The sequence below is a fragment of the Gordonibacter urolithinfaciens genome, assembly GCF_900199375.1.
GTDB classification, from domain to species: domain Bacteria; phylum Actinomycetota; class Coriobacteriia; order Coriobacteriales; family Eggerthellaceae; genus Gordonibacter; species Gordonibacter urolithinfaciens.
The window spans coordinates 1-56,475 of the sequence record NZ_LT900217.1 but is presented as its reverse complement, the minus strand read 5'-3'; the positions used below and the strand labels follow the sequence as shown (position 1 = coordinate 56,475).

The 56,475-nt window shown below is 66.3% G+C and carries 53 protein-coding genes (1 of these 53 only partly in view); 35 read left to right on the top strand and 18 right to left on the bottom strand.

The features are described 5' to 3' along the window. The 12 genes from rimO to hflX all read left to right on the top strand — a co-directional run. A protein-coding gene (rimO, locus tag BN3560_RS00260; RefSeq protein ID WP_096226532.1) for a 30S ribosomal protein S12 methylthiotransferase RimO crosses the window boundary here: on the top strand, positions 1–567 show its final stretch. Its footprint begins 762 nt before the window's first position; only the last 567 of its 1,329 coding nucleotides appear in the window; its start codon lies off the left edge, out of view; it ends in the stop codon at positions 565–567. A gap of 9 nt (positions 568–576) precedes the next feature. After that, complete coding sequence (gene pgsA / locus BN3560_RS00255) at positions 577–1,848, top strand: CDP-diacylglycerol--glycerol-3-phosphate 3-phosphatidyltransferase (protein ID WP_096226531.1); 1,272 nt, start codon at positions 577–579, stop codon at positions 1,846–1,848. 285 nt (positions 1,849–2,133) lie between these two features. Further along, entirely contained in the window at positions 2,134–3,192 is a 1,059-nt protein-coding gene (recA, locus tag BN3560_RS00250; protein ID WP_087189757.1) for a recombinase RecA, read from the top strand. A 1-nt stretch (position 3,193) separates the two neighbouring features. After that, entirely contained in the window at positions 3,194–4,000 is an 807-nt protein-coding gene (locus BN3560_RS00245) for a regulatory protein RecX (protein WP_096226530.1), read from the top strand. Between the two features lie 81 nt (positions 4,001–4,081). Then, positions 4,082–4,447 carry a type II toxin-antitoxin system RelE/ParE family toxin gene (locus BN3560_RS00240; protein WP_096226529.1) on the top strand — a complete coding sequence of 122 codons (366 nt, stop codon included), beginning with the start codon at positions 4,082–4,084 and terminating at the stop codon, positions 4,445–4,447. Positions 4,448–4,450: 3 nt separating this feature from the next. Beyond that, on the top strand, positions 4,451–4,753 hold the full coding sequence (locus tag BN3560_RS00235; protein ID WP_096226528.1) for an XRE family transcriptional regulator: 303 nt from the start codon (positions 4,451–4,453) through the stop codon (positions 4,751–4,753). Between the two features lie 318 nt (positions 4,754–5,071). Then, positions 5,072–6,604, top strand: coding sequence for a ribonuclease Y (gene rny, locus BN3560_RS00230; RefSeq protein WP_096226527.1), 1,533 nt, complete (start codon positions 5,072–5,074; stop codon positions 6,602–6,604). Between the two features lie 12 nt (positions 6,605–6,616). Beyond that, positions 6,617–7,702, top strand: coding sequence for an ATP-binding protein (locus BN3560_RS00225; RefSeq protein WP_096226526.1), 1,086 nt, complete (start codon positions 6,617–6,619; stop codon positions 7,700–7,702). Positions 7,703–7,874: 172 nt separating this feature from the next. Continuing rightward, on the top strand, positions 7,875–8,231 hold the full coding sequence (locus BN3560_RS00220; protein ID WP_087189761.1) for a stage V sporulation protein S: 357 nt from the start codon (positions 7,875–7,877) through the stop codon (positions 8,229–8,231). An 8-nt stretch (positions 8,232–8,239) separates the two neighbouring features. Beyond that, on the top strand, positions 8,240–9,637 hold the full coding sequence (gene miaB / locus BN3560_RS00215; RefSeq protein WP_087189762.1) for a tRNA (N6-isopentenyl adenosine(37)-C2)-methylthiotransferase MiaB: 1,398 nt from the start codon (positions 8,240–8,242) through the stop codon (positions 9,635–9,637). Next, complete coding sequence (miaA, locus tag BN3560_RS00210) at positions 9,627–10,562, top strand: tRNA (adenosine(37)-N6)-dimethylallyltransferase MiaA (RefSeq protein ID WP_096226525.1); 936 nt, start codon at positions 9,627–9,629, stop codon at positions 10,560–10,562. Before miaB ends, miaA begins: the two co-directional genes overlap by 11 nt. Before the next feature lie 191 nt (positions 10,563–10,753). Next, entirely contained in the window at positions 10,754–12,073 is a 1,320-nt protein-coding gene (gene hflX, locus BN3560_RS00205) for a GTPase HflX (protein WP_096226524.1), read from the top strand. Positions 12,074–12,275: 202 nt separating this feature from the next. Here the strand turns inward: hflX and lexA are convergent, their stop codons facing one another. Further along, on the bottom strand, positions 12,276–12,914 hold the full coding sequence (lexA, locus tag BN3560_RS00200) for a transcriptional repressor LexA (protein WP_087189765.1): 639 nt from the start codon (positions 12,912–12,914) through the stop codon (positions 12,276–12,278). Between the two features lie 809 nt (positions 12,915–13,723). Here lexA and BN3560_RS00190 point away from each other — a divergent pair. From BN3560_RS00190 to BN3560_RS00165, 6 genes are all read left to right on the top strand, one after another. Further along, complete coding sequence (locus BN3560_RS00190; protein ID WP_096226522.1) at positions 13,724–15,232, top strand: ATP-binding cassette domain-containing protein; 1,509 nt, start codon at positions 13,724–13,726, stop codon at positions 15,230–15,232. A 161-nt stretch (positions 15,233–15,393) separates the two neighbouring features. After that, complete coding sequence (nrdR, locus tag BN3560_RS00185; RefSeq protein WP_087189768.1) at positions 15,394–15,840, top strand: transcriptional regulator NrdR; 447 nt, start codon at positions 15,394–15,396, stop codon at positions 15,838–15,840. Next, positions 15,840–16,286: a dUTP diphosphatase gene (gene dut, locus BN3560_RS00180; protein WP_172623270.1), complete on the top strand. Its 447-nt coding sequence runs from the start codon at positions 15,840–15,842 to the stop codon at positions 16,284–16,286. The genes nrdR and dut overlap by 1 nt, the downstream gene beginning before the upstream one ends. A gap of 113 nt (positions 16,287–16,399) precedes the next feature. Next, the gene (locus BN3560_RS00175; protein WP_096226520.1) at positions 16,400–16,837 is read left to right on the top strand and encodes a MerR family transcriptional regulator; all 438 of its coding nucleotides are present in this window, start codon (positions 16,400–16,402) and stop codon (positions 16,835–16,837) included. Positions 16,838–16,986: 149 nt separating this feature from the next. Beyond that, a complete protein-coding gene (locus BN3560_RS00170; protein ID WP_096226519.1) occupies positions 16,987–17,433 on the top strand; it encodes a hypothetical protein in 447 nt (148 codons plus the stop codon). 139 nt (positions 17,434–17,572) lie between these two features. Beyond that, a complete protein-coding gene (locus BN3560_RS00165) occupies positions 17,573–18,895 on the top strand; it encodes an IS30 family transposase (RefSeq protein WP_096226518.1) in 1,323 nt (440 codons plus the stop codon). Between the two features lie 710 nt (positions 18,896–19,605). Here BN3560_RS00165 and BN3560_RS00160 read toward each other — a convergent pair. Beyond that, complete coding sequence (locus BN3560_RS00160) at positions 19,606–20,949, bottom strand: IS30 family transposase (protein WP_161959470.1); 1,344 nt, start codon at positions 20,947–20,949, stop codon at positions 19,606–19,608. A gap of 165 nt (positions 20,950–21,114) precedes the next feature. Here BN3560_RS00160 and BN3560_RS00155 point away from each other — a divergent pair, with 165 nt between their 5' ends. Together BN3560_RS00155 and BN3560_RS00150 are read left to right on the top strand one after the other, a co-directional pair. Further along, positions 21,115–21,885, top strand: coding sequence for a hypothetical protein (locus BN3560_RS00155; protein ID WP_123649917.1), 771 nt, complete (start codon positions 21,115–21,117; stop codon positions 21,883–21,885). Between the two features lie 234 nt (positions 21,886–22,119). After that, complete coding sequence (locus BN3560_RS00150) at positions 22,120–22,335, top strand: hypothetical protein (RefSeq protein WP_123649916.1); 216 nt, start codon at positions 22,120–22,122, stop codon at positions 22,333–22,335. A 117-nt stretch (positions 22,336–22,452) separates the two neighbouring features. On the opposite strand, the gene BN3560_RS00145 is transcribed toward BN3560_RS00150, so the two are convergent. After that, on the bottom strand, positions 22,453–23,625 hold the full coding sequence (locus tag BN3560_RS00145) for a winged helix-turn-helix transcriptional regulator (RefSeq protein WP_096226514.1): 1,173 nt from the start codon (positions 23,623–23,625) through the stop codon (positions 22,453–22,455). Between the two features lie 336 nt (positions 23,626–23,961). Between BN3560_RS00145 and BN3560_RS00140 the strand changes: the two genes are divergently transcribed. The 6 genes from BN3560_RS00140 (at position 23,962) to uvsE (ending at position 30,853) form a co-directional block, all read left to right on the top strand. Continuing rightward, positions 23,962–26,460, top strand: coding sequence for a molybdopterin-containing oxidoreductase family protein (locus BN3560_RS00140; protein ID WP_096226513.1), 2,499 nt, complete (start codon positions 23,962–23,964; stop codon positions 26,458–26,460). Position 26,461: 1 nt separating this feature from the next. Then, positions 26,462–27,208 carry a 4Fe-4S dicluster domain-containing protein gene (locus BN3560_RS00135; RefSeq protein WP_096226512.1) on the top strand — a complete coding sequence of 249 codons (747 nt, stop codon included), beginning with the start codon at positions 26,462–26,464 and terminating at the stop codon, positions 27,206–27,208. A 93-nt stretch (positions 27,209–27,301) separates the two neighbouring features. Continuing rightward, a complete protein-coding gene (locus BN3560_RS00130; RefSeq protein ID WP_096226511.1) occupies positions 27,302–27,763 on the top strand; it encodes a VOC family protein in 462 nt (153 codons plus the stop codon). A 140-nt stretch (positions 27,764–27,903) separates the two neighbouring features. Further along, positions 27,904–29,088: an MFS transporter gene (locus BN3560_RS00125; protein ID WP_096226510.1), complete on the top strand. Its 1,185-nt coding sequence runs from the start codon at positions 27,904–27,906 to the stop codon at positions 29,086–29,088. Between the two features lie 89 nt (positions 29,089–29,177). Beyond that, positions 29,178–29,408, top strand: a complete 231-nt coding sequence (locus tag BN3560_RS14200; RefSeq protein ID WP_123649915.1) for a hypothetical protein — start codon at positions 29,178–29,180, stop codon at positions 29,406–29,408. Between the two features lie 143 nt (positions 29,409–29,551). Beyond that, positions 29,552–30,853: a UV DNA damage repair endonuclease UvsE gene (gene uvsE, locus BN3560_RS00120; protein ID WP_096226509.1), complete on the top strand. Its 1,302-nt coding sequence runs from the start codon at positions 29,552–29,554 to the stop codon at positions 30,851–30,853. Positions 30,854–30,930: 77 nt separating this feature from the next. Here the strand turns inward: uvsE and BN3560_RS00115 are convergent, their stop codons facing one another. From BN3560_RS00115 to BN3560_RS14820, 5 genes are all read right to left on the bottom strand, one after another. Further along, on the bottom strand, positions 30,931–32,190 hold the full coding sequence (locus BN3560_RS00115) for an MFS transporter (protein WP_157780517.1): 1,260 nt from the start codon (positions 32,188–32,190) through the stop codon (positions 30,931–30,933). A 127-nt stretch (positions 32,191–32,317) separates the two neighbouring features. Next, the gene (locus BN3560_RS00110; RefSeq protein ID WP_096226507.1) at positions 32,318–33,751 is read right to left on the bottom strand and encodes an SLC13 family permease; all 1,434 of its coding nucleotides are present in this window, start codon (positions 33,749–33,751) and stop codon (positions 32,318–32,320) included. Positions 33,752–33,969: 218 nt separating this feature from the next. Further along, complete coding sequence (locus BN3560_RS00105) at positions 33,970–34,791, bottom strand: 4Fe-4S dicluster domain-containing protein (protein ID WP_096226506.1); 822 nt, start codon at positions 34,789–34,791, stop codon at positions 33,970–33,972. A 2-nt stretch (positions 34,792–34,793) separates the two neighbouring features. Next, positions 34,794–37,418 (bottom strand): molybdopterin-dependent oxidoreductase, encoded by a 2,625-nt coding sequence (locus BN3560_RS00100; RefSeq protein ID WP_096226505.1) that lies wholly within the window; start codon positions 37,416–37,418, stop codon positions 34,794–34,796. A 74-nt stretch (positions 37,419–37,492) separates the two neighbouring features. Then, positions 37,493–37,717 carry a zinc-ribbon domain-containing protein gene (locus tag BN3560_RS14820; RefSeq protein WP_096228009.1) on the bottom strand — a complete coding sequence of 75 codons (225 nt, stop codon included), beginning with the start codon at positions 37,715–37,717 and terminating at the stop codon, positions 37,493–37,495. 326 nt (positions 37,718–38,043) lie between these two features. Between BN3560_RS14820 and BN3560_RS00090 the strand changes: the two genes are divergently transcribed. The 4 genes from BN3560_RS00090 (at position 38,044) to wecB (ending at position 43,245) form a co-directional block, all read left to right on the top strand. Beyond that, positions 38,044–40,356, top strand: coding sequence for a molybdopterin-containing oxidoreductase family protein (locus tag BN3560_RS00090; RefSeq protein WP_096226504.1), 2,313 nt, complete (start codon positions 38,044–38,046; stop codon positions 40,354–40,356). A 5-nt stretch (positions 40,357–40,361) separates the two neighbouring features. Beyond that, entirely contained in the window at positions 40,362–40,685 is a 324-nt protein-coding gene (locus tag BN3560_RS00085; protein ID WP_096228530.1) for a 4Fe-4S dicluster domain-containing protein, read from the top strand. A 130-nt stretch (positions 40,686–40,815) separates the two neighbouring features. Next, a complete protein-coding gene (locus tag BN3560_RS00080) occupies positions 40,816–41,811 on the top strand; it encodes a LysR family transcriptional regulator (protein ID WP_161959472.1) in 996 nt (331 codons plus the stop codon). Positions 41,812–42,117: 306 nt separating this feature from the next. Further along, positions 42,118–43,245, top strand: coding sequence for a non-hydrolyzing UDP-N-acetylglucosamine 2-epimerase (gene wecB, locus BN3560_RS00075; RefSeq protein WP_096226502.1), 1,128 nt, complete (start codon positions 42,118–42,120; stop codon positions 43,243–43,245). Between the two features lie 19 nt (positions 43,246–43,264). On the opposite strand, the gene BN3560_RS14915 is transcribed toward wecB, so the two are convergent. Both BN3560_RS14915 and BN3560_RS00065 read right to left on the bottom strand, forming a co-directional pair. Continuing rightward, a complete protein-coding gene (locus BN3560_RS14915) occupies positions 43,265–44,392 on the bottom strand; it encodes a GGDEF domain-containing protein (RefSeq protein ID WP_096226501.1) in 1,128 nt (375 codons plus the stop codon). A 39-nt stretch (positions 44,393–44,431) separates the two neighbouring features. Then, on the bottom strand, positions 44,432–45,496 hold the full coding sequence (locus BN3560_RS00065) for a glycosyltransferase (protein ID WP_231897316.1): 1,065 nt from the start codon (positions 45,494–45,496) through the stop codon (positions 44,432–44,434). A 227-nt stretch (positions 45,497–45,723) separates the two neighbouring features. Between BN3560_RS00065 and ku the strand changes: the two genes are divergently transcribed. Further along, positions 45,724–46,575: a non-homologous end joining protein Ku gene (ku, locus tag BN3560_RS00060; protein WP_096226500.1), complete on the top strand. Its 852-nt coding sequence runs from the start codon at positions 45,724–45,726 to the stop codon at positions 46,573–46,575. Positions 46,576–46,712: 137 nt separating this feature from the next. Here ku and BN3560_RS00055 read toward each other — a convergent pair whose 3' ends face one another. The 4 genes from BN3560_RS00055 to BN3560_RS00040 all read right to left on the bottom strand — a co-directional run bounded on the left by BN3560_RS00055 (position 46,713) and on the right by BN3560_RS00040 (position 49,810). Continuing rightward, positions 46,713–47,978, bottom strand: a complete 1,266-nt coding sequence (locus BN3560_RS00055) for a RidA family protein (protein WP_096226499.1) — start codon at positions 47,976–47,978, stop codon at positions 46,713–46,715. Positions 47,979–48,309: 331 nt separating this feature from the next. Next, positions 48,310–48,852 (bottom strand): phosphatase PAP2 family protein, encoded by a 543-nt coding sequence (locus BN3560_RS00050; protein WP_096226498.1) that lies wholly within the window; start codon positions 48,850–48,852, stop codon positions 48,310–48,312. An 8-nt stretch (positions 48,853–48,860) separates the two neighbouring features. Further along, positions 48,861–49,364, bottom strand: a complete 504-nt coding sequence (locus BN3560_RS00045) for a low molecular weight protein-tyrosine-phosphatase (RefSeq protein ID WP_096226497.1) — start codon at positions 49,362–49,364, stop codon at positions 48,861–48,863. Then, the gene (locus tag BN3560_RS00040; protein ID WP_087189793.1) at positions 49,361–49,810 is read right to left on the bottom strand and encodes an acyl-CoA thioesterase; all 450 of its coding nucleotides are present in this window, start codon (positions 49,808–49,810) and stop codon (positions 49,361–49,363) included. Before BN3560_RS00040 ends, BN3560_RS00045 begins: the two co-directional genes overlap by 4 nt. Positions 49,811–49,850: 40 nt before the next feature. Between BN3560_RS00040 and BN3560_RS00035 the strand changes: the two genes are divergently transcribed. The 3 genes from BN3560_RS00035 to BN3560_RS00025 all read left to right on the top strand — a co-directional run bounded on the left by BN3560_RS00035 (position 49,851) and on the right by BN3560_RS00025 (position 52,545). Beyond that, a complete protein-coding gene (locus tag BN3560_RS00035; protein WP_087189794.1) occupies positions 49,851–51,080 on the top strand; it encodes an Mbeg1-like protein in 1,230 nt (409 codons plus the stop codon). Further along, positions 51,077–52,048 (top strand): prenyltransferase, encoded by a 972-nt coding sequence (locus BN3560_RS00030; RefSeq protein ID WP_096226496.1) that lies wholly within the window; start codon positions 51,077–51,079, stop codon positions 52,046–52,048. Before BN3560_RS00035 ends, BN3560_RS00030 begins: the two co-directional genes overlap by 4 nt. A gap of 62 nt (positions 52,049–52,110) precedes the next feature. Beyond that, complete coding sequence (locus BN3560_RS00025) at positions 52,111–52,545, top strand: lipocalin (RefSeq protein ID WP_096226495.1); 435 nt, start codon at positions 52,111–52,113, stop codon at positions 52,543–52,545. 43 nt (positions 52,546–52,588) lie between these two features. On the opposite strand, the gene BN3560_RS14190 is transcribed toward BN3560_RS00025, so the two are convergent. Continuing rightward, the gene (locus BN3560_RS14190; RefSeq protein ID WP_157780516.1) at positions 52,589–53,035 is read right to left on the bottom strand and encodes a universal stress protein; all 447 of its coding nucleotides are present in this window, start codon (positions 53,033–53,035) and stop codon (positions 52,589–52,591) included. Positions 53,036–53,228: 193 nt separating this feature from the next. Here BN3560_RS14190 and BN3560_RS14185 point away from each other — a divergent pair, with 193 nt between their 5' ends. Beyond that, positions 53,229–53,756, top strand: coding sequence for a hypothetical protein (locus tag BN3560_RS14185; RefSeq protein ID WP_157780515.1), 528 nt, complete (start codon positions 53,229–53,231; stop codon positions 53,754–53,756). Positions 53,757–53,765: 9 nt separating this feature from the next. On the opposite strand, the gene gluQRS is transcribed toward BN3560_RS14185, so the two are convergent. From gluQRS to BN3560_RS00005, 3 genes are all read right to left on the bottom strand, one after another. Beyond that, complete coding sequence (gene gluQRS, locus BN3560_RS00015) at positions 53,766–54,707, bottom strand: tRNA glutamyl-Q(34) synthetase GluQRS (protein ID WP_096226493.1); 942 nt, start codon at positions 54,705–54,707, stop codon at positions 53,766–53,768. Between the two features lie 10 nt (positions 54,708–54,717). Further along, positions 54,718–55,608 carry a phenylacetate--CoA ligase family protein gene (locus BN3560_RS14580; RefSeq protein ID WP_231897315.1) on the bottom strand — a complete coding sequence of 297 codons (891 nt, stop codon included), beginning with the start codon at positions 55,606–55,608 and terminating at the stop codon, positions 54,718–54,720. 481 nt (positions 55,609–56,089) lie between these two features. Further along, positions 56,090–56,475, bottom strand: a 386-nt coding sequence (locus tag BN3560_RS00005) for an amino acid-binding protein (RefSeq protein ID WP_231897314.1), incomplete at its 5' end; no start/stop codon positions are given.

Below are 56,475 nucleotides of genomic sequence, written 5' to 3'. Positions count from 1 at the left end.
GTGGCGGCACATGCCAACGTGTGCGACTACTTCGACATCCCATTGCAGCACGTTGACGCGGGGATCCTGCGCGCCATGAACCGCACAGGGTCGCGCGACGAGTTCGAGGCGCTGCTCGCGCGCGTGCGTCGCCGCATCCCGGACGCCACGCTGCGCACGACGCTCATCGCGGGGTTCCCCGGCGAGACGGACGACCAGTTCGAGGATCTCTGCGCTTTCGCGGAGGATGCCGGCTTCGACTACGTGGGCGTGTTCCCCTACTCGCGCGAGGAGGGCACGCGCGCGTTCGACCTGCCAGGCCAGGTGGACGATGACGAGAAAGCCGACCGGGCCCAGCGCCTGCGCGACGTGGCGGACGCCGTGTGCGCGCCGCGCGTTGCCGAGCGTATCGGCCGCGAGCTCGATGTGCTCGTGGAGGGCCGCGAGGAGGACGGGCAGCTGTTCGGCCGCGCCATGTGCCAGGCTCCCGAGGTCGACGGCGTCACCTACCTCGAGGCCGGCGAGGTGGGGCAGGTCGTGCGCGTGACGATAGGGGACACGCTGCTCTACGAGATGGAAGGGGCGTGATCCAGGCCCATGGCCCCAACCGACCAGGCGAGGCCGGCTTCGACCGACAAGCTGTGGACGCCCGCCAACATCGTCACGCTCGCGCGCATCTGCCTCGTGCCGGTGTTCGTGGTCGTGCTCATCAGCCCGTGGCCGCAGTGGCTGGGGCTGCCGCAGGTGGCCGACGATGCGAAGAGCCTCATCGCGGCCGGCATCTTCATCCTCATATCGTGCACCGACTGGCTCGACGGCTACCTGGCCCGCAGCCGCGGCGAGGTCACGGACTTCGGCAAGTTCATGGACCCGCTGGCCGACAAGATACTCGTGGCCGCGGCGCTGCTCGCGCTCATCGAGCTGGGGTCGCTGCCCAGCTGGGTCGCGCTCGTCATCCTGGCGCGCGAGTTCATCGTGTCGGGCGTGCGCATGGTGGCCGCCAGCGAGGGCGTGGTCATCGCGGCCAGCTGGTACGGCAAGTTCAAGACCGTGTTCCAGATGGTCGCCATCGTGCTGTTCTGCGTGAAGGACTCCTACATGGTGGGCAGCCTGAACGCGGCTTTCAACGACTGGCTGTGGGTGCTGAGCTGGGGCGTGATGATCGTCGCGCTCGTGCTGACCGTGGTGTCCATGCTCGACTACATCGCGAAGGCGCGCCATCTCATAGGGTTCGGGCGCAAGCCCAAGGACGCGCCTGCGGGCGACTCCGGGAACGGCGCGCCGGCCGACGGGCCAGTTCCCTTGGAGGGCGCGGCCGTTGCGGGCGCGGCAGGGAAGTCCCGGCCGATCACGGATGCCGAGGCGGCCTCCATCGAGCCCGAGGCGCTCGACGCCCTGGCGCGCAGGGTGCTCGGGTCCGCACGGCGGGCCGGGGTGCGGCTCGGCACGGCCGAGAGCCTCACCGGGGGCCTGATAGCCGCCGTGCTCACCGGCGTGCCGGGCAGCTCGGAGACGGTGCGCGGCGGCGTGGTGAGCTACGTGGACGACGTGAAGCACGAGGTTCTGGGCGTGCCGCGCGAGACGCTCGAGCGGCACGGCGCGGTGAGCGCGGAAACGGCGCGCGCCATGGCCCAGGGCGCGCGGCGCGATCTGGATGCCGACGTGGCGGTATCCGTCACGGGCATAGCCGGGCCGGGCGGGGCCGAGCCGGGGAAGCCGGTGGGCACGGTGTGGATCGGGCTGGCCGATGCGGAGGGCGCCGAGGCGCGCCTGCACGAGTTCCCGGGTGATCGCGGCCAGGTGCGCCTGCTGACCGTGCGCGCCGCGCTGGAGCGGCTGGAAGAGGCCTTGGAGGGCGCTGGCAAATGATGCTCCGCGCCGCTGCGGGCCTCGTTGCATTTCCGCTGGACTCGCACTGGAAACGGGCAAGGTCCGCACGGTGAGCGGGCAAGGTTCCTGCAAGGTCTGCACGGTCGCCGCGCGTGGTCCGCGCAAGGTTTCGGCGGCTCCCCGACGGCTTTTCTCCGGTTGCCGTGCAAGGTTGCGGCAGTATGCTTTTCCAGCAGCGAATCGGGCTGCACGTCTTGACAGACAAACAAATGTACGCATAATAGAGGAATGACGAAAAGCCGCTACGCCGGGGGAAGAAGGACCATGAACGACGAAAAAGCGAAGATGCTCAAGCTCACGACCGACCAGATCGAGTCGAAGTTCGGGCAGGGATCCATCATGAAGCTCGGCGAGGACGGCAAGGAGCTCAACATCGGCGTGATCCCCACGGGCGCGCTGCCGCTCGATGCCGCGCTCGGTATCGGCGGCGTGCCGCGGGGCCGCATCATCGAGGTGTACGGCCCCGAGTCGAGCGGCAAGACCACGCTCGCGCTGCAGATCCTCGCGGAGGCGCAGGCCATGGGCGGCATCGTGGCGTTCATCGATGCCGAGCACGCGCTCGACCCGGTGTACGCGGCGCGCCTGGGCGTGGATATCGACGAGGTGCTCATCTCCCAGCCCGACACCGGCGAGCAGGCCCTCGAGATCTGCGACATGCTCGTGCGCTCCGGCGCCATCGACGCGGTGGTCGTGGACTCCGTGGCCGCGCTCGTGCCCCGTGCCGAGATCGAGGGGGAGATCGGCGACACCACGGTAGGCCTGCAGGCGCGCCTCATGTCGCAGGCCCTGCGCAAGCTGGCGGGCTCGCTCTCCAAGTCGAACACCACCTGCATCTTCATCAACCAGCTGCGCGAGAAGATCGGCGTCATGTTCGGCAACCCCGAGACCACCACGGGCGGCCGCGCCCTCAAGTTCTTCTCCAGCGTGCGCATCGACATCCGCCGTATCGACTCCATCAAGAAGGACGGCGAGATCACGGGCAACCGCGTGCGCGCCAAGGTTGTGAAGAACAAGGTGGCGCCGCCGTTCAAGCAGGCCGAGTTCGACCTCATGTACGGAGAGGGCATCTCGCGAGAAGGCTGCATCGTCGACATGGCGGTGGAGGCCGGCGTGGCCAAGAAGAGCGGCGCGTGGTACACCTACGGCGAGGAACGCCTGGGCCAGGGCCGCGAGGCGGCGAAGCAGACGCTCAAGGAGAATCCCGACCTGCGCGAGGAGATTGAGCTCAAGGTACGCGAGGCCTTCGAGATCCCCGTTATCACCCGCACCGCCGACGAGGCCGACGCGCTGTCTCCCGTGGCGAAGCCTGCCAAAAAGAAGTAGCATGTCCGACGCCGAGGTGAAGGCGCGCCTGCGTGCCCAGATAGCCGCCATCGAGGGATCGTCGCCCGCCTGCAAGGACAGCGCCTCCCACGGGGCCGTCGGCCCCTATCGGGAGGCGGAGGTCTCCGAGGGGTTCTGCACCCCCGATGAGGGCGCCGGGGCTTTCCGCAGGGCTTCCCGCTCTTCCTGCACGGGTGTCCGAGCCCTTCGCGATGCAGCCGACTGCCTTGGCCGCTTGGTGCCTGGGTTCTCGCAGGAGGGTGACGGCCTGGGCGCCGCAGCCGGCAGCCCCGCAGACTCGAGCGGGGGCCGTGTCCCGCTGGCGGCGCGAACCGGAGCCTCCGCTGCCGACGAAGCCGAGCGCGCCTTCCGCAAGATCGAGCGCCTCGCCCTCGCGCGCGAGCAAGCCTCGGCCGCGCTGCGGGCGCGCCTCGCGCGCGAGGGCTTCGCGCCCGAGGCGGCGGACGCCGCGGTGGACCGCGCTCTCTCCTGCGGGCTCGTTGACGACGCCCGCTATGCCGAGGTGCTGGTGCGCAGCCGCCTGTCCCAGGGCCGCGGGGCCCAGGGGATCGCGGCCGAGCTCGACGCCCTGGGCATCGACGCGTCCGTCGTGCCCGGTTGGCCCGAAGAGTTCGCCGTCGACCACGAGAGCGAGGTGGAGCGCGCGCTCGCCCTGCTCGACCGCAAGCCTCCCCGCGCGAAGAACAGGCGCGACGCCGCGTTCCGCCGCCTTGTCCAGAAGGGCTTCGGGGCGTCGGTGGCTTCCACCGCCGCCCGTGTTTGGAGCGAGGGGGAGGAGTGCCAGTAGCGACGGCATCGCTTGCGCTTTCACACTTGACATCATAAGGAATACCTTATAATATTAAGTCTAATCTTATACGGAGGATCGATGGGCTGGCATGTTGATATCGACTTGATCAAGCCTTGGCTCGATACCCAAGATCTCGTCACGGTTTCCTGCATAGAAGCTGCGATCGAGGAACTTGAACGGAAGGGCCCGAGTCTCGGCAGGCCGCTGGTTGATCACATCAAGGACTCCGAGTTTTGCAATATGAAGGAGCTCCGTCCTGCATCGCCCGGGAGATCGGAAGTCCGCATTTTGTTTGCCTTCGATCCGAAAAGACATGCGATCATGCTTTTCGCCGGCGACAAATCGTCCGGAGGGAGAAGCCGCGAGAAATGGAACGGATGGTACCGATCGGCCATTCCCTTGGCGGAAAAACGCTATCGCGAGCATCTAGGACGATTGGAGTGAACGATGGACATTCACGAGTATGCTATCAAGCGCGGTGTCACCCAGGAAATGCGCGATCAAGCTCGCCGTGCTACGCAGGCTAAGGTCGATGCGTACGACCTTAGCCAGGCGCGCAAGGAGCGCGATCTGACTCAAAGTGAGGTAGCAGCCAAGATGGGCGTCTCCCAATGCCGCGTATCGGAGCTCGAGGCCGGTCGGCTCGCCACGATGCGCGTCGATACACTGTCGCGCTACATTTCGAGCCTTGGTGGTAAGCTCGTTATCAGCGCTGAATGGCCCGACAAGACCATCCCTTTGACCATCTAAAATCCCAAAATCCGACACTGCAGTGATGATTGCCTGCATTGTGCGCATGCAGCGCGGTACGCAGAGCTCAAAACCGCCCACCGACCTCGTTTTCCGCTATTTTTCTGACAGGACTTCACCAAATGGGGAACAAGCCTTATCATGTGGTATAGCTTGAGTGAGACGTACCCGATAGGGTATTTCATATAGATACAATTCCATATGATCGCCCCCGTATTGCGTGCTCTTCGCTCATGCCCGGTTCGTGGAACCGGCCTTTTTATGTAAACCGAGCAATGTGAACAACGCATATCAGAAACCAAAACGAAAGGGGGAGGCATGCCCGAGATCATCTGGCTGCTCATCGGTGCCGTGATAGGCATCGCCCTCGGCTTCGTCGGTGCCCGCTTCCTGGCCAGCTCGTCCGCGAAACGTGCGGCGCAAGAGGCCGAGACCGTGGTTGCCGACGCGAAACGACAAGCCGAAACACTGCGTCGCGAGGCCATCGTCGAAGCCAAGGACGAGGTCCTGAAGCTGAAGCAGGAGGCCCAGGCCGAGAACAAGGAGCGCATGCGCGAGGTGCGCGCCGCGGAGAACCGCGTGTCGCAGCGCGAGGAGTCGCTCGATCGCCGCGTGGAGTCGCTCGACGCCCGCGAGCATCAGATATCGTCCCAGCAGGGCCAGCTCGACCGTCGCGAGCGCGACCTCGAGGAAGCTGCCCGGGAGATCGACCGCCGCCTGGAGCGCGTGGCCGGCATGACGCCGGAGGAGGCGAAAGCCGAGCTGCTCGACACCCTCAAGGACGAGGTCGTGCACGAGTCCGCCGCCATCATCCGCGACTCCGAGGCCCGCACGAAGGCCGAGGCCGACAAGAAGGCCCGCTCCATCCTGAGCCTGGCCATCCAGCGCGTGGCGGCCGACCACTCCGCCGAGAACACGGTGAGCGCCATCCATATCCCGTCGGATGACCTCAAGGGCCGCATCATCGGGCGCGAGGGCCGCAACATCCGCTCGTTCGAGCAGCTCACCGGCACGAACCTCATCATCGACGACACCCCGGAGTGCGTGACCATCTCGTGCTTCGACCCGGTGCGCCGCGAGATAGGCCGCGTGACCATGGAGAACCTCGTGGCCGACGGGCGCATCCATCCGGCGCGCATCGAGGAGATGTTCGGCAAGGCCGAGGCGTTCGTGAACCAGCGCGTGCAGGAGGCGGGCGAGCAGGCCGCCTTCGACACCGGTATCCACGACCTGCATCCCGAGCTCGTGCGCACGCTCGGCCGCCTGCGCTACCGCACCTCCTACGGCCAGAACGTGCTGAACCACTCGCTCGAGGTGGCCTACCTCTCGGGCGTTATGGCTGCGGAGCTGGGGCTCGACCCCATCCCGGCCAAGCGCGCAGGGCTCTTGCACGACCTGGGCAAGGCCGTCGACCACGAGGTCGAGGGCAGCCATGCCGTCATCGGCGCCGACCTGGCGCGCCGCTTCGGCGAGAAGCAGGACATCGTCCATGCCATCGAGGCGCACCACAACGACGTGGAGCCCTCGAGCGTGCTCGCCGTGCTCGTGCAGGCCGCCGACGCCGTGTCGGCCGCCCGCCCCGGAGCCCGCAAGGAGACGCTCGACGCCTACATCAAGCGCCTCGAGAAGCTCGAGGAGATCGCGAACTCCTACAAGGGCGTGGAGCGCACCTACGCTATCCAGGCCGGTCGCGAAGTGCGCGTGATGGTGGAGCCCGAGGTGGTGGACGAGGCCGCCACGACCGTGCTCGCCCACGACATCGCGCACCGCATAGAGAACGAGATGCAGTACCCCGGCCAGGTGAAGGTTGTGGTCATCCGCGAGAGCCGCGCGGTCGGCGTCGCGAAGTAAGGCGACCCCGGCATGGCCGACGGCTCGCTGGAAGCCTTCATAGAGAACGTCAGCGGCGACAGCCATCTCCGGGTCGAGGCAGACCTCGGGGATGGTTTCGTCCGTTTGAGGAGCGCGGAGGCCGAGCGGCGGCAAGCCGCCCACGACATCCGCTCCACGGAGGACATCGTCATCGAGATGCTGCGCAACGCGCGCGACGCCCATGCCAAGAGCGTGTTCGCGGCCGTGTCCCGCGAGGGCGGCCGCCGGCGCATCGTCATGGTGGACGACGGCGACGGCGTTCCGCCCGCTCTGCACGAGCGGGTGTTCGAGCCGCGCGTCACCTCCAAGCTCGATACCATGCACTTGGACAAGTGGGGCGTGCACGGCCGCGGCATGGCCCTGTACTCCATCGCCGTGAACGCCGAGACGGCGCGCATAGCCGCCTCGGATGCAGGTCTGGGTTCCTCGTTCATCGTGGAGACAGACCTGGCACGCGTGGGGGAGAAGGCCGACCAGTCCAGCTTTCCCGTCTTCGAGCGCACCGACGCGGGGACCGTGGCCGTGCGGGGGCCGAAGAACATTCTGCGCACCGTGTGCGAGTTCGCTCTCGAGTGCCGCCGCGACTGCACCGTCTACCTGGGCTCCGTGACCGACGTCGTGGCCACGCTCTACGCGTTCGGCCTCTCGTCGCTCACGGCGGCATCGCGTGCGTTTGGGCATGCCGACGAGCTGCCCGTGTGCAAGCGCCTGGCCCTCGCCGCAGACCCGGCGGAGCTCGCGGGCATAGCCGGGTCGCTGGGGCTCGCCCTGTCCGAGCGTTCGGCGCGCCGCGTGCTGGACGGCGAGATAGCGCCGCTGTCCCCTCTGCTCGACCGCGTGCGCATCGGCAACGACGCTCCCGAGCCTGCAGCCCCGCGCACCGCAGCCCCGTCCGCCTCCGAAGACGCGCGGGGTCTCAAGCTGGCCCGCGAGGATCTGGACGACTTCGCGGGCCAGGTGGCCGCCGCGTACCGCGACGTCGCGCAACGCTACTACTTGGAGCCCGACGTGCAGCCCGAGGTGCGCGTGGGCAAGGACGGCATCCGCATCCATATCCCCGTGAGCAAGCTCCGCTAAGTTCCACATAAGCTGCGCCGCCTGGTCGGCGAACGGCCATATCCGCAGGTTGCACGCCATACCATTAATAGCTAGAATAACGGTACCGTGAAAAAGCGGCGCGCGGGCGCCGCACGCATATTGAACGCACGCCAAACGCACGAGCAACGTACTCAAACGACGAAGGATATGCATGACCGCACCCGAGCACAAGCCGGACATCGGCTGCCTGAAGGTTTCATCGAAATCGTCGCCCGCTTCCGTGGCCGGAGCCATCGCCGGCATGGTGAAGGACGGCGTCGGCGTGGAGATACAGGCCGTCGGGGCCGGAGCGGTGAACCAAGCCGTGAAGGCCATCGCCATCTCGCGCGGTTTCCTGTCGCCCGTGGGCATCGAGATCGCCTGCGTGCCCTCCTTTGCGGACATCGTTATCGACGGCGAGTACCGCACGGCCATTCGCTTCGCAGTCGAACCGCGCTACACGCGCGGCGTCTCCATGCCCGCTGCCGGCGGGGAAGCGGAAGCCGCCCCGTCCGCCCCTGCGCACTGAGGATCGCCATGCACACGCATACCCCGTTCACGAACCTCGCGTTCTGCATCCGCACGTTCGGCTGCCAGATGAACAAGCACGATTCCGAGCGCGTCGCCGGCATGCTCGAAGGCCTGGGCGCGCTGCCCGTCGATGCCATCGAGGATGCCGACCTCGTTGTGTTCATGACGTGCTGCGTGCGCGAAGCCGCCGACACGCGCCTCTACGGTCAGGTGGCCTCGCTCAAGAACACTCCGCTGCGCGCCGGCACCCCCCTGTCCAAGCGCGTCGTGGCCGTGGGCGGCTGCATCGGGCAGCGCGACGGGCAGAAGCTCGTCGATGAGCTGCCGCACCTGGACGTGGTGTTCGGCACGCACAACCTGGGCTCGCTTCCGCGACTGCTGGAAGAGGCGCTCGACGAGGGGGGCCATCACGTGGAGGTGCTCGACGCCGGCTCGTCGTTTGCCTCGGAGCTGCCGACGGCGCGCGAGCACGCGTGGGCCGCTTGGCTTCCCATCGCGCAGGGTTGCAACAACTTCTGCTCGTACTGCATCGTGCCCTACGTGCGCGGCCGAGAGAAGTCGCGCCCGCTCGAGGATATCGTAGCCGAGGCGGAGGGCTACGTGGCCGCCGGCGTGAAGGAGATCACCCTTCTGGGCCAGAACGTGAACTCCTACGGCCGCGACCTGTACGGCTCGCCCCGCTTCGCGGCCGTGCTCGATGCGCTCGACGCCACGGGCATCGAGCGCCTGCGCTTCGCGACGAGCCATCCGAAGGACCTCACCGACGAGGTCATCGGCAGGTTCGGCACGCTGCGCTCGCTCATGCCGGCGCTGCACCTGCCCGTGCAGTCCGGCTCCGATGCCGTGCTCGCCGCCATGAACCGCCGCTACACGCGCGCCCATTACCTGGAGCTCGTGCGCAAGCTGCGCGAGGCGCTGCCGGAGATCGCGCTCTCCACCGACATCATCGTGGGGTTCCCCGGCGAGACGGCGAAGGACTTCGAGGACACGTACCGCCTTGTGGACGAGGTGGGCTACCACCAGGTGTTCACGTTCATCTACTCCAAGCGCGAGGGCACGCCTGCCGCCTCGGTCGACGATCCCACGCCGCGCGACGTGATCCAGGGGCGGTTCGACCGTCTGGTCGATCTCGTGCAGAAGCGGGCCTTCGAGGCGAACCAGGTCGACCTGGGGAGCACGGTCGACGTGCTGGTGGAGGGCGCTTCCAAGCGCGATGCGGGCCTGCTCGCGGGCAAGAGCCCGAAGAACCAGACCGTGCATGCGCCGCTGCCCGAAGGCGCCTCGATCGAGGAGCTGGCCGGTACCACGGTGCGCGTGCGCATCGACGAGGCGAAGACGTGGTACCTGGCAGGCGAGGTGGCGGGCGGTGCCGTGCCGCCCGCGGAGGCGGCGGATGGGCGCTGACCCCGTCGTCTGCATCGTCGGCCCCACAGCCTCGGGCAAGTCCGCCCTTGCGCAGGCCGTCGCCCTCGCGCTCGATGGCGAGGTGGTGAGCGCCGATTCCATGCAGGTGTACCGCGGCATGGACATCGGCACGGGCAAGCTCGCCCCCGACGAGCGGCTTGTGCCCCACCACGGCCTCGATCTCGCCGACCCCGGCGAGCCGTACTCGGCGGCCCTCTTCCAGGAATACGCCCGCGCCTGCTTCGAGGACATCGCCGCGCGCGGGAGGCGCGCCGTGCTGTGCGGCGGCACCGGCCTGTACGTGCGCGCGGCCATCGACGCCTACGAGTTCCCGAAGGGGGAGCAAACGGGCAATCCTGTGCGCGAGTATTACAACCGCCTTGCCGGCGAGCAAGGCGCCGACGCCCTGTGGGAGCTGCTGCGCGAGCGCGATCCCGCGAGCGCCGCCATCGTGCCCGCCGCCGACGTCAAGCGCGTCGTGCGCGCCTTCGAGCTGTTGGAGGACGGCACAAGCCTGGCCGAGCAGCGCGCGAAGCTGGCGAGCATCCCACAGCTGGTGCCGGCATGCTTCATAGGGCTGTCCGTGGATCCGGCGGCGCTCAACGCGCGCATCGACGCGCGCGTCGACGCCATGTTCGACGCCGGGCTCGTGGACGAGGTGGCGCGTTTACTGCAGAGCGGATTCCGGGACGGCATCACGGCTCCCCAGGCTATCGGGTACAAGGAGGTCGTCGCCGCCCTCGAGGGGGAGACGACGATGGAGGAAGCTGCGTCGTGCATCAAGACGGCCACGCACCGCTACGCGAAGCGGCAGCGCACTTGGTTCCGCAAGGACCGGCGCATCCGCTGGATAGATGCAACCGACCCTGACCCCGCGGCCCAGGCAGCCGAGGCGCTTTCCTTGGTGGGAGGCGTCGTTGCCTGAGCGTTTCCGCAGCAGGGCGAGCTTGTAGTATGATACGGTTCTGCAGGCCGACCCTGCCGAGCCTTCAAGATCGGAGCACCTATCATGCAGACAGCACACGCGTTTCTCTAGCGGTTGCGACCGCGCCCGACTGTCTCCGCACGCCGCCATCCGCGCCGGCGTGTCCCTTCTTGCTTCGAAAGGTTGGCTCCATGTCTGAATTTGAATCCGTAATCACGCGGGGCGCGATCCCCGTTTCCGAAGAGCGCCGCGAGAAGGCCGTGCTGGTGGGCGTCGACCGCCCCGGCGCCTCCTGGCCGCTGGCCTCGTCGCTTGCCGAGCTCGAGCGTCTCGTGGACACGGCGGGCGCCGACGTTGCGGCCGTCACCACGCAAAAGCTCGACGCGCCGAACCCGCGCACGTTCGTCGGCTCGGGCAAGGCCGAGGAGGTTGCCGAGCTGGCACGCGCCCACGCGGCCGATCTCGTGGTGTTCGACGACGAGCTCACGCCCTCGCAGCAGTCGAACCTCGAGAAGGTAGTCGGCAAGGAAGTGAAGGTCATCGACCGCACGGCGCTCATCCTCGACATCTTCGCGCTGCATGCCACCAGCAAGGAGGGCCGCCTGCAGGTGCGGCTCGCCCAGAACGAGTACCTGCTGCCGCGTTTGCGCGGCATGTGGGCCCACTTGGCCTCGAACCGCATGGGCGGCGGCGTGGGCTCGCGCTTCGGCGAGGGCGAGAGCCAGCTCGAGGTCGACCGTCGCATGGTGCGCAAGCGCATCACGTCCATCAAGCGCGAGCTCAAGCACCTGGCCGAGGTACGCGCCATCCAGCGCGAGAGCCGCTACGAGAGCGGCATGTTCAAAGTGGCGCTGGCCGGTTACACGAACGCCGGAAAGTCGAGCCTGCTCAACCGCTTGACGAACGCGGACGTGCTGGCCTACGACAAGCTGTTCGCCACGCTGGACTCCACTACGCGCAAGTTCGAGCTGCCCGAAGGGCGCGAGATCACCGTCACCGACACGGTCGGGTTCATCCAGAAGCTGCCGACCACGCTCATCGAGGCGTTCAAGTCCACGCTCGACGAGATCACGGGAGCCGATCTCGTGCTGCATGTGGTGGATGCGTCGTCGGACGAGTACGAGGCGCAGATCGCTGCGGTGGAGGACGTGCTCGGGCAGATCGAAGCTCAAGACTTGCTTCGCGTGCTCGTATTCAACAAATGCGACCTGCTCGACAAGGAACATTTCGATGCTCTCAAGGCGCGTCATCCACAGGCCCAATTCGTATCGGCGGCAACAGGGGAGGGCATAAGCGAGCTTGTCGGGCATATCGCCCGTGTCGCCTCGGCGCAGGACGAGCATCTCGCCATAGTGATTCCCTACAACCGGGGAGATCTCGTCTCCCTCGCGCACGAGCGTTGCCATATCCTGTCGGAAAAGCACGAGGAGGACGGTACGCACCTCGTCATGTTGGCTGCTCCGTCCTTTGCCGGCCTGTTTCGCCCCTACGTGGCGGAGAAGGACCGTTAGGCACGTCCCTTTCAGAAAGCTGCAAACTACTTGGTTAGAGTAACTCTAACCAAGTAGTTTGCGACCGGATGACGCGATCTCGGATCACCGGTCGGTCTCGGGACGAACGAGCGCCCCTCATCCCAAGGCCGGCGTTTCTCCTGCAGGGGCCGTAATCCAACAGGGCGTCTCGCTCCTTCGGCAGGGCCCCGCAAGGCGTCGCCTACAGGCGACGGAACACCGCCACTACCTTGCCCGCGATGGAGCAGTCGGTGGTGATGATGGGCTCCATCGTGGAGTTCTCCGGCTGCAGGCGGATATGGTCGGATTCCTTGTAGAAGCGCTTGACCGTCGCGCCGTCGTCGATGATGGCCACGACGATGTCGCCGTTGTTGGCGACGGGCTGTTCTTTCACCACCACGTAGTCGCCGTCGTTGATGCCCGCCTCGATCATCGATTCGCCCCGTACCGACAGCAGGAACGACGGTGCATCGCCCACGATGTCGGTGGGAAGCGAGATGGTGTCGGTGATGTTCTCCTCGGCGAGGATGGGGGAGCCGGCCGCCACATTGCCCACGAGCGGCACGTTCACCACCTTGTTGAAGCTGGGCTTGATGACGTTGGAAGTGCTCTCTGCATCGCCAAGCGGATAGGTGAGCGCGATGGAACGCGACTTGAGGGGATCGCGCTTGATGAGCCCCTTGTCCTCGAGTGCTTTGAGGTGCACGTGGACTGTCGAAGGGGAGGAAAGGCCCAAGCTTTGGCAGACCTCGCGCACCGTGGGACCGTAGCCCTTCTCGCGGATGCACTCCTCGATGCAGTCGAGCACCGCCTTCTGGCGTTTCGTCACTTTGTCGGACATGCCCCGTTCCTTTCCCTTGAACGAACAAATGTTTTAAATACGTATTGACATGAACTTTTGTTCGTTCTATTATATATGCGAACAAAGGTTCTACGCAAGGCCTAGGAGGCAGAAAGATGAAGAATTTCGAGATGCGGTGCCCCTTCGATGGCACGTCGGCCCTGCAGCCGGAGTTCAACCGTGTATCCGCAGCCGGGGCTATCATCGAGTTTCCAGGGAGCGGTTCCCAAGGTGCTTGCGCGCCGCTGCAGCATTCGCACGCGCGTCAGGTACCGTCTGCTGCGTGCCGTGCTCGCAGACTTGGCGCTACGGAGATGGCGCGGGTTCTTCGTCATGGCAGTGCGGCAGGTCGCGCTTACGGCCGTGTGAGGCCGTGGCAAGGCGCTCTTGCCGGATGCGTCTTCTCCGTTTTCGCCTTCCTCAGCATTTTCATCAGCTTCTAGCGACTTCGGAACGCCCATGGATACTGCATTTCTGTGACTGCGCGGCATCCTCGCCACCATGGCGCTGCCGTTCCATCGCCTTTCCACCCCGCAGGACCCTTCCTCCTTGCAGGTCCATGTGGTAGACTGCCTTTTGAACCGAAATCCCAGACAGGCTGCTGTGAATGCGGCCTTCGAGAAGGAGACAAGGAACATGAAGTTCTAACGAAAGCCTTCGGGCACCCGCCAGGTCATGCAAGCTCCGCACCGGGTGCGCTTTCGTTGCTGTTCCTTGATGTTCCTATCCCTAGCCTCGCCGTCTCATCGGCGCCAGGTTGCCAGCGCGAAAAGCATTGAATCCGGTGCCTCTCGAAGGGAGGCCCTTCCGTGTTCGTTTCAGCCCGCCATCTTACCTATACCTACGACGGCGCCGATGCCTTGGCGCTCGATGACGCATCCGCCGTGTTCGCGCCCGGCTGGACCGGCGTGGTCGGCCCGAACGGAGCCGGCAAGAGCACGTTGCTCAAGATCGTATGCGGGATGCTCGAGCCCCAGAAAGGAAGCGTTTCTCCGCAGGTCGCAGGATCGTTCTGCGCCCAGTCGACCGATGTCGCGCCAACGGGGCTCGAGGAGTTCTCCTACGACTACCGCCCCGAGGCCGTGCGCCTGCGCTACCTGCTCGGCATCGACGACGCATGGCTATGGCGCTACGACACCCTGTCACATGGCGAGTGCAAGCGTATCCAGATAGCATGTGCCCTCGCAGCCGATCCTGTGCTGCTTGCACTCGACGAGCCCACAAACCACCTCGACGCCGAAACCCGCGAACTGGTGGCGCGTGCGCTTGCCGAGTATCGCGGGACGGGCCTTCTCGTCTCGCACGACCGCGCGTTGCTCGACGGGCTGGTGAGCTCGTGCGTGTTCGTGGATCGAGGGCGTGCTGTGACCGTGCCCGGCACGTACTCTCAGGCGAAGGAGCAGCTAGACCTACGCCGCCAGACTGCCGTAGAGGAGCGGTCCCATGCCCGTCGCGAACTGGCGCGCCTCAAGACGGAGAGCAATCGTCGAGACGGGGTGGCGGCGCGTTCGGCTGCACGGCGCTCGGCTCGGCATCTCGACCGGCACGACCATGACGGGCGCGCGAAGATCAAGCTGGCCATCTATTCCGGCCAGGATGGCAAGACCGGGCGGCTCTCGTCGCAGATGGGGAAGAAAGTCGAGCGTGCAGAGAAGCGCATGGCCGAGGTTCGCGTCGCCAAGGTGTACGAGGGTGCGCTCGACCTGGAAGCCGAGCCCGCCGCGCGCACGGTGCTCGTCCGATGCGAGGCCGGGTCCCTGACGCTGGGCGAGGGGCGCATGCTGCACCATCCGCAGCTGTACGTGGGCAACACCGACCGCATCGGCCTGGTGGGCAGGAACGGTGCAGGCAAATCGACGCTGCTTGCCGAAGTGCTGCGGCAAATGCCGGAAGAGGGCATGGTGTACGTCCCGCAAGAGATAGGAAGTGACCGGGCGCGCGCCCTTCTCGCCTCGGTGAAGGCTCTCGCGCCGGCAGAGCGCGGGCGCCTGCTCTCCATTGTCGCCCGGCTCGATTCGCCGCCGGCACGCATCTTGGAGGGAGACGACTTGAGCCCCGGCGAGGTGCGCAAGCTCCTGTTGGCGCAGGGCCTGACAGGACGACCGCATCTCATCGTCATGGACGAGCCGACGAACCACCTGGATATACGCTCTGTCGAAGCCTTGCAGGACGTGCTGGCCGATTGTCCCTGCGCCCTGATGCTCGTGTCCCACGACGAGCGCTTCCTCGACGCGCTCACCGCAACACGATGGGTGTTCGACGTTGGCCGTGCCGAAGGGAGAGGGCTCGGCGACACCCATGTAAGGGTGGAGCTTTGACCTTTTCCCCGTGGTCGAACACCGGTGAAGCCGAGATCCACACCCGCTTCGGACCGCCTCCTTTCCGCAGGGGGCGGTTTTTTTGCAGGGATCGACAATGCGGATTGAAGCACAATATCTTGTATGCTAGGCTGATCCAAAATCGAGCAAAGGAGCCTTTCATGCGCTGTCCTTCCTGCGGAAACCCCGAATCAAAAGTGGTGGACTCGCGCCCTTCCGAGGATGGCACGGCTATCCGGCGCCGACGCGAATGCCTTGATTGCGGCCGTCGATTCACCACCTACGAGCGTTTGGGCGAGAACCCGCTCATCGTTATCAAGGCGGATGGGTCCTCCGAAGCCTATGACCGCCAGAAGCTCATGCGCGGCCTGCTCATTGCCTGCGGGAAGCGGCCTATCTCACCCGAGCAGATAGCGTCGCTCGTCGATAGTATTGAAACCGAGCTTCGCAACGCCTCCTGCAACGAGATCAGGTCAAAGGAACTTGGCGATATGGTTCTCGTGCGTCTGGCGAAGCTCGACGATGTTGCCTACGTGCGGTTCGCGAGCGTCTACAAGGACTTCCAAAACGTAGAGGAGTTCGCAGCCGCCCTCGAGGGGCTGCGCTGATGGAGCGCCTCGCGATTCCCCTCAAGGCGCTCGATGCCGAACTTCCGGTGCCTGCCTGCGCCTACGCGGGCGATGCTGCCGTCGACCTGCGCTCGACGATCGACGAGACGCTGCAGCCGTTCGAGCGCAAGCTCGTGCCCTGCGGCATTGCCGTCGCCATTCCGGTCGGCTACGCTGGTTTCGTCCTGCCGCGCAGCGGGTTGGCGGCGAGGCACGGCGTATCGCTCGTGAATGCACCGGGGCTCATCGACAGCAACTACCGTGGCGAGATCAAGGCCATCCTCGTCAACCTAGACCCGCGCGAGCCTTTCGAGGTCAAGCGGGGGGACCGTATCGCGCAGCTTGTCATCATGCGCGTGGCCGAGGCCGTGTTTGATTCGTGTGGGGATCTTCCTGCTACCGATCGGGGCGCCGGCGGGTTCGGCAGCAGCGGCATCGGCGCATAGCGGTTCCGGATAGGTCGAGGCTTTCATATTGCACTTAGAGTTACTCTAAGTTAAAATCGTTATTGGTTAGAGTAACTCTAAGCCCGTACTCAAGTCGACTTCCGAGGAGGCCTATGGGCGACGAGGGACATAATAGCCGGATCGTTGACGTCCCGGCTACGCAAGCCGATCCGATCTACGGCATCGGCGACGTTGTCGCCTTGACGGGAATCTCGGCTTTCACCATCCGCTATTACGACAAGTGCGGGTTCTTCCCGAACCTTCATCGCGACAAGCGCGGCGTGCGGACGTTCTCCGAGGCCGACGTTGCCCAACTGCACCTGGTCGAGGCGCTTCGCAAAAGCGGCCTGTCCATCGAGGGCATCCAGTACTTCGTGCGCCTCTGCAAGCGTGGCGGCACCACCCGGGCCGAACGCCTGTCGATCTTGCGGGCGCAAGAGACCGTGCTCGAGTACCAGCGCGAGGAGCTGGACGAGAGCCTGAAACGCCTCCATGCCGCTACGGTGGATTTGGAAGCTGCGGAACGCTCCCAAGGACACGGCATGCTATAGTGCGTGGGCGAAGCGCTAGAAAACGCCCTGTTTCCATGACCTAGGACTCGTCGAAGGGCAAGATAGGGCCTTAGAACGGCTCTCAAAGCCTCGTTTATAAAACCGCAGGTCAGAGACGCGATATTTTGACAGATTGGACGAAATCGACTATGGATGACCAAAATCAGCCACCCAAGCCACCCGGATACCCCGAACCTCCGAACCAAGGCCCGAGGCTGCGGCCCAACGAACGCGACGTTCGCGACCTGAAGGTGGCCCAGAACCTCGTCATGGTGGCAAGCATCGCCGGGCCGGTATCTTTGTTCATTGGAGGCGTGTTCCTTGCAACCGCCGGACTGGTGTGCGCCATCATCGCGCTCAAGAAGCTGAACGCGCTGTCTACCAGGTTGACCGATGTCGCCGCGCCAGCGAAGCGACTTAAACGGTCTTGCATAATCGGTATCGCCGTATGCAGTATCGCGCTGGTCCTGAACGCGGTTTCCGCGTACCTCATGTACCCGGCCGTGCTCGAGGCCATCGAATCCGGCGATTACGGAAACCTCGCACCCGGCACCGACCTGGGCACAACCCCCAAAGGCAACTCAACTTGGGGCTAGCACTCCGGCACTTCCCCCAAGATTGACATTTCGAACGTATATTTGTCTAACTTAAGTCTGTCAAAACTGACTAGCCATGCCATGTTTCCGCTTGCTATGCTGGTATTCCTCCTTGGGCGCCGGAAGGAGGTGCTCCAGCATGCCCAAGAAACAAGGCGGACACCTGACCATGAAGGACAGGCGGGACATCGAGGACCGTCTCCACGACGGGGAGAGCCTCAACTCCATCGCATCGCACCTGAAAGTCAGCTGGCCGACCGTCGCCGACGAGGTCAAGCGCCACCGGACGCAGGACAGCCCGCATTACAGGAGCTTCGGGGAGAAGAACCTGTGCAGGTTCAAGTCGACCTGCGACGTGATCGGCATCTGCGGGATCGACTGCCATTCGAAGTGCGCGAGGTGCTCGCACGCCGTCTGCAACAGGCTCTGCGACAAGTTCGAGATGATCGAGGACTGCCCGAAGCTCGAGAGGGCTCCCTACGTCTGCAACGGCCGCAGGACCCGCCTCGCGATAGGCTGCCAGTATCCGAACTGGTTCTACGACGCGAGGCTCGCCGAGGAGGAGGCGCGCTGGTCCAGCGTGGACTCCCGGCAAGGGGTGAACTGCACCCCGGAGCAGCTCGAGGAGATGGTGGGCGTGATCAAGCCGCTCCTCAAGAAGGGGCAGAGCCTCGAGCACATCTGGCAGACGCATCGCGGCGAGTTCCCCGTCAGCTACCGCACCTTCTACCGCTACATCAACCTGGGCGTCCTCGACATCTGCAACCTCAACCTGCCCAAGAAGATGCGCTACAAGCCCCGCAAGAAGCGCGGGAAGACCCTGCCTTTCAAGACCGACCTGCAGGGACACACCTACGAGGACTTCCAGAAGCTGCCCAGCGACGTCCAGATGTCGGCCGTGGAGATGGACTGCGTCGAGGGAAAGAAGAGCGACGAGAAGGCGATCCTCACGCTGCTGTTCCGCCGGTACTGCTTCCAGCTGATGATCCTCATGCCCGCGCAAACGCAGGAATGCGTCGGCCGCGTCCTCGACCACATCGAGATACTCTGCGGCAAAGAGGAGTTCAGGAAGCACTTCGGCATCATCCTCACCGACCGCGGCCACGAGTTCCTGGACCCCGAGAAGATCGAGACGAGCATAGACGGCGGGAAGCGCTGCAGCGTCTACTACTGCGACCCGCTGCAGTCCGGGCAGAAAGGCCGCTGCGAGAAGAACCACGTCGAGCTGCGCAAGATCCTGCCCAAGGGAACGTCCCTGGAAGGCCTCACCAATTACGAGCTTTCCATCGTGTGCAGCCATGTGAACTCGTACGCGCGCCCCGTGCTCGGCGGCTTGGCTCCGATCGCGCTGGCCAGCCAGGTGCTGCCGGAAGACCTTCTCGACGGCCTGGCGATCCAGCGCGTCGAGCCGGACGGCGTGATTTTGCGCCCGAGCCTCCTCAAGGAGCTGGGGCTGCGCTAGAGAACGGCGAAAAGGACGACCTGGAAGCCGTCCGAAACCAAAACGGGGCCTTAGAAAGGCTCTCAGGAGTTTTACCAGTTCAGAGCGATAGATTTGCCTGACGTGACGATAAGAAGCGAAATAACGACGATGCGCCCGAGGGGAACACAACCGAATAGGAAGATGCAGGCCCTTGAAGTCAAACTTAAGTCTGACACATCGTTTGACAGGGGCTTAGATCCGCGTATGCTTAAACCGACCAAAAAGGGCCCGAAAATGGCCGTCTCCGCAGCTTGACAGAGCAAAGTAACAACCTCGAATATCCCCTCACGTGGGATTGTCAGAGTGAAGTAACAACTTCACCGAAACTTGACACCATTCAAACTTTGCCCTGTCAATTAACCCCGGCACTTCCCCATAGGTACAACAGAATTATTGATAACATATGTTATGTAAAGTTAATGATGGAGAGCCCGTTGGTCGGTGATGGGGGTTGATTGAATTCTCGTAAGTTAACGTTTATGCAGATCAGATGGTTGTTTACCTCTACCTTTTCAATTTCGAGGTCGCGGCGTTCCGTCTATTACCTGCACTTTTTCAATCGACCGCCTTCGCAGTCCGTTATGTGTAGACGGCAACCGTTTGAGACAGCACCAGGTCAGGCCCGCGTCGCTGGTTTTGAAAGACTGCAGGTAAAGAAATCGGCGATATGATGCGGTGCCCCAGACTAGCTAGATCAGGGTTATCGCGTGGGGCACGAGGTGCGGCGTGAGGTTCACCTCCTTCGGCTCTATCTCCTCGACCCCGTACGCGTCGAGGAGCCCTTGCGGAAGCACGAGGCGCGCCATCTCGACGGGCGCCATCCAGTCCATCTTGCCGCGAAGGTAGCTGTTAACGTGGCTCATGCACGCCGCCATGTCGCGGCAGGTCAAGGCGTCGAAGTTCGTTTTTCCCTTCGGCAGTATCCGCCTAAGCTCCTCGTGGCAGCGCTCGCAACGTCCCTTTTGCTGGCTCTGGAGCGGATCGCAGTAGAAGAGGCTCAGCCGCTTCACGCCGTTCCTGCCGTGCTCGATGCGCTCCGCATCGCTGAACTCGCTTCCGCGGTCGCAGAGGATCAGGCCGAAGGCCTGGGAGAACCGGGGCCCGCAGAGCTCCTGGAGGGTGTCGAGCGCCTCGACCACGCTGGTCGCCGACTTGTCCGGTAGGAGGATGTAGAACTGGAACCCTATGCGCCTGACGAACAGCGTCAAGATGCACTGCGAGTCCCTGCCCTGCCTCCCGACCACCGTGTCCATCTCGACGGCGTTGTCGCGGTCGGCCTGGTCGAGGGCGCAGAAATCCGTCCACCGCCTCCCCTCGAGCACCTCGCGCGGAATGTTGGAGGATTTGGCGGACTTCGACTTCGACCTGGGCTTGTAGCGTACGGCCTTCGGCAGGTCGAGCTTCGACAGATCCCCCGCCTTGGCGCCGCCGAGGTAGTTGTAGAGGCTGCGCACGCCGAACGGTATGGCGCCGGGGTTCGCGGCGAATATGTGCTGCGGGCTCTGGCCTTTGGCGAGGCCGTCCGATATCAGGGTTATCGCGCTCTCGAACGCCTCGGGGTCGCAGTCTATCCCCTGCCTGGACTCGCTGCGCCTGGCGTCGGCTGCGTCTTGGGCCCATTTCGCCTGGTAGTACCTATAGGGATGACGGCACCCGCCGCCGACCCTGCTCGGGCAGGCGTTGCAGCAGAACGGGCTCCTTGCCAGCTTCTCGCACGGCTTCGCCTCGAAATCGGGACAGAGCGAGTTACAGAGGAAGTCCTTGCACCTGCTGCAGCGCGCCCTGCACATGCCCTTGCACAGCCCGCGCACCTCGCAGAGCCCCGCCTTCGAGCAGATGTTGCGGGTTCGGACCACGAGCATTCCCTGGGGGTCGTCGGTCCAGTTGCGCTTTACCTCCTCGGCGACCACCTTGGGCGCGCGGCCAATCGTCCTCGCGATCCACGCTATCCTGTCCCCTCTGTTCAGGCCACGCTCTATCGCGAGCCTGTCGTCGTAGGTGAGTGGGCGCCTACCGCCCTTGGAATCCCCCATGAGGGCCTCCTTCCTGTCGGTCCTTCGCCTACGGGAAGAAGGAAAAGCACAAACGGCCATGGCCACGGTTCGGAATCCGCATTTACATGATTTATGCAAGACTGGAGGTGAAGTTTTTACCTACGAGAATTCAATTTACGTTGGTCGGTGATCGGTGGTCGGTCGGTGGTTGATAGGGATCGGGGTGCGGGGTTGTTATGCTCGGTTATTATTTCAAAATATGGCAGAATATCGAGGGATGAGCGGGGATCGATCTGGCGGCGCTTTGCAACCAATGCCCCGTTTTTTGCGAAGGCTTTCCTGGCAGTGCTGATTCTGTGCCTGCTTGGCTTTGTTGCTTCAACGCTGCTGCCGAGCGATTTTGCCGTTACTGTCCAAATTGCCATCTTGGCATTCACGCTTGTTCTCTCCTTTTTCTATTCGATATTGCTCAACAAGTTCAAGCGCAAAAGCGCGTTGGGCGACCTCGGGTGTGTATTCAAGCAGGTTGAGTGTATAAGGCGAAAGTTTGTTGCCCAAACCGGTCTGACTCCCGACGCCCTCGGTTTCATGCGAGAAGAGGCCCAGCGGTTCCTGTCGGCCCGGCGCGAGGCGCGCAAGATGTTCACCGATTGCGCGTATGCAGCGCTGGTGGTGGGAGTATTTGTATCTTTCTTGGTGAGGCTTGCAGATTCGTCTGGAGACTCCACCTGCATGAGCTTCGCAACGACTCTTTTCGTAATAGTCGGGTTCGCGATGATCGTCCTCATGTCTCTAGCTGGCCCCTTGTGGGATTTGGCGGACCAGAAAAATGAAATGCCCGTCGAAAGCGTCGAGTTGTTCTCAAGGGATATTGGATTTATGATTTTGATCGAGCGAGGATGCAAGCCGCAGAATGAAAAGCGCTCCCATTGCGTGGCTGAAGCTGTGCATACTGGTTCCAGAAACATGCCTTAAAGTTACTCTAAGGCATGTTTCTGGAAAGTTTGGTCCTTGTTCAGTGCGCGTAGGAGCCGCTTTGCTCATATAAGCGCCGTGTGTATTCGCCGTCAGGTTCCAACGAGCAAACGTTTCCGTCGGCGCGCTGAACGGAAACGTTCTTAGGGAACGTCCCTCCCCTTCCTATAATGGGCCTACAGGGTGGCAGGCGACGATCTTTCGGGGAGGTACCTTATGAATCGCGAGGAGTTCATGGCTCTGGAATCACCGAAGAAGGCGGAGGAACTCAACGTCTTCATCGAGGCGGGGATGAGCCAGAAGGAGGCTATGGCGCAGATCGGGGTCAGTCTGAAGGACCTCGTGGCGGCGCAGGTGTTCTTCTCCAAGGGCGAGGGCAGGTTCGTGGCAAACGCCGTCGGCGGCTTCTCCAACTTCCACAGCGACACCACCGCGGAAGCCGCGAAGTAGGCCTCAGTCATAGAAAGAAGGCGCGCAGGAGAGCCGCAGCATCGCGACTGTCCTGCGCGCGGCAAGACATGCCGCCCCAGCCCAGCTCGGCGGCAATGCATGTGCAAAGCCGCACACCTAGCAGCGCACCCCGCTCGATTCCGCCTCGTCGCCCTTCTTGACCAGGCTTTCCACAAAATCCGTGATCATGGCGGCAGACTGCCCGCACACGAAGATGCGCTCCCTGCCGTCGACCGCCACTTCCCGGACGATCCCCGCCCGAGCCAGCTGCCTGATGGCCTCGTTGGTGGCGCCGTAGCTCTTCCCGATCAGCTCGGCAGCGCGTATCGTGGAGAGCCCGGGGTTTCCCAAAAGCAGGTCCAACAGCTTGTCCAGTGCCGAATGGGCCGGTATGCGCAGGTTCTGCGACCTCCACTTCGCGCTCAGCTTCTCCGCTTCGGCCAAGAACGAGTCCGCCACGACCACCGACAGGTACGTGTTCTGCGCATTGTATACCGCCCAGTGCTCCCTTAGGTCCTCCCCCTTTCCCGGCGAGCGGTCGACGCGGGAGGAGTCCTTCAGCTTCCGACGGTATTCCCTCCCGATGGAGGCGCCCCAGCATATGGGCGCCATGTAGCCGTTCGCGAAAAGGCCGCGTCTGAACATGGGCATGAAGGCCAGGATCAGCCCCGTTCGGTCGATCATCGTGTCGAACGGAACGATCCTCTCGAAAGCCCAATGGATGATGGACGCTTGCCCGAGCGGCGAGTACGCCTCGCTGCTCGCGAAAGCGCAGAGGTCGCTGACCTCCAAAGGGATGGCGGTGGGGTCGGATCCTTTCTTGTGCGGCAGGAAGTTGCTCCTGAAACCATGGTAGCGGTTGTCCCCCGTCTTCCCGCTCAAGAGGATCTCGTGAAGGTGCAGAACGGTTTCCATGGTGATAGCGGCATCCTGCCTGCTCACAGCAGAAGCCCACTCTATGGCCTGCATATAGTGAATAGCCTGCAGGGCGGCGTTCAAGCAGTTGTCGGGGAACCGAAACTCCGGCCTCTGCGTGCGTATGCCCCGCTCGGCATCGCCACGGTACTTCCAGTTCGACAGATCGAACGCGGTGATCAGGGGAACGGCCGGAAGCGTCATGTCATGCGACATGCGGATGGCGAAGATGGCATCGATGGCCAGCAGCGTGTCCTGCAGGTGCTTCGCGCTGGGGCTATGCGCGAGCCGTTCGCCGAACCGTATCAGCTCGGCCTCCGCCTTGTAGAACTCTGCCTGAGTCAAGGCCGAATAAGAGTAGCCGGAGTATCCCATCTCACCCCTGTCCTTCCCCTGAAAGCTCCCGGCCGGAAATCACCCGTTCTCGCCCCCGCGCTGGCGAACGGCTTTCGCGTCCGCCGACCTTTCCGACCGGCGCGCTGTATTCCGAGAATTCTCCGTTCATTTTAGCACCTGGCTATTCAGGGACGCTCCATCCTTCGCAATGGCGGGAATCCGCAAAATTCAGGCTATGCGATACTCCCGGATATTCTAAAAGCAGAAACTACCTTGCGAACCCCTTCCCGCGCTCACTAGCCTAGAGGCAAGCGGGTTGCGCCAACGGGCGCGAGCGCGTTCTTTCGAGCGAGCAGCAATGCGAAAGGGGGCACGATGTCAAGGGAATCGGTAGTCGAGAAACTAGGCGAGCGTCACGAGGGGGTCGATTACTTCTACACCACCTGCCACAACAACGGTTGTTGGGACGCCACCTGCCTGATCAAGTGCAGCGTTAAGGATGACAAAATCATCGCCATTGAGCCCGACGACTCGGTGAACCCGGGCGTCGCCCGCGAGGACGACGACGAGAACGCCGTCCAGACCGGCATGCTCCAGGCGCGCGCCTGCCCCATGGGCCATGCGTGGCGCCAGGAGCTCTACTCGGAGAACCGCCTGCTGTACCCCATGAAGCGCGTGGGCGGGAAAGGCTCCGGCAAGGGTCGTTTCGAGCGCATCTCCTGGGACGAGGCGCTCGACACCATCGCGGGCAAGATGAAGCAGATGGCCGAGGAGAACCCCGACCATCCCTGGCTGTACTACTGCTACTACGTGGCGTTCGAGAGCTCCGACTTCCCGTTCGCCTCCTACATGCCGGGCACCATCACCGGCTGGGGCGACCACTCGACCTCCGGCAGCGCCGCCGCCGAGGACTTCCACCTGGGCGTGCGCCTCACCGACTGCCTCATCAAGGGAACGTCCGACGCATTCCCCGGCTTCGAGGCCCCCGACCTGCTGAACTCCAAGCTCGTGGTGCTGTGGGGCTTCGATCCCATGGTGTCCTGGTTCGGCCACGTGCCCTACTACATGAAGCTGGCCCAGGAGCGCGGCTGCAAGTTCATCCTGATCGACCCGGTGTACAACGTGAGCGCCGAGGCCCTGGGCGCCCAGTGGATACCCATCCGCCCCGGAACCGACACGGCGTTCGGCCTGGCGGTGGCCTACGTGCTCTACACCGAGGACCTCTACGACCACGAGTACGTGGCGCAGTGGGTGGAGCCCGATGGCTTCGAGGAGTGGCGCAAGTACGTCGTCGGCGAGGTGGACGGCGTTGCTCACACTCCTGAATGGGCCGAGCCGATCACCGGCATCCCGGCCGAGACCATCGGGGCCTTCGCCCGCTACTACGCGTCCATGAAGCCCGTCCACCTGCAGCAGATGTACGGCGTGTCCAAGCGCAACCTGGGCGACTACGCCGCCGCCGTGGCCATGCTCCTGCAGGCTATGACCGGCAACCTGTCCATTCCCGGCGGCTGCGAGGGCGGCGGTGCCAACCTGGTGACCCAGCCCCGCCTCTTCGCGCCCGTGCCCGACACCGGCCAGATCAAGGGCGACGTGGTGAACCCCATCACCAATAACAACAACAAGGTGACCGAGGTCATGCACTGCCAGAAGCTCTACGCTGCCGGCGAGATCACCGAGGACGAGTTCCGCCGCCGCATCGGCTGCCCGGCCGACAGCCCGCTGCCGAACCTGAAGATGGCCATCATCCCGAACAACTACATCAACAACCAGCATCATGTGTCCAAGCGCATGCAGGGCTTCGCGGACATGGAGTTCTCCTGGGGCTGGCAGTACTTCCACGACCAGCCCTCCATCGAGTTCCTCGACATCGTGCTGCCCTCCCCCGTCATCCAGTTCGAGTCCACGGACATGCACTTCTTCGGCATCAACCGCTTCTGGAACTCGCCGTCCGGCATGATGAACTACTTCCTGTTCGCCGGCAAGGGCGTGAACCCCCCGGGCGAGGTCCGTTCGAAGGACTGGGTCTGGATGGAGCTGGCCCGCCGCCTCGGCTTCGCCGACAAGTACTGCCCGAAGATGCTCGACGTGACCGACTGGCGCGACTGGGACGAGCAGGTCATCGAGCGTATCTACAAGCCGGCCTACGAGAAGTGGGCCGAGGACGAGAACGGCCTTCTGGGCTACTACGAGGTGGAGCCGCCCTCATGGGAGGAGTTCCAGAAGCTGCCCATCGTCCGCGTTCCCGGCGAGCCCGGCGAGTGGTTCTACCCCTTCAAGAACACGGTCGAATGGGGCCGCTCCCCCTTCAAGACGCCGTCCGGCAAGATAGAGTTCGAGAGCTCCTTCGTGAAGGGCAACGACCTGACGAAGACCCGCTACGGCGGGCAGATGGACGCCTACCCGCGCTGGCAGCCCACCTACCAGGACCTGCCCGCGAACGACAGCTACTACCACCCGTGGACGAAGAACTTCCCGCTGTCCATGGTCACGCCGGTGTCCACGTACCGCCAGCACTCGTCCAACGACCAGAACCCCTGGCTCAAGGGCGACTGCTACGAGCATATGGTGCGCATGTCCCCCGCCGACGCCGCCGACCGCGGCATCAAGACGGGCGACCGCGTGCTGGTGTACAACCAGTTCGGCGAAGTGGAGATCACCGCGTACGTCTCGTCGAAGCTGCTGCCCGGCACCGTGTCCATCGGGCATGGCGAATGGTCCAAGTTCGACAACGTCAGGAAGTCCAAGCTCATGCCCTACGGCATCGACGAAGCCGGCAACTGCAACCTCCTCATAGGCGACACGCACCTGCCGCATGTGGTGGGCGCGCTGCTGACGGCCGGCCTCGTGGAGATCAGGAAGGTGGGAGAATAACATGGCCCAGTACGGATTCTTCTTCGACCAGGGACGCTGCTACGGCTGCAAGGCCTGCTCGGTGGCCTGCAAGGACTGGTACGACATCGCACCCGGCCCCGAGAAGTGGATGAGCGTCTACATGTGGGAGAAAAACGCGTTCCCGCTCACGTCCATCGGCATCCTGGCCTTCAGCTGCGGGCATTGCGACAACCCCGTGTGCGCCTCCGCCTGCGAGCACGGCGCGATCTTCAAGGAGGAAAAGTACGGCGCCGTGCTGGTTGACCAGGACAAGTGCCAGGGCGACCGCAACTGCTTCCAGGCCTGCCCCTACGGTGCGCCGAAGTTCGCGAGCGACGAGCCCGGCACCAAGATGAGCAAATGCACCCTGTGCATCGACCGCTTGGAGAAGGGCCAGCTGCCCCTGTGCGTGGCCTCCTGCCCGATGCGCGCCCTGGACTTCGGCCCCATCGACGAGCTGGTGGAGAAGTACGGCGACGTGCGCCAGATAGAGACCATGCCCGATCCCGAGCTGACCATGCCCAACTGGGTCGCCAAGGCGAACCCGCCCAAGGAGCAGCTCGTTCCCTACGATGCGGAAAAGGCCGTCCAGCTCACCAAGCGCCGCACCGCCACCGACGACGTGTACGCGGGCGACTGCGACAGCGTCACGGAGTTCGGCGCCGACGTCATGTGCATCCGCGAGCTGCGCATGAAGAACGCCACCGTGGCCGAGGTCATGGCCGCCACGTCGAGCGACCAAGGATAGCGTCAACGAGCCATCATCGCGGGATGCACGGCGGCCGGAACTCATGCGCCGCGCATCCCGCCTCTTGCCGAATGCATGCGATAGGGGGAACCCATGGAATCGGTCTTTCATCATGCAGGGATCTACTGCCGCGATATCGAGGAGTCCATAACGTTCTACGAGGACGTGCTCGGCTGCAGGCTGCTGTTCAGGTCGGACGCTTTGGAGGGCGACAAGCCGCTCAAGATGGCATGGGCCATGAGGGGGGATCTTGTCTTCGAGCTGCTGGAATGCGAGGACAAGCGCACGTGCGAGGCCGCCGCGAACTGCCTTAACCACGTGGCGCTGCGCGTGGACGACATGGACGGCTTCGTCGCGCATCTGGGCGAGAAGGGCGTCGCCGTCGAGGCGGGCCCGTTCGACCCGCCCTTGGAGTTCGACCGTCCCCTGGCAGGCGACGACGCCGACGTCTTCACCGTCTGCGGCGAAGGGGGTGCGCAGCTTAAGATCATGTTCTTCCGCGGCCCCGGCGGCGAGCGTTTCGAAGCCGTGCAGGACAACCTAAGGGCGTTGTAGGCCGAAAGGGCAGCAAAGGTCCAACCCGCTCTCGCTTCCAGGCTTTTCGCAACGAGGAGGCGAAAAAAATGCCGAAGGTATCGCCTTTTTAGCGAAGGGCCTGGTTCGTGCATGCGAAACACCAAAGGAGGAGGTGCCTTATGAGCACCAGTAAGAAATACGGGAACTGGGCGCTGATCGCCGTCGTCATGCTCCTGTTCGGAACGGCTATCGCCACGATCCAGTTCAAGGTTCCCGTCGTCATGGGCGACATCATGGCGAACATGGGCATGGATGCGAGCTCCGCTTCGTGGCTCATGTCCATCTTCACGTTCGTGGGCATTATCCTGGCGCTTCCCACGGGGGCGCTCGCGAAGAGGTTCGGCCCGAAGACCATGCTGCTCGCCGCTGCCGCGATCATCGCAGTCGGTTCGTTGCTGGGCGCCTTCGCGGGCAACGGCATGGTTCTCATCGTCTCCCGCGCCATCGAGGGCGTGGCGTTCATCTTCGTGACCATCTGCGGCCCCCTGGCCGTGCAGAAGTACGTCTCCCCCGACAAGATCGGTTCCGCGACGGGCATCTGGGCGCTCTGGGTCTGCCTCGGTTCGGTGGTCGGCGGCGTGCTGACCCCCACGCTGTACGCTTCCACCGGTTTCGCGGGCGTGTGGGTGATCTACGCCGCCGCGGCCGTGGTGTTCGCCATCGTGGTCGCCGTGATCGTCAAGAACCCCGGCGAGGCGCTCGAGGGGGCCGCGGACGCTCCTACAGAGGGGAAGGTGGGTTACGGCGAGCTCGTGAAGCCGAACATCCTGCTGTTCTTCGCCGCCTTCCTCGTCTTCAACATGACGCTGATGGCGGTGCTGAGCTTCGGCCCCACCTTCTTGCAGCAGCAGGGCGTCGACCCGACGCTGTCCGGCTTCGTCAGCACGCTTCCCATGCTGCTCGCCGTCATATCGTCCCCGCTGTTCGGCGCTCTGTCCGACAAGCTGGGCCGCTGCAAGCCGCTGTACCTGGCCGCAATGCTCGTCATGGGACCCTGCACGCTGCTCCTGCTCACCCAGACCGGCCCTTTGATGTGGGTCGGCGCCATCGTCATGGGCCTCGTGGGCTTGGGCGGACCGGTCATGTGCCTGACGTCGTACATCAACGTCCTGGGCCGCCCGGAGCTCATGTCCATCGGCATGGGCGTGCTCATGCTGGTGCAGAGCCTCGGCCAGTTCCTGGGCACCTGGCTGGTCCCCCTGCTACTCGGGCCCGACGTATCCTCGTGGATGCTCACCGGCATCGTGATGTGCGTGATCGGCTTCGCCGGCACCGCAGCGCTTGCCCTGTGCAAGTTCAGGTAGAGACGGCAACGGAAAGCCAGCGTTCAAGGCCGGGCGCCGTCCGCAAAGCGCGGCGGTGCCCGGGTAGGGCTCGAAAAGGAGTGGTAGCCATGTGCTTCAGACCAGCCGATGCGTCGGCAGACGCAAGCTCGAGCAAATGCCCCGAGTGCGGCCAGGATATCCAGGTGCTGAGCGGCATCGTCTTGAAGAGGTGCCCGCACTGCCGATGCGATCTCGTCCCCTATTTGAAGGGAGAGAAGCCGCTTCCCGCAGCCCCGGCTGCCCCGAAGCCGCCTGCCTCCCCCTCGGCTCCGAAGGCCCCCAACGTCCCAAAGGCCTAAGCGGCGCGATCGCTCCGGAACCGCCCCTTTCCTTCCTGCCCTCGGGCCGCCAGCAACGCGACTTAGAGTTACTCTAACGTAGTGGGAAGGGCCGTGCATGTCGGTTCTGCAACGGAAACGGCGGGTCCCTGCCGCGAGCGCCTATGCTGGCCGCATGGACGGCGAGGCGCGGAAAGGCAGGCGATGCCATGAACATCGGGTACGCATCGAAGACGCTCGGTCTTCCCGAGGGGCGCATGCGTTCCCTGGTCATGCGGAACGCGAGCGACGAGCGGCTGGCGGAGGCCATCGGCGCCAACCTGTCGGCGCTGGAGGCGGTCGTCCGCTACTGCGGAGCCAACGGCATCCGGCTCTTCCGCATAGGCTCGGACGTCATCCCGTTCGGGTCGAGCCCGGCGAACCGCCTGGACTGGGCGCATGCGTTCGGGGAGCGGCTCGCGGCCATCGGGGAGCTGGCCGCCGAGAACCGGGTGCGCCTCAGCATGCACCCGGGGCAGTACACGGTGCTGAACTCCCCCGACGACGATGTCGTGCGCCGCGCCGTGGCGGACCTGGCCTACCACGCGGCCTTCCTCGACGCGCTGGGCACCGGCGCCGAGGCCAAGGTCGTCCTGCACGTGGGCGGCGCCTACGGCGACAAGAAAACCGCCTTGAGGCGCTTCGTCGCACGCTGCCGCGAACTGGATGCGGGCGTGCGCCGACGGCTGGTCGTCGAGAACGACGACCGCCTGTTCACGGCCGAGGACGCGCTGGCGGCGAGCGCGGCCTGCGGCATCCCGATGGTGTTCGACGTGCTCCACCATCGGCTGAACCACGACCCTGGCGGCCGGGGAGAGCTCGAGCTCCTCGATGCGGCGGCGCGTACCTGGGGGCCGCAGGACGGACCGCAGAAGGTGCACTACGCGCAGCAGGCGCCGGGCAGGAGGCACGGCAGCCACACCGACACGATAGGCCTTGACGGGTTCCTTGCTTTCGCTGCGTCGCTCGAAGGGCGGGCCCCCGACGTGATGCTGGAGGTGAAGGACAAGAACGCGTCGGCGTTGAAGTGCCTGAACGTCCTCGACGAGCACGGCACGGCGGCAGCGCTCGAACGGGCGTGGGCGACGTGCAAGTACAGCGTGCTCGAGCGCGACCAGGCGGCGTACCAGCAGGTGAGGAACCTGCTGAAGGACAAGGATGCCTATCCGGTGCAGGAGTTCTACCGCCTGGTCGACGGCGCCCTCGCCCTCCCGCCCACACGGGGCGGCGGACGCAACGCGGCGCAGCACGTGTGGGGCTACGTGTCGGGGCTCGCCACCGCCCGCGAGCGCGCGTCGTTCGCGCGGCTCATGGAACGCTACGAGCTCGGGCAGGCAGGCCTCGGCGCGGTGAAGCGGCGGCTGGAGAAGCTAGCTGCCCGCTACGGGCAGGGGTACCTGCTGCATTCGTATTATTTCGATCTCTGAGCGGCGTCTGCAGAAGACGATAGCCCGTGTTAGAGCAACTCTGATACGGGCTATCCGGCAGACCTTCTCGCCTGTTCCTAGACGGCCGTGCTCGCGGCGTCCTCGCCGTGGGCGACGGCATCCTTCGCAGGCGCCTCCAGCCGCACGAGCGCGAGCAGCCCCGTGCCCACGAGGCCCAGCACGAGCGCGAAGGCGCCGGCGGCGGCCCATCCCCCGGCGCCGAGCACCGCGGGTACGAGGGAAGAGCCGAGGAACTGGCCCAGGCTCTGAGTGAGCACGAGGAATCCCATGGCGATAGGCATGGCATCCTTGTTCTCCACCACCGACGGGTACACGATCAGGAACATCGTGGGGGCGCCGAGCCCCACCATGCCCATGACGAGCGCGGCCGCCCAGAGGGCGGGGCCGGCCGTGGTGAGCAGCGCGAACGCGCAGGGACCCATGACCAGCATGGATGCCACCATAAGCGCCTTGAGCCGGCCGGTTTTGTCGGCCAGCACGCCGAACAGCGGCGAGCTGGCCACCGCGACGAGCATGGGCAGCGTGCTGGCGAACCCGGCGAGCGTCGCGTCCATGCCCTCGCCCTGCAAAAACGTCGGGCTGAAAGACAGGAACGAGATGAGCACCATGTTGAACATGAGGAACCCGCCGAGTACCAGCAACACGTTACGGCTGAACAGGCCTTTCATGCTCATCTTCTCGCGAGGCGCGCCATCTTGCGGCCGCAGGACGCTCTCGAGGAAGCGTCCTCCGCCAACCGGTCGCACGAACAGCAGCATGAGCCCGCCCGCCACGAGCGCGATGCCTGCCATGACGCACCATGTTCCCTGGAAACCGATCGCCCCGAACACGGTCGGCGTGAGCACCCCGCCGACGAACGACCCGAGCGAGAACCACAGCGCCCAGATGCCGCTCGCGAAGCCCACCTTTTCGGGTGCAACGTAGGCCCTGATGGCAAGCGGTGCGCTCACGCCGCAGAACACGAGCGCCACGCCTTCGACGGCCCGCGACAGCACGAGGATGGCGGCCGAGGTAGCCAGCGTCCCCACAGCCGTGCCGACCACCATGACGACGACGGCGGCCACCATCATGTTCTTGGCGCCGAAGCGCCGCGCCAGGAAGCCCGTGGGAAGAGACAGGAAGATGCCCGCCAGCGTGAACACCGACATGAGCATGGAGGCGGAGCCCACGTCCATATCGAACTGCTCCATGATGGCCGGCATGATGGAGGGCACCTTGAACTGCCCGAGCGCCACGGCGATGCCTGCCAGCACGAGCAGCACCGACACGAGCACGTGGTTCTGGTACGTGGAGCGGGGACGAGCGCTGGTATCCACGAAATACTCCCTTCGCCGCAGGGGATGCGCCCCGCGGATCGTCGTAGTTGAAAAAGGCTCCCCGGATCTCGCCGGGGAGCCCATAGTGCGGCGCCGAGGTGGCTGGCGCCAAACGCGGTGGGAAGTCCTACAGTCCCAGCACGCCGCAGATGAACGGCACCCAGAGCACCATGCACACGCAGAAGATGATGGCGGGGATCACACCGGCCTTGAACATGTCGCCGAACGTGTAGTACCCCTCGCCGTACGTGACGATGAGCGTCGGGTTCACCGGCAAGAGGAAGTTGCCGGCCACGATGAAGGCGAGCAGCATCGTGGGGATGGCCGGGGAGACGCCGAGCGTCGTGCAGATGCCGATGAGGATGGGCAAAAACAGGCTGATGATGGCCGCGCCCACCGGGGCGATGGTGTGCAGCAGGTAGATGAACGCAACGGTGATCAACAGGAACACCGTGAAGTTCAGGTCGGCCACGCCGCTGCTCATGAACAGGTTCGTGACGAACTTGTCGGCGCCCGAGGCGCTGAAGATGTTGCCGAGCGACAGCACCGAGCCCATCATGAGGATGATGGTCCAGGGCACCTGCTTGCTGAACTCGTCCCACGTGAGCAGGTTCAGGCCGGGGAACATCATGATGGCCAGGCCGATGATGGCCACGGTCGTGACGTTCAGCAGCGGAATCCACGTGCCGAGGATCCATAGCACGGGCAGCGCGAGGATCATGACGAGCGCGCGCACCTCGAAGCCCGTGGGCTTGCCGGCGTCCTCGGCCGCCTGGCGCAGGCTGTCGTAGGCGCTCGAGTCGAGCTGCTCGGGCTTGAGGATCTTCACGATGGAGAACCAACACAGCGGGATGCACAGGATGGCGATGGGCAGGCCCACGATGATCCAGTTCAGGAAGCTGATAGTCTGGCCGGTGGCGCCGGTGAGCACGCCCATGGCCACCATGTTGAACGAGCTGCCGGCCGGTGTGACCACGCCGCCGATGACGGCAGCGATGGGGATGGCGATCATCATGCACTTGCCGAGCCGCGACTTGCCGGGCTGGGCGCCGGCCGCCTTGAGCACGACGTAGGAAATACCCATGAACAGCACCGCGGCAGGCACGTCGGACATGATGGTGGAGATGAGGCACGTGCCGATCATGAACGCGAGGATGAGCTTCTCGGAGCTCTCCCCCGTCAGCTTGAACAGCTTGGCCACGAGGCGCACGCCCCACTGCGTCTTGAGCAGCAGCGCCGGCAGCGCGAAGATGGCGATGACGTAGAACACCACCGACACGCCGAACCCGCTGAACACGGCCTTGTAGTCGGTCGCGCCCATGACCACGGCTATGACGAGGGCCAGAATGCCCGTCACGCCCACGGAGAACGAGCCGCATACCCACAGCGACACGGCGAACAAGAGCGATGCGATGGCCATGATGCCCTGGTGGGACAGGTCGGGCGACTCGGGCACGAACGATGCTACCACGAGGATGGCCACGGCTATGACGATGCCCAATCCCCTCTTGTTCAGGAACCCCTCTTTGCTGAAGAACTTCGTTAACGCTTCTTGTGCCATTTGTCTCTCCTCCTTAAAGAAAGAACGTGGCAGATCCCCTGTAGAAGCCGCGCCTCCCGCCTCCTTCCCCCGAGCGCGGCCGCGTCGTGTTATATCGGGCTCGCATCCGCCAACGTCGCGCATGCGAGCCCCCTTCGACGGCGGCCCCGCCAAGGGCGGGCCGCCGTTCCCAGGCTCTTCTTCCAGGGGCCGGCCACAGTCGGCCCCTGGTTCGTCGGCTACTCTGCCCGGTACAGCTCGACCGGGCCCATGTTGCGGTCCTCGTCCACGGTCGAGGCCTCCAGCACGCGGGTGAGGTAGCCCTCCGCCTCCGCGTACACGCGCCACTCGGCGGCGCCCACCTGGTGGAACCAGAAGTCGCCGAACTCGTCGGCCTCGGCCGCCAGCACCTCGCCCGTGGCCAGGTTCTCGGCCGTGACCCTCGCGCCGGCCACCACCTCGTCGGCCTCCGGGTCCACAACGACGCCGGCCAGGAAGCGCCTCGGCAGGTTCAGGTAGAATACGCGCGGCTTGTCGGCGGCGGCGCGCTCGGGCACGAGGGCCTCCGCCGCCGCGATCTCCTCGGCGAGGTCCTCCTCGTCGCCGAAGCGCAGGGCGCCGTGCGGGCACACGTCCACGCAGTGCGGGACCTCGCCGGCGTCCACGAGGTGGGCGCAGCCGGTGCACTTCTGCGGGATGCCCAGCTCCCCGTTCCAGAAGATCGCGCCGTAGGGGCACGCCTCCACGAGGTCGCGCCTCCCGGCCGCCTTCTCCGGGTCCACGATGACCAGGCCGTCCTCGCGGCGGTAGACCGCCTCGGGCGCCGCGGCCATGCAGGGCGCGTCGGCGCAGTGCTGGCAGCGGTGCATGACGTAGGACACCCTCACCTTCGGCACCTGGCCGCGCACGCGCTCCTCTATGCGGCACCAGAAGTGGCCCGTGTCGGGCTGCGGCCTCGCGATGGGCGACCAGTCGTTGTCCACGTGCTCGTCCTTGCAGGCTATCTGGCAGTTGCGGCACCCGTTGCACTTGGCGACGTCGAACACGAACACCTTGCCCATGGCTACTCCCCTTCCCCTTCGTCGACGACGCGCGCCGTGGCCACCAGCCCGCAGCCGGGATCGTAGTCGCGCCCGAACGCCTCCGGGTACTGCGCGGCCAGCGCGAGCACGTCGACCTTCTCGATGTTCACCAGGAAACCGCTCGTCACCTCGCCGAACGCGTGCGTCGAGGTGGTGGCGTAGGGCGCGATGAGGTTGTTCGCGCCGCCGCGGTCCAAACCGCCGCGGCCGAGCACCACCGAGTCCACGCGGCTGCCGTGGTCCTGGTACACCACGCTCGGCATGATGCGCTCGGTCACACGCACGCCGCCCAGCACCGCGCCGCGCTCGTTGTACAGCTTCACGATGTCGCCCGTCTCCAGGCCCAGCAGGCCCGCGTCGCTCGGATGCACCCACACCGGCTCGTACTTGTAGCCGTCGGGGCCCGTCACCTTGCACGTCTCCTCCATCTCGCGGAACCAGGTGACGTCGTCGAGGTTCGCGTGCACGCGCCACCGCGGGTGGTTCGACACCAGCAGGAAGGGGTACTTCCGGCCGCGCTCCAGGTACTGGCGCTCCTGGTGCCCCGCGCCCTCGTCGACCCAGTGCGGGATGGGCCCGCGCTCCTTATCGTCGGGGAACTGGCTGGCGAGCGTCGTGGAGTAGTATTCCAGCTTGCCGGAAGGCGTCTGGAGCGGGTGCCCCTCCGGATCCTCGTAGAACTGGATGAGGCCGGCCGGCATCTCCTCCCACCCCTCGCGCGTGGGGAACGGGTAGTACTGCTTCTCCTTGAACTCCTCGAAGTCCATCTTCTTGGCTGCGCCCGTGTTTTCGAAGCCGGCCTGGATGTACTCCTCGCAGGTCTTGCCGCCCATGTAGCGCTCGTAGAGGTTCTCGTAGATGCCGCCGAACTTCTCCAATGCCTTGGCCACCTCGCCCACGGCCTCCATGTCGGACTTCGACTCCAGGCGCGGCTTGATGGCCTGGCGCTCGTAGTACACGAGGTTCCACTGGCCGTTGTCGGAGTCCGTGCCGATGTCCTCCGTCTCGAACTTCGTGTTCGTGGGCAGGATGACGTCGGCGAAGAAGCAGTCGTTCTCCATCCAGGGGTGCTGCACGACGATGAACTCGATGGACGGGTGGCGCAGGGCCTCCTGCATCTCGTTGCCGCCGTTCCAGCACGTCTCCCAGCACGGGGTGTCCGACCAGATCATGTGCAGGCGCTCGTTGCCCTCGAGGGGGAACGTGTAGGGGCCGTCGAACTGGTCCTCGCGCGGGAACCCGGCGCCGATGTGGCCGTACCAGGAGACGGGCGGGTTCATGATGGCCTCGGGGATCATGGTCTTGGGGATGAAGCTCTTGGGGAAGCTGCGGTACCAGCCGCGGTAGGCCGGGCTGCAGTCGGGGATCTCGACCGACGGCGGCAAGGGCGTCACGGTGTCCATGCCGTAGAGCGTCCACTCGATGAACTTGAACTGGTTGGCGCCCGGCTTGCCCAGGCCCTGCATGCCCAAGAGCGCCACCTCGAGGCGCGCCGGCTCGTGCGCGTAGCAGGAGCGGATGTAGGAGCCGCCGTTGCAGTGCGCGATGGAAACCGCGTGCTTGGCCCAATAGCGTGCGAACGCCTTGATGGTGTAGCTGGGCACGCCGCAGATGGCCTCGGCCCACTTCGGCGTCTTCGGCACGCCGTCCTCGCCGCCCATGACGTAGTACTTGAAGTTCTCGAAGCCCACGGCGTGCGTGTCGAGGTAGGCCTGGTCGTAGGTGCCCTCCTTGATCCACGTGTAGGCGATGGCCAGCTGCAGGGCCGCGTCGGTGTTGGGCTTGACCGGTATCCACTTGTCGGCGTGCACGGCGTTGGTGTAGTTCACGTCCGGCGAGATGTGGATCTGCTTGATGCCGAGCTCGGTGAACCAGTAGCACAGGCGGCTGGCCAGGTAGCCGCCCCAGCCGAGCGGCGTGGTCTCCACGTCGCAGCCCCAGAAGAGCACCGCGTCGCCGTTTTGCGCCACGTCGCGGATAACGTTGTTCATCTGCGAGTTCTGCCCCAAGGGGTCCATGCCCCACATGTGCTTCGCGCCCCAGTACCAGCCCTCCCAGCTGTCAGGCTGGCGGGTTTGCAGCGTGTAGGAGCCTATAAGGTCGAACATGCGGCTCTGGCAGCCGTGCGGCGCGTGGACGAACTTCGTCTCGCCGTGGCCGTCGAGCTCGCAGAGGATCGACGCGGGCCCGTAGGCCTCGTGCACGCGCTTGATCTCGCTGGCGATGAGCGAGCACGCCTCGTCCCAGCTGATGCGCACGTAGCCGCTCGTGCCGCGGTTCTGCGGGTTGCGCTCGCCCTCCGGGTCCCAGTCCACGCGCTTCATCGGGTAGGGGATGCGGTTCTTCGAGTACACGCGCTTCTTGTAGCACAGCGACAGCGGCGAGATGAGCGTCTTGAAGCCCGGCTCGAAGGTCTTTCCGCGGGCCTCGAGCTTCCAGGCGTTCAGGTCCTCGGGCGTGTAGTGCTCGTCGAAGCGCAGCGGGCGGATGCGCAGTATCTTATCGTTCTCCTCGTCGATGTCGACCGAGCACGCGTTCGTGCCGATGCCGAAGCTGTTGAAGCCCAGGCCCTTCACGATGGGCGTGCCCAACACGTTGTTCCCCATGCTCTCTCCTCTCCTGGTCTGGATGTCCGGCGCCGGTGCTTCCTCCTCGGGGGGGGGGGCAGGCGCCGGCGGTTCTACGCGGTCGGTGCGGGCGGCTTGGGCACGCTCGGCGCCTTCGGCGCCCCGGGCACGCCGGGGACCGGCGGCGGGGTGGGAGCGCCCGGGGGCGTGGGGATCCCGGGCATCGGCGCCGCCTTGGCGCCGCAGCTCGGGCAGGCGTCGGCCTTCGGGTCGACCTCGGCGCCGCACTTGGGGCACTTCACGGGTCCGTTGTCGACGGTGGGTGGTCTGAAGCACATGACGGAACTCCTCTCTCAACTTCCATGGTCACGCGGCCTTCGGGGGCCGAAGCCGCGGTAGTGCACGCGGGGAATGCCTGCGGAAAATCGTTATGGGAGCAGCACCTGTCCGGTGCGGTTCGTCTTCGATGCCCCCGATTATAGGAGCGCCCCTGCGGGGCCCTTGTGCGGTTTTCCCGATGGGTCATCGGGAAAACCGATCACGCGGCCTGCCATCAGGGTGATCGGATTTCCCGATAGGCTATCGGGAAAACGCGGCTCCCGCATGCGCCTTCCCGCTCCTATAATCGGGGCATCGGCGAACATCCGCATGACGAGGAGGAGCCATGTCCGAGAAGCTTGAGAAGCAGGGCCCGCAAGGCGCCGCGGCACCCGAGGGGGACGTGCCGGTGGCACGAACGCAGGACGACCCGACCGGCCGCGTCTGCCAATGGGAGGAGGACGGTTGCACGGTGCTGCGCACGAACGCGCGCACGGGCCCGGGATGCCACGACAACTGCGGCGTGCTCATGTACGTGAGGGACGGCGTGCTGGAGAAGATAGAGGGCGACCCGGAGAACCCCTACAACCAGGGGCGCCTCTGCCCGAGGTGCCTGGCGTTCAAGGAGATGCTCTACCATGAGGACCGCCTGAAGTACCCCCTGAAGCGCGCGAAGGAGGACCGCGGCAAGAATGCGTTCGAGCGCATCAGCTGGGACGAGGCCTACGATATCATCGAGCGCGAGATGAAGGCCGTCATCGACGAGTACGGCAACGAGGCCATCTGGGTCACGCAGGGCACGGGCCGCGACATCAACGGCTACGGCCCGCTCATGGCCCAGTACCTGGGCACGCCCAACTACGGCACCGGCTTCCTGTCGGGCATCGCCTGCTACGGCCCGCGCATCTTCTCCACCGCGCTCAAGAGCGGCGGGCTGTTCGTGTGCGACTACTCGCAGTTCTTCCCCGACCGCTACGACGACCCCCGCTGGGAGGCTCCCGAGTACATCCTCGTATGGGGCAACAACCCGATGGTGGCCAACTCCGACGGCACGCTGGGGCACTGGGTGGTGGAGAGCATGAAGCGCGGCAGCAAGCTCATCGTCATGGACCCCACGCTCACCTGGCTCGCGGGCAAGGCCGACGTGTGGTTCCAGCTGCGCCCCGGCACCGACGCGGCGCTGGCGCTCGCGCTCTGCGATCAGATAATCAAGGACGATCTCTACGACCATGAGTTCGTGAGCTGCTGGTGCTACGGCTTCGACGAGTTCGCCGAGCACGTGAGCCAGTATCCCGTGAGCTTCGCCGCCGAGACCTGCGGCGTGCCCGAGGACCTCATCGTGGAGGCGGCCCGCAAGATCGGCCGCGCGAAGTCGTGCTGTTTGCAGTGGGGCGTGGCCATGGACCACACCTCCGAGGGCTTCATCACCGGCATGGCGTGCTTCGACCTCATGGCGCTCACCGGCAACTTCGAGAACCCGGGCGGCATGCTCGCGGCCGACCCCGCCTTCGGCATGTCGGTCACCTGGTCGCCGCGCGGCTCGGTGTGGGACGAGTGCTCGGAGCCCATCCCGCACCCCGAGCGCAAGAACCACGGCGGCTACAAGGCCCTCGAGGCCATGAACGGCATCAGCCCCGACGCCCTGCTCGAGGCCATGGAGACGGGCGAGCCCTACCCCATCAAGGCCATGTTCATGATGCAGAACAACGCCATCGCCTGCATGGGCGCCCAGCCCCAGCGCATCCTGCCCGCGCTGCAGAAGATGGAGTTCAACGTGGTGGTGGACCTGTTCCTCACGCCCACGGCGCTCGCCTGCGCCGACGTGCTGCTGCCCGCCGCGTGCTTCGCGGAGCGCATCGGCATCACCGGGCACCAGCCCTACGCGCTCGGCGCCATCGCGCAGGCGGTGGAGCCCCTGGGCGAGTGCAAGTCCGACCAGCGCATCATCTACGAGCTGGGCGACCGCTTCGCCGGGCGCGACCATCGGCCGTGGGATTCCGAGCAGGACTTCTACGACTACCTGCTGCGCAGCACCGGGTTCACCTACGACTCGCTCAAGGAGCGTGCGTGGGCCTACCCCGAGTTCGAGTACAAGAAGTACGAGAAGGGGCTGCTGCGCCCCGACGGGACGCCCGGCTTCGCCACGTCCACCGGGCGCTACAACTTCTACTGCGCCGAGATGGCCTACTTCGGCTTCTCGCCGTTCGCCACGTACGAGGAGCCGCCCGAGAGCCCGGTGTCGGCGCCCGAGCTGGCCGAGAAGTACCCGCTCGTGCTGACCACCGGCGCGCGCAAGTGGGGCTTCTTCCACTCGGAGCACCGCCAGAGCCCGTCCATGCGGCGCCTGCACCCCGAGCCCGAGTTCCTCGTGCACCCCGAGACGGCGGCCGCCTACGGCATCGCCGACGGCGACTGGTGCACCATCTCGAACAACCTGGGCTCCGCCCGCCTGCGCGCCCATACCAGCGTGCGCATCCGCAAGGACACGGTGTCGGCCGACCACGGCTGGTGGTTCCCCGAGCGCGGGCCCGAGGACGGCACGCTGTTCGGCACGCTCGAGAGCAACATCAACCAGCTCGTGCCCATGCGGCCGGGCAAGTCGGGGCTCGGCGCGTCGTACAAGTCGCAGCTGTGCCGCATCGATAAGATCGAGGAGTGATGACCATGCGCAAGTACCTGGCCGTCGATTACGAGTTCTGCACGGGATGCCACACCTGCGAGATAGCCTGCCAGCAGGAGCACGGGCTGGCGCCCGACCGGTTCGGCATCAGGCTGACCCAGATCGGCCCCGACCAGCTGGACGAGCGCCGCTGGCAGTACGAGTTCGTGCCCGTGCCCACCGACCGCTGCGACCGCTGCGCGCGTCGCCAGGCGGCCGGCAAGGCGCCGAGCTGCGTGCAGCACTGCCAGGCGGGCTGCCTGCACTACGGCACGCTCGAGGAGCTGGGCGCAAAGGTGGACAAGCGCAAGGTGGCGCTGTTCACCTAGGAGGCGTCCCGCGAGGGCGGCGCGGTTGGCGCAGCACGCCTTGCGCGCCGCCCTCGCGCCGCCGCAGGCGCGTGTCGCCCGCCATCGTCCGATACGCTACAATGATGGGGTAGACAAAGGGGGGTTTGCCTTGCGCATCGAGACGCTCTACGAGTTCCTGCTGCTCACATCCAACCTGAACTTCACCGAGACGGCGAAGAGCTTCTTCATCTCGCAGTCGGTGCTCTCCGGGCACATATCGAGCCTTGAGAAGGAGCTGGGCGCGCTCCTGTTCGTGCGCGACCGCCACTCGGTGCGCCTCACCGAGGCGGGCCGGCTGTTCCAGAAGGACGCCCAGCGCATCGTCGAGGACTACGAGCGCGCGCTCGAGCACCTTTCGCAGTACGCCGACGGCGTGTCGTCGGTCATTCGCATCGGCTTCCTGGAAGGCTCGTTCGGCTCGTTCCTGCCGCTCGTGTGCCGCGGCTACCGCAAAGAGCACCCCGACGTCGACTTCCATTTCCGCACTATGGAGCTGGCCAACATACAGAAGGCGCTCAACGAGAACGAGATCGACGTGGGGCTCGCCATCTACCAGGACGGCATACAGGGTGCGAAGTTCTGCTATCGGCGCCTGTACGAGGACCGCTACATGCTGGCGGTGCCCGTGGGGCACCGCCTTGCCAAGCGCGCGTCGGTATGCATCGCCGACCTGCGCGGCGAGCGGGTGGTCGTGCCGCATTTCAACCGCTCCAAGAGCATGCTCGAGCAGATGCACGTGAAGCTGCGCAACGCCGGCGCCGAGGTACGCCCGGCCGGGTTCGAGGACGTGGGCGCCATGATGGCCACGCTCGTGACGGCCGGCGTCGTGGCCATAGCCCTCGACCACCTGCGCGTGTTCGGAAACGGCAACGTGGAGTTCGTGCCGCTTGCGGACGAGAACATGGAGATCTGCGCGGGGGCCGTGTGGAAGAGGTCGAAGGAAACCGGCGCCATCACGTCGTTCATCGACTTCCTGGAAGAGGCGTGCGAGGGTTTCGGCAAGGAGGAATTCCTTGCGCGCAGCGGTCCCGACGCGCTTCCTTCGCTGCAGTTCCCGTCCTCTCCTTCCCGGGCTCAGCCTCCCGGCGGGCACGCCCGTCCGTAACGGATTGAAAACCGGACGGTTACGGCGGGCATCGCAGGCTTAACGGGACTCCCGCGTGCGTGCTATAGTTCGGCTAGCAGAACCTGACAAGGAGGGTTCTGGATGCAAGGAGGAACCAATGGGATACTCGATCTCCTTGCTGTGCTTCGCAGGCGCCGCGTTCTGCATCTCGTTCATACGGCGCCTTGCATAACGCACAGCGCACGAACGGGGCCGGTCCGCAAGGGCCGGCCCCTTCTTTTTCCCGACGGCCTCCGGGCGGCGCGGGGAGCTCGGGCGATCCCCCGGAACGGAAGGACGGCAGGCATGGAGGAGCCCGTTCGGGCCCTGGTCGCGTTCGGCACGCGGCCCGAGGCCGTGAAGATGGCACCGGTCGTGCGCGCCCTCGGCGCCGACCCCGCGTTCGACGTCCGCGTGCTGTCGACCGCGCAGCACCGCGAGATGCTCGACCAGGTGACGCGCCTGTTCGGCCTGCGCGTGGACTACGACCTGGACGCCATGCGCGAGCGCCAGGCGCTGCCGGGGCTCACGGCCCGCATACTGGAGGGCGCCGCGGACGTGCTGGGCGGCGCGCCGCCCGACGTCGTGCTCGTGCACGGCGACACCACCACGACGTTCGCCGTGGCGCTGGCCGCCTTCTACGCCCAGGTTCCCGTCGGCCACGTGGAGGCAGGGCTGCGCTCGCACCGCCGCTGGGAGCCCTTCCCCGAGGAGATGAACCGTCGCCTCGTCTCGACGATCGCCACCTGGCACTACGCCCCCACCGAGCGCAACCGCGCCAACCTCGTCGCCGAGGGCGCCGAGGCGCGCGACGTATGGGTCACGGGGAACACGGTCATCGACGCGCTGCTGTCCGTGGTGGGCCCGGCCTACCGCTTCCACGCGCCGGAGCTGGGGCGGGTCGACTTCGCGGGCAGGCGCGTCATCGGGCTCACCTGCCATCGGCGCGAGAACCTGGGGGCGCCCCTCGCGCGCATGCTCGCGGCCGTGCGCGACGAGGCGGCCGCGCGCGACGACGTGGAGGTGGTGTTCCCGGTGCACCGCAACCCGGCCGTGCGCGAGGTCGCAGAGCGCGAGCTGGGCGGGGCGCCCCGCGTTCATCTGGTGGAACCGCTCGACTACGGCGGCTTCTCGAACCTCATGGCGCGGTGCAGCCTCATGCTCACGGACTCGGGCGGCGTGCAGGAGGAGGCGCCGGCCCTGGACGTGCCGGTGATCGTGCTGCGCGACGTGACCGAGCGCCCCGAGGCCGTGGAGGCCGGCTGCGCCCTGCTCGCGGGCACGACCTACGAGGGCGTGCGCCGCTCGCTGGGCGCGCTGCTGGACGACGCCGCGCTCTACGCGCGCATGGCGGCTGCACCCGACCCTTACGGCGACGGGCATGCCGCCGAGCGCATACGCGCAGCCCTGCGCGAAACGTTCGGCCGGGCCTGACGCCCCGTCCCGCCCGCGCCTACGCGTCGGCGCGGGCAAAGCCTCCGGAGTGCCCCTCCTTGGCGCGGTAGAGGGCGGCGTCCGCCTTCTTCGACAGGTCGAGGTAGCCGTCGCCGCGCGCGGCGGCCACGGCGCCGGCAGACAGGCTGATGGACGGCACGCCGCGCCGCTCGGCCTCTCGGGCGATGGTGTCGTTGATGTCCCTTACCAGACGCTGCGCCACCTCGTAGTCGTCGGTGCCCGACAGGAAGATGGCGAACTCGTCGCCATGGAGCCGCGACGCGAGGTCGACGGTCCTGATGCGGCCCACGATCATCTGCGCCGACAGCTTGATGGCCTCGTCGCCCGCGTCGTGGCCGTACGTGTCGTTCACGGCCTTGAAGCGGTCGCCGTCCAGCATGATGAAGATGCCGCGGTCGCCCTCCCCCATCTCGCCGAGCAGCGACGTGACGGCCTTCCGGAACGAGCGCACGTTCATCATGCCGGTGAGGTCGTCGATCGCGGCGTCCTTCTGCGCCGCGGTAAGCGCTATCTCCAGGCGGCGCTGCATCTGGCCGAGCTCCACGTAGGCGGCCTTGAGCTCGCGGTTCTTCATCCAGCGGGACGCCTGCATGAGCACGTACACCAGCAGCAGCTCCACCAGCAGCAGCGGCACGAGCCACGTGGTGGCCGTGGCGGCCCAGGCCGAGAGCGCCGGCGCCATGACGAGGAAGCCGTAGCCCTCCTCCTGCCGCAGGGACGCGTACCAGCTTCCTCCGTCCAGCTCCACCGCCTGCGCCGATCCGGGCTGGTCCCGGAGTGCGGCGAGGCCGCCGTCGAAACCGCGCCGGAACGCCGCGAACGCCTCGGCCGCGTCGGCCTTGCCCGCGGCCTTGGCGCGCTCCTCGTCAGACGCGAACGCGCCCTGCGCCGCCTCGCGGGCCTCGCGGGCCGCCGCCTCGGCCTCGTCGGCGGAGGCGGCCAGGTTGCCGCCCAGGTAGGAGGAGTCGGTGCTGCCTATGACGGTGCCCCCCTCGTCGAAGATCATGACCTGCCCGCCTTCGAAGCGCTCGGGGGCGGCGGCCGCCTTCTGGATGTCGCCCATCTTCAGGTCGTTCGCCACGACCGTCTCGCCGTCGGGCTGCAGCTGCGCGATGGTCGAGAGCACGTAGTCGTTCGCGTAGCTCAGGTAAGGCGGCGTGAAGGCCTAGCCGGGAAGCAGCACGAAGTTCGCGAACTTCGCCTTGAGGTCCTTGTACAGGAACGTGCGCTCGGCGAACGTGAGCGCGCTTTTGCCGAACACGTCGCCCAGGCTCGCGCTCTGCATGGTGATGCCGTACACCCAGCGCGCCTTCTGGCGCACGGCCGCCCGGAACGCGGAGGGGAACAGCGAGCGCGTGGCGATGTAGTCCCATACCGCCCTTCCCTGCGCGTCGACGCGCGGCACCCGCTCCAGCACGTAGTGCACGCGGAAGCCCCGCATGCGCAGCGTGAGCGACAGCCGGTAGTCCTCGGTCAGGCTGTCCTCGGGCAGCAGCTCCCCCTCGCCGAACGCGTCCAGCACGCGCCGCCCCACGGCGAAGCCGGTGCCGGCCGACGGCACGAAGCCCAGCTCGTCGCGCATGACCATGGTGCGGAAGTGGTGCTCGGCGAACTCGTCGGCGTAGGTGGACGTCGTGAGCGTCTTGAGGAACAGGCGCAGCCGGGGCATGCGGATGAGCGGGAACACGGGGAACTGCAGCGCGTCGTAGTCGTCGATGAGATAGCTGGTCATCTTGAACTCGTTGGGATGCACCACGTCCTCGGCGTCGTGGATGGTCACGCTGGCGAAGCGCACGTCGTGGTCGCGCTCGTACCCCCGAATGAGGCTTAACGTGTGGTTGATGTTGTCAGCCTTCGACGTGGGGCCGGGCCGGCTGTTCACCGCCACCGCGACGGTGCCCCCATGGGGCGCCTCCAGCGCGCGGGCCACGGCCAGGGTGGCACCGTCGTTGGGGTACACGCCCAGGAACACGCGGTAGAGATCGCGCGGGTACTGCGCCGAGGCCACCAGGTTGTCTATCACCTCGCCGATCACGGCGTCCTCGTGCCAGGCGGCTATGACCACGGCCAGCATCTTGGGCGGCTTCTCGTTGATGCGCGCAAGCGGAACCTTCTTGCGGCCCACGCGGCGGAACAGGGCGAACACGTCCCATAGCAGGTCGTCGGCGCCGAACACGATGAACGCGAGCGCCACGGCAAAGCCTATCCAATAGACGACGTCTGCGGGCATTGCCCGGCTCCTTCCTCGTGTTCCGGCGCGTCCGCGCCGGTGCGGAGCCTCCAGCATAACGCAGCCCGCGCGGCCGTCGGCAACCGCAACCGATCCGTCAACGCGCCATCACCGCTTCAGCAGCAGGTCGCCCTCGGCAAGGCCGGAAAAGCCACGGGCCGGGCCGCGCTGCGCTACGATGCAGGCCCGGCCGCGATCCGGCCGGTTCCCGACCGACAGGAGGCTCCATGGCAGGAAGAAAAGGCGCGATCGCCTTCGGCCTCGTCTACATACCGGTGGAGCTCTACCCCGCCACCCAGGACGACGCCGTGCGCTTCAACCAGCTGGCGAAGGAGAGCATGCAGCGCGTGCGCTACGTGAAGACATGCCCCGACTGCAACCGGGAGCTGGGCCCGGAGGACATCGTGCGCGGCTACCAGTACGAGAAGGGCAAGTACGTGGTGGTGAGCGACGAGGAGCTGGACGCCATCAAGACCGACGCCGACCGCGCCATGAAGATCGTGCAGTTCGTGGACCTGCAGGAGGTGCCGCCCGTCTACTTCGAGAAGCCCTACCAGGTGATGGCCCAGCCCGGCGGCGAGAAGCCGCTCGAGCTCCTGCGCCTGGCCATGGTCGAGGAGGGCAAGGCTGCCATCGGCACCACGGTGCTGGGCAACTCCGAGACGCCGCTGGCGCTCATCCCTTACGGCGACGACCTGGTCATGATGACGCTGCACTACCAGAGCGAGGTGCGCGACCTCCCGAAGCCGGCCGAGCGCCCCGCCGTGGGCGAGGCGGAGCTGGACATGGCGAAGCGCCTGGTGGAGAGCATGGCCGAGCCCTTCGACCCCGCCCGCTTCAAGAACGCCTACCAAGAGAAGCTCATGGGCCTCATCCAGGACAAGATAGCCGGCAAGCAGGTGACCCCCGAGAAGCCCGCCTCCCAGCCCGCGAACGTCATCAACCTCATGGACGCCCTCGCTGCCAGCCTGAAGGCCCGCACCGGCGAGGATGCCGGAGAAGCGAAGGCGAGCAGCAGCACCGAAGGCGGGAAGGCTCCCAAGCCGAAGCGCAAGCCCCCCGCGAAGCGCGCCGGCTGACCGCCGTCTGCCGCACGGCCGGGGAAGCGCGGGCAAGGTCGCCCGATGCATCCGGCCCCAGCGGAAGAGAAGCCCCCGGCTGCTGCTGCATCCGGGGGCTTTCCGAGGAGAGAGAGGGGGCGAAAGGGGGTTCGCGCTTACGCCACGGGCGGGGTGCCCTCGGCGTTGCCGAAGATGGCGTCGATCATGACGAGCGCGTCCATCGGAAGGGCGGAGGTGCCCACGGCGCGGAACGCGGGGGTGCCGGGGAAGCAGCGGGCGCACACGTCCTCGACCGCGGCGAGGTCCGCGAGGTCGCGCAGGTACACGTTCACCTTCACGGCGTCGGCCATCGTGTGCTCGACGTTCTCGATGATGGCCTGGATGTTCTTGCACGCCTGCTCGGCCTGCTCGGCCACGCCGCCGGCGACGAGCTCGCCCGTCGCGGCGTCGACGCCCAGCTGGGCGGAGATGTTGTTGTAGTGCGAGAAGGCCACGGACTGCGTGGAGAGCGCGCTCACGGGGGCGGCGTCGGTGTTGTTCGCCTCGATGATCAGGCCGTGACGGGCCTCGACCTCCTGCGGGGGCGTGCCGTCGCCGTGCGACACGACGGCCTCGATCTGCACGAGCGCGTGCAGCGGCAGGTCGGCGACCTCGACGACCGTGCGGGCAGGCAGGTAGCCCACGGCGCGCGCGATGCCCGAATCCGGGAAGAAGCGCGTGTACACCTCGTCGACGGCGTCGATGTCGGCCAGGTCCTTCAGGAAGACGGTGATCTTGACGATGTCGTCGAAGGGCACGTCGACGCTCGTGAGGACGGCCTTGATGTTCTTGAGGCACTGGGCGGCCTGCTCCGCGACGCCGCCGACCACGATCTGGTTCGACGCGGGGTCGAGGGGCAGCTGGGCGGAGATGTTGTTGTAGTGCGAGAAGGCCACGGTCTGCGAGGACAGGGCGTCGTAGGGCGCGTTGTGCGTGTTGTTCACGTACTTCACGAGGTCGCCGGCCTGGGGCGCGTCGGGGATGGTGCCCTCGCCGTTGGTGAGGAGCGCCTCCACCTGCACGAGCGCATCCAGGGGCAGCGCCGCCACGGCAAGGTTCGTGCGGGCGGGCACGTAGGTCGGGAAGTAGGCCCGGAACGCCTCGTCCACGGCGTCCAGGTCGCGGATGTCGCGCACGAACACGGTGAGGCGCGCCACGTCGCCCAGCGTGTGGCCGATACCCTCCGCCACGGCCTCGAGGTTCTCGAAGCACTGGGCGGCCTGCTCCAGGGCGCCGCCTTCGACCAGCTCGCCGGTCTCCGGGTCGAGGGGCAGCTGGGCCGACAGGTTGTTGTAATGGGAGAATGCCGCGGTTTGCGCGTGCAGGGGGCTTACGGGCGCGCCCTCCACGTTCCGTGCCAGGACTACATTGTCACCGCTCATTGGGGTACCTGCTTTCTCGAGTGCTCGCTTGACGATTGCGTTCGTTCGGCCCGTGCGGCTCCGCGCTTCCCTTGGGGATGCGGCCCTGCAAGGCCCCCCGCTTTGCGGGAGGGCTGCATTATATCGTTTTGTGCATCTGCACAAAATACTTTTCAGGCGATTTACTGACCAGCGGAAAAGGTGTTGACCGACCGTTTACCGCAAATTCTGGAAGGCCTTGCAGAGCCTATGCGGAAATCCGGGGGCGCGGTCCCCGTTTCATGCAGGATTACGGTATCTACCGCTCACCGATTGGCCTTGCGCACGGTGGCGGCGCGGGGTCCGAACGGGATCAGGACGGCGTCTTCTCGGGCCAGAGCCGCAGCACGAGCCTGACCGACAGCACGCCCACGGCCACGCCGACCACGGCGCCCACGAGGATGTCGCTCGGGTAGTGCACGTACAGGTACAGGCGCGAGAAGGCGATGAGGCACGCCAGCGCCACGCCGGCCACCTTGAGCGCCACGGACAGGCGCCCCCTGCCGGGCACGCAGCAGAGCGCGGCGGCCGCCGCGAACGACACCATCGAGTGGTTCGAGGGGAACGAGTCGCCGGCAGGCGGCGGGACGAGCAGGCCCATGAAGCCGTAGGCCTCGAACGGCCTCACCCGCCCGAACAGCGGTTTCAGCACCAGCATGCCGAGCGCCGCCGTGGCGGCCACGGCAAGCACCACGGCCACGCCGTAGCGGCGGTGCCGCGGCTGGGCCGCCAGCACGGCGCCCGCGACAAGCCACACGAGCGCAAGGTCGCCCAGGTGCGTGGCCGCGAGCATGAGCGCGTCCATGAGCGGCGAGCGCAGGTGCGCCTGGATGAAGTCGAGGACGGCGATGTCCATGCGCTGCGCTACCCTAACCGCGCACCGCCGGGGCACCGGCCCTCGGCGTCATCGCCGACGAGGAGGGATAGGAGCCCGGTGCACCCGGCGAGCACGTCGTCGTAGGTGACGTCGAAATCGCCCGTGTACCACGGGTCCGCCACGTCGCGGTCGGAGCCGGCGAACTCCAACAGCTTGCGGCAGCGTCCCTCGGCCCCCCGCCCCAGCTGGAGGCGCAGGTCGCGCATGTTCGCCTCGTCCATGCCCACGAACAGGTCCCACTTGTCGGCATCGGCGCGGCCCAGGCGGCGGGCGGTCTTGCCCGAGCAGTCGATGCCCTGCGCCTCCAGCACGCCGCGCGTGCCGGGATGCACGGGGCTCCCGATCTCGTCGTCGTGCGTGGCGGCCGAGGCGATGGAGAAGCACCCGTCCAGGCCGCGCCGCTCAACGAGGTCCTTCATGACGAACTCGGCCATCGGGGAGCGGCAGATGTTGCCGTGGCAGACGAACAGGATGCGGAAAGGCGCGGTCATCGGCCCTCCTCCTCGTCCGGCTCGAGCGCCTCCGCGTAGCGCTCGTACAGCTCGGGCACGCGGCGCTTGAGGCTGACGGGCTTGAACGTGGCGGCATCGACCAGGCAGTGCGTGCTGCGGCCCGTGCAGCACGGCTTGTCGGCGTCCATGTCCTGCCCTTCCTTGAACACCTCGTAGGCGTACACGGTCTTCGTCGGGCGCGACAGCACGACGCGCGTGCGCACGATCGCCCCCTCCCCGTAGCGCAGCGGCTCGCGGTAGTCGCATTCCATGTGCGTCACCGGCGACATGAGCCCCGCCTCCTCGATGCGTGCGTAGGGGTAGCCCAGCGCCTCGAGGAACGCCGTGCGCGCGTCCTCGAAGTACAGCAGGTAGTTGGCGTGGTAGACGACGCCCATCATGTCCGTCTCGCCGTAGCGTATGGTTATTGGCGTGCAAACCCGCATGGCCGCTCTCACGTCCCTTCCGTTTTGATACCATGGTCCTATGGGCAATATCGTATCGTATATCCAGGAAAACCAGCGAACGTTCGCGGAATCACCGTTCAACCCCGTCGACAGTCTCGTGTTCTCCACGCTCTGCTACTTCAACTACGAGGCGTGCGGGCTCGTGGACCCCTCGTCGCCCGAGCGCGTGCTCCTGCACGACGTGGTGGCGCTCGCCGACTGGCGCGCCCTCACGTGCGCGAGCTGGCTGGAGGACGCGAAGGACGCGCGCGCGTTCCTGCGCGTCCTCATGGCCAGCCGGCGCTTCCGCGATGTGAAGCTGGCCTTCTACGCCAACGAGCGCTCGGATGCCGTGGAGAAGCAGTTCTCGGCAACGACGTTCGTCGTCCCCGGCCGCGTCGCCGCCGAGGCGGAGGGCGCGCTCTACGAGGGGCGAGCCTGCGGGGCGCGCGCCGGGCGAGGCGAGTTCGCCTGCCTGGCGTTCCGCGGGACCGACGGCAGCTTCGCGGGCTGGAAGGAGGACTTCAACCTCTGCTTCAAGGAGGTTATTCCCTCCCAGCGCGCGGCGGCCGCCTATCTCTCGGGCGTGGCGTCGGCCGTGGAAGGGCCGCTTGTGGCCTGCGGCCACTCCAAGGGCGGCAACCTTGCCGAGTTCGCGGCGCTCGTGGTCGACGGGGGCGCCTACGCGCGGCTCGCGGGCGTCTACAACCACGACGGGCCCTCGTTCCTGGACGATCCGTCGCCCCGCATCCACGACGGGCGCTTCGCGGCGCTGCTGCACAAGACGGTGCCCGAGTCCTCCGCGTTCGGCATGATCTTGGAGCGGCGGCCCGACTACCGCGTGGTGCAGTCCTCTGCGCTGTCGGTGTTCCAGCACGAGCCGTTCTCCTGGCAGGTGGACGGCGACGACTTCGTGTACCAGGATGCGCTCAACCGCGCGGCCGTGTTCTTCGACGAGGCGCTGGACGCGTGGCTGCGCGGCAAGACGCCGGCCGAGCGCGAGCGCTTCATCGACACCATCTACGAGCTGTTCGCCTCCACGGAGGCCAGCACGTGGGCCGAGTTCCAGGAGGGCCTTTTCGCGAACACGAGGCGGCTGCTGGGCTCGGGCACGAAGCTGGACGCCGAGACGAAGAGCTTCATCTGGAAGACGCTCGGCAGCTTGGGCGGCATCCTGAAAGACGAGACCGTCAGGCGCTTCAAGCCCTCCCCGTCCACCTGGCTGGCACGGCGGCGCGAGGCGTACGACCGGAAAGGACGAAGGCAATGAGCGAGGTATCGGCAGCAGGCGGCATCGAGGAAGGCGCGGGGCGGCGGGCGCCCTACGGCCGGCTTTCCGCTCGCATGGCGTTGCAGCTGGCCGCGCCTCACACGTGGCCGGCGGCCATCCTGCCGGCGCTCGTCGCCGTCGCCGCCGCTGCTGCGACGACGGGGGGCGTGTCGGTGACGATGGCGTTCACGCTGCTGGCCATCTGCGTGCTCATGCAGTCCGCCGTGAACACGTTCAACGACTACTACGATTACGTGAAGGGCGCGGACTCCGCGGACGACAACGTGGACCCGACCGATGCCGTGCTGGTGTACAACAACGTGGACCCGCGCGCGGCGCTCGCGCTGGCCGTGGGCTTCCTCGCGGCGGCGTTCCTGCTCGGCGCCTACGTCATCTGGGCTGCAGGGTGGATACCCCTCGCCATCGGCGCCGTGGGCGCCGTGGTCGTCGTGCTGTACTCGGCGGGCAGGACGCCCATCTCCTACCTGCCCATCGGCGAGCTGGTGAGCGGGCTCGTCATGGGAGGCCTCATCCCGCTCGCCTGCTACCAGGCGCTCACGGGCTCGTTCGACCTGCGGGCGCTTCTGTGGGCCGTGCCCACCGTGCTGGGCGTGGGCCTCATCATGTTCACGAACAACACCTGCGACGTGGAGAAGGACGTCCAGGCCGGGCGCCGCACGCTTTCCGTGCTGCTCGGCCGCGAGCGGGCGCGGCGGCTCTACCATGCCGTGCTCCTCGCGTGGATCGCCGCCATCGTGGCGCTCGTGGCCGTGTTCTTCACGGGCGGGCTCGTGGTGGTGCCGTTCATGCTGCTGGCCGCCTGGCCGCTCGTGGGCGCGCTGCTGAAGAACCCCCTGGCGCCGCCCGCCCGCGTGGGGGCCATGGCGCAGGTGTGCAGCGTGAACGTGGCGCTCGGGGCGTTCTACGCCGCCGCCATCTTCGCGAGCGGCGTCGTTCTCGCCGTATAGGGATCGCAGCCTGCCCGGCGCTCGGCCGTCGGGCAGGCGCGACAGAGCAAGGAGGATGCGCTATGGAGATCGTCCGTTTCGCGGTGGGGATCGCGCTGCTCGTCGCGTCGGCCCTGCTGGCCGTCCAATTATGGAACGGTCGCTGGCAGTTCCTCGTGGCCCGGCCCGAGCACACGAGGAAGGGCACGTTCTTCCCCGCCGGCACCCGCGAGACGGGCCGACGCCTCTCCTGGGTCATGGTCGCCTGCTTCGCGGTGGTCGCCACGCTCATGGCGTCCGAGATGGGGCGGTTGGCGGGCAGCGCCCTGTTCGTGCAGGCCGGCTTCGTGGTGAGCGGCGTGGCGCTCCTGGCATACGGTGGCTGCATCGTGTGGACCGTGGCCTGTCACTGCAAGGTGCACGGCCGCCCCTACTTCGCCGGCGGCTCTTCGCGCCTGGTCGTCACCCTCGCAGCCACCTGCATCGTGCTCACGGCCCTGTCGCTGCTGTTCGCCTGACGGCATACGGGCAAAACGCGTAGGCGCCGGCTTGCCTGCACGACTACTTCGTGATGAGCACCGGCACGGGCGAGGCGTGGAGCACGGCCGTGCTCACGCTGCCGAGCATGCCCTTGATGGCGCCCAGGCCGCGGCTGCCCATGACGATGAGGCCGCAGGGCTCCTGAGCCGCCTCGCGGACGATGGCCTCCTGGGGCTTCCCGAACGCCACGCGCAGGTCGACCGCGCCCTCGTGGTGCGCGATGCGGTCGGCAACCTGCTCCTCGAGGGCTTCGAGGCTCGCCTTCTCGTCGCCGCCGAGCGACAGCAGCACGCCTGCAGCGCGCGCCGCGGCTACGAATGCGGGATCCTCCATCTTCAGAGGATCGCTGACGCTCAGCACCACCACCCGCGTGCCCAGCCCGCATTCAACGAGCTCGAGGGCGTCCGCCAGTGCACGGTTCGAGGGTGCCGAACCATCGTATGCGACCAAGATCGCTCCGTAACCCATAGCAAACCCGCTTTCTCCCGTGTCCAAGGCTGCGCGAACCGGCAGCCCATCAGGCACCTTGCTCGTTTCCCTCATTCTACCATGCCCGCAATCTCCAGAGAACCCATCGGCAGCCGACCCCTCTCCTTCGGCAGGAGCGCTATAATCAAGCCGAAGGCAACCAAGGATACGATACAAGACTGCGAGGTTTCGGATGGATGGCACCACTATCGCCGCCTTTGCGGCGGCCACGGCGGCACTCGTCGCGTTCGCGCTGGCAGCGTTCATGTTCTGGAAGGGGAAGTGGCTGTTCCTCGTGGCGGGAGGCGCCGCAGCCGTCGAGGAGGCCGAGAGCGCCGTCGGGTCCGCGGCCGGGCTCTCCGGTGCGGGCGGCGTCCGCAAGATGGGGCGGCGCATGGCCGTGGTGCTGCTCGCAGCCTGCGTGCTCGTGGCCACGCTGCTCGCGTTCGAAGGGGCGAAGCTGGCCGGCAACGCCCTGCTCGCCTCTGCGGCCACCCTGGTCAACAACGTGGCGTTCGTGGCTTTGCTTGTCGCCATGGTGTGGTTCTTCATCGTGCAGCGGCCCGACCGTCCCAAGGAGAGCGCCTCCTCGCAAGATCCCCGCATGGCCTCCCGTGCGCACGCCGCGCGCCTCGACCACCTGCCCCTCGCCACCATCCTGTTCACCCTGGCCATCATAGCCGTCGTCGCCCTCGTGGGCATCCTGTTCGCCGGGCTGTAGGTCGAGTACCTACTCCCAGCGCACCTGCACGAGGTCGGGGAAGGCTGTCGGCAGGGCGGCGAGGTCGAACGTCGCGAGCAGCTCCTCGGGGGTGGCGGGGTCGCAGGTGGGCGCGAGGCCGGTGAGGCCGGCGATGTGTCCGACGACGGCCGCGGGCGTCTTGAAGCGCGCGAGCAGCGCATCGAGGGCGGCGTCGCGGTCCCGCTTCGAGAGGCGCCGGTCGCGCTCGGCGACGAGCAGCGGGACGTGCGCGTAGTCCGGATGCGGCAGCCCCAGCAAGCTCTGCAGGTAGATCTGCTGCGGCGTCGAGCACAAGAGGTCCACGCCGCGCACCACCGAGCTCACGCCCTGCTCGGCATCGTCCACCACCACGGCCAGCTGGTAGGCGTACGCCCCGTCCGAGCGGCGAACGAGGAAGTCGCCGCAGTCCTGCGCGAGGTTCTGCGCATAGGGGCCCTGCACCTGGTCGGTGAACGCCACCTCCTCATGGGGCACCCGCAGGCGCTGGGCGGGCGTGCGCTCCAGCGCACGTGAGGCGCGCTCTGCGGCGGAAAGCTCCCGGCACGTGCCCGGGTACACCGGCTTCTCGCCCCGATGCGGCGCGGAGGCGGCGTGCAGGTCGGCGCGCGTGCAGAAGCAGGGGTACACGAGCCCGCGCGCGGCCAGCCCGTCGAAGGCGGCGCGATAGGCCTCCGTGCGGTCGTGCTGGAAGTACGGCCCCTCGTCCCAGGTGAGGCCGAGCGCCTCGAAATCGCGCTGCACCGCGTCGATATAGGCCGGCTTGGAGCGCTCGGCGTCGAGGTCCTCGATGCGCAGCACCATCCGCCCGCCCTGCGACTTCGCCACGAGCCAGGCGACGAGCGCCGCGAACACGTTGCCCGCATGCATCCTCCCGGTCGGGGACGGCGCGAAACGCCCGACGACGGGGACGGTTGGCGAGGCGGCGGCCATGCGGTGCCCCCTACTTCCTCAGGTCTTCCACGTGCTTGGCCTTGCCGGTGGTGCGCTCGATGCCGCCCGGCTCCACCAGCTTCACGCGCACGCCCACCAGGAGCACGCCCTTGAGCTTCTCCTCTATGGCGCGCCGCAGGCCCTCCATCTCCTCGAACGAGTCCGAGAACGCCTCGGGCTTCAGCTCCACGTGCACCGTCATCCTGTCGAGGCCGTTCGCCGTCTCCACGACGATGCGGTAGTGCGGCGTGACGCCCCGGATGCCGGAGAGCACGTCCTCCACCTGGCTCGGGAACACGTTCGTGCCGCGGATGATGAGCATATCGTCGCAGCGGGCGCGCACCTTCTGCATGCGCGCGCTCGTGCGGCCGCAGGCGCAAGGCTCGCATACCACGCGCGTCAGGTCGTGCGTGCGGTAGCGCAGCACGGGGATGGCCTGCTTGTCGAGCGGCGTGAGCACGAGCTCGCCCATCTCGCCCTCGCCCACCGGCTCGCCGGTCTCGGGATCCACGACCTCCCACAGGAAATGGTCCTCGGCGATATGCTGCATGTCGCGTGCCGCCAGGCACTCGCCCGACACGCCCGGGCCCATGACCTCGGTCAGGCCGTAGTTGTCGGTACATACGATGTGCATGCGCTCCTCGATCTCGGCCTTGAGGCCCGGCGGGCACGGCTCGCCCCCGAACAGGCCCACGCGCAGCGTGGACGCCTCCCAGTCGAATCCCAGCCGCTCCCCCACCTCGCACATATGCAGGGCGTAGGAGGGCGTGGCAATGAGCACCGTGGTGCCGTAGTCCCCTATCATGGCGATGTGCCGCTCGGTGTTGCCCGAGCCGGCGGGGATCATCATGCAGCCGAGCTTCTGGCAGCCGTAGTGCAGGCCGAAACCTCCGGTGAACATGCCGTAGCCGAAACGCCATCTGCACGCGGTCGCCGGGCACGACGCCCGCCATCTGCGCCAGGCGTGCGATGCAGTCGCTCCACACGTCCATGTCGTGCGCGTTGTAGCCCACGACGATGGGCTTGCCGGTCGTGCCGGAAGAGGCGTGCAGCTCCACTACCTCGTCGAGCGGCACAGCGAACAGACCGTAGGGAAACGTGTCGCGCAGCACGGACTTGTCCGTGAACGGCAGCTTGCGCACGTCGTCGAGCGAGCGGATGTCTCCCGGCGCCACGCCGAGGGCGTCCATGCGCTCGCGGTACCACGCCACGCGATCGTAGGTCCAAGCCACCTGGGCCTTCAGCTTTCTCCAGCTGGAGCGCGCGCACCTCCTCGCGCGGTGCGCACTCCCTGGCGCGGTCGTAGACGGGCAGGCCGGCGAAGTCGCCGGCGCGGGCCGCCGCAAGAGCGGCTCCCTTCGCGGTCAGGTCTGCCACGGCGCTCACCGCCCCTCGGTGCACGCCGTGGCGCTGGGGCCGTCGGAGCCGAGCGCCCGCGCCAGGTCGTCCTGACCGATGAGCTCCACCGGCTCGCCCGCCAGCAGCTGCTCCGCGCGCGCAAGGTCCTTCACGGACAGCGCGATATAGGTGGATATGAGCGAGTAGCTGTACGTGACGTTGATGCCGCAGTCGGCCATGACGCCCATGACCCGTGCGAGCTCGCCCGGCTCGTCGTTCAGGCGCGCGCACAGCACATCGGTCGTCGTGGCGGCGGCACCCATGTCCACGAGCACGTCCAGCGCGCGCAGGGGGTCGTCCACGATGAAACGCACGATGCCGTAGTCTCCCGTGTCGAGGCGCTGTAGCCGCGCACGCTCACGTGCGCGTC

Coding starts and splice junctions, on each gene's coding strand:
- BN3560_RS00150 (WP_123649916.1), top strand. CDS start 22,120: ATGGCTCTGGAATCACCGAAGAAGGCGGAGGAACTCAACGTCTTCATC.
- BN3560_RS00100 (WP_096226505.1), bottom strand. CDS start 37,418: ATGGGGAACAACGTGTTGGGCACGCCCATCGTGAAGGGCCTGGGCTTC.
- BN3560_RS14820 (WP_096228009.1), bottom strand. CDS start 37,717: ATGTGCTTCAGACCACCCACCGTCGACAACGGACCCGTGAAGTGCCCC.
- BN3560_RS00045 (WP_096226497.1), bottom strand. CDS start 49,364: ATGACCGCGCCTTTCCGCATCCTGTTCGTCTGCCACGGCAACATCTGC.
- BN3560_RS00040 (WP_087189793.1), bottom strand. CDS start 49,810: ATGCGGGTTTGCACGCCAATAACCATACGCTACGGCGAGACGGACATG.
- BN3560_RS00065 (WP_231897316.1), bottom strand. CDS start 45,496: ATGCCCGCAGACGTCGTCTATTGGATAGGCTTTGCCGTGGCGCTCGCG.
- hflX (WP_096226524.1), top strand. CDS start 10,754: ATGTCTGAATTTGAATCCGTAATCACGCGGGGCGCGATCCCCGTTTCC.
- BN3560_RS00160 (WP_161959470.1), bottom strand. CDS start 20,949: ATGGGGGATTCCAAGGGCGGTAGGCGCCCACTCACCTACGACGACAGG.
- BN3560_RS00220 (WP_087189761.1), top strand. CDS start 7,875: ATGACCGCACCCGAGCACAAGCCGGACATCGGCTGCCTGAAGGTTTCA.
- gluQRS (WP_096226493.1), bottom strand. CDS start 54,707: ATGGCCGCCGCCTCGCCAACCGTCCCCGTCGTCGGGCGTTTCGCGCCG.
- BN3560_RS00035 (WP_087189794.1), top strand. CDS start 49,851: ATGGGCAATATCGTATCGTATATCCAGGAAAACCAGCGAACGTTCGCG.
- BN3560_RS00105 (WP_096226506.1), bottom strand. CDS start 34,791: ATGGGCAAGGTGTTCGTGTTCGACGTCGCCAAGTGCAACGGGTGCCGC.
- lexA (WP_087189765.1), bottom strand. CDS start 12,914: ATGTCCGACAAAGTGACGAAACGCCAGAAGGCGGTGCTCGACTGCATC.
- BN3560_RS00130 (WP_096226511.1), top strand. CDS start 27,302: ATGGAATCGGTCTTTCATCATGCAGGGATCTACTGCCGCGATATCGAG.
- wecB (WP_096226502.1), top strand. CDS start 42,118: ATGGAGGAGCCCGTTCGGGCCCTGGTCGCGTTCGGCACGCGGCCCGAG.
- BN3560_RS00110 (WP_096226507.1), bottom strand. CDS start 33,751: ATGGCACAAGAAGCGTTAACGAAGTTCTTCAGCAAAGAGGGGTTCCTG.
- uvsE (WP_096226509.1), top strand. CDS start 29,552: ATGCTGGCCGCATGGACGGCGAGGCGCGGAAAGGCAGGCGATGCCATG.
- dut (WP_172623270.1), top strand. CDS start 15,840: ATGGAGCGCCTCGCGATTCCCCTCAAGGCGCTCGATGCCGAACTTCCG.
- BN3560_RS00085 (WP_096228530.1), top strand. CDS start 40,362: ATGCGCAAGTACCTGGCCGTCGATTACGAGTTCTGCACGGGATGCCAC.
- miaB (WP_087189762.1), top strand. CDS start 8,240: ATGCACACGCATACCCCGTTCACGAACCTCGCGTTCTGCATCCGCACG.
- BN3560_RS00030 (WP_096226496.1), top strand. CDS start 51,077: ATGAGCGAGGTATCGGCAGCAGGCGGCATCGAGGAAGGCGCGGGGCGG.
- BN3560_RS00165 (WP_096226518.1), top strand. CDS start 17,573: ATGCCCAAGAAACAAGGCGGACACCTGACCATGAAGGACAGGCGGGAC.
- BN3560_RS00145 (WP_096226514.1), bottom strand. CDS start 23,625: ATGGGATACTCCGGCTACTCTTATTCGGCCTTGACTCAGGCAGAGTTC.
- BN3560_RS14185 (WP_157780515.1), top strand. CDS start 53,229: ATGGATGGCACCACTATCGCCGCCTTTGCGGCGGCCACGGCGGCACTC.
- BN3560_RS00245 (WP_096226530.1), top strand. CDS start 3,194: ATGTCCGACGCCGAGGTGAAGGCGCGCCTGCGTGCCCAGATAGCCGCC.
- BN3560_RS14190 (WP_157780516.1), bottom strand. CDS start 53,035: ATGGGTTACGGAGCGATCTTGGTCGCATACGATGGTTCGGCACCCTCG.
- BN3560_RS14580 (WP_231897315.1), bottom strand. CDS start 55,608: ATGTTCACCGGAGGTTTCGGCCTGCACTACGGCTGCCAGAAGCTCGGC.
- BN3560_RS00225 (WP_096226526.1), top strand. CDS start 6,617: ATGGCCGACGGCTCGCTGGAAGCCTTCATAGAGAACGTCAGCGGCGAC.
- rny (WP_096226527.1), top strand. CDS start 5,072: ATGCCCGAGATCATCTGGCTGCTCATCGGTGCCGTGATAGGCATCGCC.
- miaA (WP_096226525.1), top strand. CDS start 9,627: ATGGGCGCTGACCCCGTCGTCTGCATCGTCGGCCCCACAGCCTCGGGC.
- BN3560_RS00055 (WP_096226499.1), bottom strand. CDS start 47,978: ATGAGCGGTGACAATGTAGTCCTGGCACGGAACGTGGAGGGCGCGCCC.
- recA (WP_087189757.1), top strand. CDS start 2,134: ATGAACGACGAAAAAGCGAAGATGCTCAAGCTCACGACCGACCAGATC.
- BN3560_RS00240 (WP_096226529.1), top strand. CDS start 4,082: ATGGGCTGGCATGTTGATATCGACTTGATCAAGCCTTGGCTCGATACC.
- nrdR (WP_087189768.1), top strand. CDS start 15,394: ATGCGCTGTCCTTCCTGCGGAAACCCCGAATCAAAAGTGGTGGACTCG.
- BN3560_RS00135 (WP_096226512.1), top strand. CDS start 26,462: ATGGCCCAGTACGGATTCTTCTTCGACCAGGGACGCTGCTACGGCTGC.
- BN3560_RS00140 (WP_096226513.1), top strand. CDS start 23,962: ATGTCAAGGGAATCGGTAGTCGAGAAACTAGGCGAGCGTCACGAGGGG.
- BN3560_RS00125 (WP_096226510.1), top strand. CDS start 27,904: ATGAGCACCAGTAAGAAATACGGGAACTGGGCGCTGATCGCCGTCGTC.
- BN3560_RS00025 (WP_096226495.1), top strand. CDS start 52,111: ATGGAGATCGTCCGTTTCGCGGTGGGGATCGCGCTGCTCGTCGCGTCG.
- BN3560_RS14200 (WP_123649915.1), top strand. CDS start 29,178: ATGTGCTTCAGACCAGCCGATGCGTCGGCAGACGCAAGCTCGAGCAAA.
- pgsA (WP_096226531.1), top strand. CDS start 577: ATGGCCCCAACCGACCAGGCGAGGCCGGCTTCGACCGACAAGCTGTGG.
- BN3560_RS00235 (WP_096226528.1), top strand. CDS start 4,451: ATGGACATTCACGAGTATGCTATCAAGCGCGGTGTCACCCAGGAAATG.
- BN3560_RS00050 (WP_096226498.1), bottom strand. CDS start 48,852: ATGGACATCGCCGTCCTCGACTTCATCCAGGCGCACCTGCGCTCGCCG.
- BN3560_RS00175 (WP_096226520.1), top strand. CDS start 16,400: ATGGGCGACGAGGGACATAATAGCCGGATCGTTGACGTCCCGGCTACG.
- ku (WP_096226500.1), top strand. CDS start 45,724: ATGGCAGGAAGAAAAGGCGCGATCGCCTTCGGCCTCGTCTACATACCG.
- BN3560_RS00090 (WP_096226504.1), top strand. CDS start 38,044: ATGTCCGAGAAGCTTGAGAAGCAGGGCCCGCAAGGCGCCGCGGCACCC.
- BN3560_RS00170 (WP_096226519.1), top strand. CDS start 16,987: ATGGATGACCAAAATCAGCCACCCAAGCCACCCGGATACCCCGAACCT.